Annotated in this window: 44 protein-coding genes (1 of these 44 cut by a window edge); 11 read left to right on the top strand and 33 right to left on the bottom strand. The window is 33.6% G+C overall.

What is annotated here, in order from left to right:
* From sprA to B2745_RS14405, 14 genes are all read right to left on the bottom strand, one after another.
* Nucleotides 1-6,410 carry the 5' portion of a cell surface protein SprA gene (gene sprA / locus B2745_RS14470; protein WP_414691937.1) on the bottom strand. 613 nt of this gene lie to the left of the window's left edge, so the window shows 6,410 of its 7,023 coding nt (coding positions 1-6,410); it begins with the start codon at nt 6,408-6,410; the stop codon falls past the left edge of the window.
* A gap of 79 nt (nt 6,411-6,489) precedes the next feature.
* The gene (gene ruvA, locus B2745_RS14465; protein ID WP_026905424.1) at nt 6,490-7,074 is read right to left on the bottom strand and encodes a Holliday junction branch migration protein RuvA; all 585 of its coding nucleotides are present in this window, start codon (nt 7,072-7,074) and stop codon (nt 6,490-6,492) included.
* Nucleotides 7,075-7,102: 28 nt separating this feature from the next.
* On the bottom strand, nt 7,103-9,391 hold the full coding sequence (locus B2745_RS14460) for an NADP-dependent malic enzyme (protein WP_304068092.1): 2,289 nt from the start codon (nt 9,389-9,391) through the stop codon (nt 7,103-7,105).
* 56 nt (nt 9,392-9,447) lie between these two features.
* Nucleotides 9,448-10,842 carry a lytic transglycosylase domain-containing protein gene (locus B2745_RS14455; RefSeq protein WP_304068089.1) on the bottom strand — a complete coding sequence of 465 codons (1,395 nt, stop codon included), beginning with the start codon at nt 10,840-10,842 and terminating at the stop codon, nt 9,448-9,450.
* A gap of 57 nt (nt 10,843-10,899) precedes the next feature.
* Nucleotides 10,900-12,348 (bottom strand): Asp-tRNA(Asn)/Glu-tRNA(Gln) amidotransferase subunit GatA, encoded by a 1,449-nt coding sequence (gene gatA, locus B2745_RS14450; protein WP_349681788.1) that lies wholly within the window; start codon nt 12,346-12,348, stop codon nt 10,900-10,902.
* A gap of 91 nt (nt 12,349-12,439) precedes the next feature.
* Complete coding sequence (locus B2745_RS14445) at nt 12,440-12,601, bottom strand: Sec-independent protein translocase subunit TatA/TatB (RefSeq protein ID WP_026905154.1); 162 nt, start codon at nt 12,599-12,601, stop codon at nt 12,440-12,442.
* A 26-nt stretch (nt 12,602-12,627) separates the two neighbouring features.
* Complete coding sequence (locus B2745_RS14440) at nt 12,628-12,933, bottom strand: Sec-independent protein translocase subunit TatA/TatB (RefSeq protein ID WP_051291331.1); 306 nt, start codon at nt 12,931-12,933, stop codon at nt 12,628-12,630.
* A 68-nt stretch (nt 12,934-13,001) separates the two neighbouring features.
* On the bottom strand, nt 13,002-14,261 hold the full coding sequence (locus B2745_RS14435) for a murein hydrolase activator EnvC family protein (protein ID WP_304068086.1): 1,260 nt from the start codon (nt 14,259-14,261) through the stop codon (nt 13,002-13,004).
* A gap of 22 nt (nt 14,262-14,283) precedes the next feature.
* A complete protein-coding gene (locus B2745_RS14430) occupies nt 14,284-15,066 on the bottom strand; it encodes a DUF4292 domain-containing protein (protein ID WP_304068083.1) in 783 nt (260 codons plus the stop codon).
* Nucleotides 15,044-16,783 carry a tetratricopeptide repeat protein gene (locus B2745_RS14425; RefSeq protein ID WP_304068080.1) on the bottom strand — a complete coding sequence of 580 codons (1,740 nt, stop codon included), beginning with the start codon at nt 16,781-16,783 and terminating at the stop codon, nt 15,044-15,046. Before B2745_RS14425 ends, B2745_RS14430 begins: the two co-directional genes overlap by 23 nt.
* A complete protein-coding gene (dut, locus tag B2745_RS14420) occupies nt 16,784-17,218 on the bottom strand; it encodes a dUTP diphosphatase (protein WP_304068077.1) in 435 nt (144 codons plus the stop codon).
* A complete protein-coding gene (locus tag B2745_RS14415) occupies nt 17,215-18,696 on the bottom strand; it encodes a lipopolysaccharide biosynthesis protein (RefSeq protein WP_304068075.1) in 1,482 nt (493 codons plus the stop codon). The genes dut and B2745_RS14415 overlap by 4 nt, the downstream gene beginning before the upstream one ends.
* 2 nt (nt 18,697-18,698) lie before the next feature.
* Nucleotides 18,699-18,974, bottom strand: a complete 276-nt coding sequence (locus B2745_RS14410) for an acylphosphatase (protein ID WP_304068072.1) — start codon at nt 18,972-18,974, stop codon at nt 18,699-18,701.
* 54 nt (nt 18,975-19,028) lie between these two features.
* Nucleotides 19,029-20,192, bottom strand: a complete 1,164-nt coding sequence (locus B2745_RS14405) for an amidohydrolase family protein (RefSeq protein ID WP_304068069.1) — start codon at nt 20,190-20,192, stop codon at nt 19,029-19,031.
* Between the two features lie 131 nt (nt 20,193-20,323).
* Between B2745_RS14405 and rlmN the strand changes: the two genes are divergently transcribed.
* The 3 genes from rlmN to B2745_RS14390 are packed head-to-tail and all read left to right on the top strand — an operon-like array spanning nt 20,324 to nt 23,505.
* Nucleotides 20,324-21,379: a 23S rRNA (adenine(2503)-C(2))-methyltransferase RlmN gene (gene rlmN, locus B2745_RS14400; protein ID WP_026905162.1), complete on the top strand. Its 1,056-nt coding sequence runs from the start codon at nt 20,324-20,326 to the stop codon at nt 21,377-21,379.
* A gap of 13 nt (nt 21,380-21,392) precedes the next feature.
* The gene (locus B2745_RS14395; RefSeq protein WP_304068067.1) at nt 21,393-22,088 is read left to right on the top strand and encodes a ComF family protein; all 696 of its coding nucleotides are present in this window, start codon (nt 21,393-21,395) and stop codon (nt 22,086-22,088) included.
* A gap of 28 nt (nt 22,089-22,116) precedes the next feature.
* Nucleotides 22,117-23,505: a hypothetical protein gene (locus tag B2745_RS14390; RefSeq protein WP_304068065.1), complete on the top strand. Its 1,389-nt coding sequence runs from the start codon at nt 22,117-22,119 to the stop codon at nt 23,503-23,505.
* Nucleotides 23,506-23,629: 124 nt separating this feature from the next.
* On the opposite strand, the gene B2745_RS14385 is transcribed toward B2745_RS14390, so the two are convergent.
* Nucleotides 23,630-24,013, bottom strand: a complete 384-nt coding sequence (locus B2745_RS14385) for a response regulator (RefSeq protein WP_026905165.1) — start codon at nt 24,011-24,013, stop codon at nt 23,630-23,632.
* An 83-nt stretch (nt 24,014-24,096) separates the two neighbouring features.
* Nucleotides 24,097-25,371, bottom strand: a complete 1,275-nt coding sequence (glyA, locus tag B2745_RS14380) for a serine hydroxymethyltransferase (RefSeq protein WP_026905166.1) — start codon at nt 25,369-25,371, stop codon at nt 24,097-24,099.
* A 136-nt stretch (nt 25,372-25,507) separates the two neighbouring features.
* Between glyA and B2745_RS14375 the strand changes: the two genes are divergently transcribed.
* A complete protein-coding gene (locus B2745_RS14375) occupies nt 25,508-26,530 on the top strand; it encodes a Gfo/Idh/MocA family protein (protein WP_304068062.1) in 1,023 nt (340 codons plus the stop codon).
* Here the strand turns inward: B2745_RS14375 and B2745_RS14370 are convergent.
* Nucleotides 26,487-27,248 carry a segregation and condensation protein A gene (locus tag B2745_RS14370; protein WP_304068059.1) on the bottom strand — a complete coding sequence of 254 codons (762 nt, stop codon included), beginning with the start codon at nt 27,246-27,248 and terminating at the stop codon, nt 26,487-26,489. The two genes, B2745_RS14375 and B2745_RS14370, sit on opposite strands and share 44 nt — an antisense overlap.
* A 168-nt stretch (nt 27,249-27,416) precedes the next feature.
* On the opposite strand from B2745_RS14370, the gene dxs reads away from it, so the two are divergent.
* A complete protein-coding gene (gene dxs, locus B2745_RS14365) occupies nt 27,417-29,351 on the top strand; it encodes a 1-deoxy-D-xylulose-5-phosphate synthase (RefSeq protein ID WP_304068056.1) in 1,935 nt (644 codons plus the stop codon).
* Here dxs and B2745_RS14360 read toward each other — a convergent pair.
* The 6 genes from B2745_RS14360 to B2745_RS14335 form a co-directional block, all read right to left on the bottom strand.
* Nucleotides 29,329-30,408, bottom strand: a complete 1,080-nt coding sequence (locus tag B2745_RS14360) for a glycosyltransferase family 4 protein (RefSeq protein ID WP_304068051.1) — start codon at nt 30,406-30,408, stop codon at nt 29,329-29,331. The two genes, dxs and B2745_RS14360, sit on opposite strands and share 23 nt — an antisense overlap.
* A gap of 3 nt (nt 30,409-30,411) precedes the next feature.
* The gene (locus tag B2745_RS14355; protein ID WP_304068049.1) at nt 30,412-31,671 is read right to left on the bottom strand and encodes a hypothetical protein; all 1,260 of its coding nucleotides are present in this window, start codon (nt 31,669-31,671) and stop codon (nt 30,412-30,414) included.
* Complete coding sequence (locus B2745_RS14350; protein WP_304068047.1) at nt 31,658-33,097, bottom strand: gliding motility protein RemB; 1,440 nt, start codon at nt 33,095-33,097, stop codon at nt 31,658-31,660. Before B2745_RS14350 ends, B2745_RS14355 begins: the two co-directional genes overlap by 14 nt.
* Before the next feature lie 172 nt (nt 33,098-33,269).
* Entirely contained in the window at nt 33,270-35,210 is a 1,941-nt protein-coding gene (locus tag B2745_RS14345) for a polysaccharide biosynthesis protein (RefSeq protein ID WP_304068045.1), read from the bottom strand.
* Nucleotides 35,211-35,275: 65 nt separating this feature from the next.
* On the bottom strand, nt 35,276-36,265 hold the full coding sequence (locus tag B2745_RS14340; protein ID WP_304068042.1) for an MraY family glycosyltransferase: 990 nt from the start codon (nt 36,263-36,265) through the stop codon (nt 35,276-35,278).
* A gap of 66 nt (nt 36,266-36,331) precedes the next feature.
* Nucleotides 36,332-37,027 carry a TVP38/TMEM64 family protein gene (locus tag B2745_RS14335; protein ID WP_304068040.1) on the bottom strand — a complete coding sequence of 232 codons (696 nt, stop codon included), beginning with the start codon at nt 37,025-37,027 and terminating at the stop codon, nt 36,332-36,334.
* 115 nt (nt 37,028-37,142) lie between these two features.
* Between B2745_RS14335 and B2745_RS14330 the strand changes: the two genes are divergently transcribed.
* Entirely contained in the window at nt 37,143-38,027 is an 885-nt protein-coding gene (locus B2745_RS14330) for an aldo/keto reductase (protein WP_304068038.1), read from the top strand.
* A gap of 120 nt (nt 38,028-38,147) precedes the next feature.
* Here the strand turns inward: B2745_RS14330 and B2745_RS14325 are convergent, their stop codons facing one another.
* The 6 genes from B2745_RS14325 to B2745_RS14300 form a co-directional block, all read right to left on the bottom strand.
* The gene (locus B2745_RS14325; RefSeq protein WP_304068035.1) at nt 38,148-40,544 is read right to left on the bottom strand and encodes a TonB-dependent receptor domain-containing protein; all 2,397 of its coding nucleotides are present in this window, start codon (nt 40,542-40,544) and stop codon (nt 38,148-38,150) included.
* Nucleotides 40,545-40,648: 104 nt separating this feature from the next.
* Complete coding sequence (locus B2745_RS14320) at nt 40,649-43,144, bottom strand: TonB-dependent receptor domain-containing protein (RefSeq protein WP_304068032.1); 2,496 nt, start codon at nt 43,142-43,144, stop codon at nt 40,649-40,651.
* Nucleotides 43,145-43,291: 147 nt separating this feature from the next.
* On the bottom strand, nt 43,292-44,320 hold the full coding sequence (locus tag B2745_RS14315) for a phytase (RefSeq protein ID WP_304068030.1): 1,029 nt from the start codon (nt 44,318-44,320) through the stop codon (nt 43,292-43,294).
* A gap of 67 nt (nt 44,321-44,387) precedes the next feature.
* Nucleotides 44,388-47,192, bottom strand: a complete 2,805-nt coding sequence (locus B2745_RS14310; protein ID WP_304068027.1) for a TonB-dependent receptor — start codon at nt 47,190-47,192, stop codon at nt 44,388-44,390.
* A 95-nt stretch (nt 47,193-47,287) separates the two neighbouring features.
* Nucleotides 47,288-47,572 (bottom strand): ATP-dependent Clp protease adaptor ClpS, encoded by a 285-nt coding sequence (locus tag B2745_RS14305; protein WP_026905178.1) that lies wholly within the window; start codon nt 47,570-47,572, stop codon nt 47,288-47,290.
* A 79-nt stretch (nt 47,573-47,651) separates the two neighbouring features.
* Nucleotides 47,652-48,212 carry a helix-turn-helix domain-containing protein gene (locus tag B2745_RS14300; protein WP_304068024.1) on the bottom strand — a complete coding sequence of 187 codons (561 nt, stop codon included), beginning with the start codon at nt 48,210-48,212 and terminating at the stop codon, nt 47,652-47,654.
* A gap of 91 nt (nt 48,213-48,303) precedes the next feature.
* Here B2745_RS14300 and purD point away from each other — a divergent pair, with 91 nt between their 5' ends.
* Nucleotides 48,304-49,578 (top strand): phosphoribosylamine--glycine ligase, encoded by a 1,275-nt coding sequence (gene purD / locus B2745_RS14295; protein ID WP_304068021.1) that lies wholly within the window; start codon nt 48,304-48,306, stop codon nt 49,576-49,578.
* Nucleotides 49,579-49,799: 221 nt separating this feature from the next.
* Nucleotides 49,800-50,591 (top strand): hypothetical protein, encoded by a 792-nt coding sequence (locus B2745_RS14290; protein ID WP_304068018.1) that lies wholly within the window; start codon nt 49,800-49,802, stop codon nt 50,589-50,591.
* A gap of 36 nt (nt 50,592-50,627) precedes the next feature.
* On the opposite strand, the gene B2745_RS14285 is transcribed toward B2745_RS14290, so the two are convergent.
* Nucleotides 50,628-51,743: a TlpA disulfide reductase family protein gene (locus B2745_RS14285; RefSeq protein WP_304068015.1), complete on the bottom strand. Its 1,116-nt coding sequence runs from the start codon at nt 51,741-51,743 to the stop codon at nt 50,628-50,630.
* Nucleotides 51,744-51,749: 6 nt separating this feature from the next.
* On the bottom strand, nt 51,750-52,934 hold the full coding sequence (locus B2745_RS14280; RefSeq protein ID WP_304068012.1) for a formimidoylglutamase: 1,185 nt from the start codon (nt 52,932-52,934) through the stop codon (nt 51,750-51,752).
* A 137-nt stretch (nt 52,935-53,071) separates the two neighbouring features.
* Between B2745_RS14280 and B2745_RS14275 the strand changes: the two genes are divergently transcribed.
* The gene (locus B2745_RS14275; protein WP_304068010.1) at nt 53,072-54,046 is read left to right on the top strand and encodes an NAD-dependent epimerase/dehydratase family protein; all 975 of its coding nucleotides are present in this window, start codon (nt 53,072-53,074) and stop codon (nt 54,044-54,046) included.
* Nucleotides 54,047-54,110: 64 nt separating this feature from the next.
* The gene (locus tag B2745_RS14270) at nt 54,111-55,403 is read left to right on the top strand and encodes an HAD-IB family phosphatase (protein ID WP_026905185.1); all 1,293 of its coding nucleotides are present in this window, start codon (nt 54,111-54,113) and stop codon (nt 55,401-55,403) included.
* On the opposite strand, the gene B2745_RS14265 is transcribed toward B2745_RS14270, so the two are convergent.
* The gene (locus tag B2745_RS14265; RefSeq protein ID WP_304068007.1) at nt 55,400-55,615 is read right to left on the bottom strand and encodes a hypothetical protein; all 216 of its coding nucleotides are present in this window, start codon (nt 55,613-55,615) and stop codon (nt 55,400-55,402) included. The two genes, B2745_RS14270 and B2745_RS14265, sit on opposite strands and share 4 nt — an antisense overlap.
* Before the next feature lie 38 nt (nt 55,616-55,653).
* Here B2745_RS14265 and B2745_RS14260 point away from each other — a divergent pair, with 38 nt between their 5' ends.
* Nucleotides 55,654-56,307, top strand: coding sequence for a YceH family protein (locus B2745_RS14260; protein ID WP_304068004.1), 654 nt, complete (start codon nt 55,654-55,656; stop codon nt 56,305-56,307).
* Between the two features lie 472 nt (nt 56,308-56,779).
* Here B2745_RS14260 and B2745_RS14255 read toward each other — a convergent pair whose 3' ends face one another.
* A complete protein-coding gene (locus B2745_RS14255; protein WP_304068112.1) occupies nt 56,780-57,667 on the bottom strand; it encodes an alpha/beta hydrolase in 888 nt (295 codons plus the stop codon).
* Between the last annotated feature and the right edge of the window lie 4 nt (nt 57,668-57,671).

Below are 57,671 nucleotides of genomic sequence, written 5' to 3'. Positions count from 1 at the left end.
AAGGAAGAGAACCATTGACTCATGAAAGGTAGCTTTGCTAAACCATTATAAGTCATACGCCAGTTTGGAACTGGTATTTTTTTAAAGCTATTTAACGTGATACTACCCGCATCTTTATTTAAATAAGCTGCTAATAACGCCGGTATGACAACATCCTGAGAGCTTTTGTTATAACCATCGGCGAAATTATCTGCTCCTAAACCGCTGCTATTAGGATTTTGAGCACCTAACCTTCTGGAAATAATTTCTCTATTTACCAAGAATTGCTGGAAAACGGCCGAATTTTTATCACTATTCTTTTCTTTGAAAGCGGTTCCTAAAGAAATTATAGAAATGCTATAATCTCCGGAAGTGATGGGTCTTAAACTTTCGAAACCATTAGTTGCTGCATCAAATCTAAAATTGGTTGAGAAATTTCTACTCTGATTTTTGAAAACGGTTAGCTCTAACCTAAAATCTTTAAAAGGCTCTAGCGTACCTCTTAGATTAAGCTTTTCATTCAAATTCTTTACAAACAATTGGTTTAGCAAAGTATCTCTGGTTAACCAGCCATTTTGTAAAGCAGTGCCTCTTATATCTTCCTGTGAGCCTAAAACAAAACCTAAACCTGGTGCATTGGCAGAAAAATCCATACCAAAAGCATTGGTTTTTGGTAAGTAGCCTGGTAAAAATGTACCATCATTACGGATGTAAGAACCACTTACGTTTTTGATGGAGAAAAGCACATCAAATAAGGCTTTGCTTAACCCACTAGCGTTGCTATTTGCACCATTCATTTTACGGTAAAAACCTAACTTATTGTACAATAAATTGAAGTTTAAAGTAGGATTTAACTGAACTGTACGAGAGTTTTGTATGGTATTACCAAAGTTTACATCAGGGTCGTTGATACTGATTAAAGGCTCTGTCATCCAGCTAAACTGGGTTTGATAACGGGTAATAACATTTACAAACTCTAAACCTGGTATTTTATTGATAGGTACTGTATAACTTAAACTTACGGTATGGTTATAATCTGTTGTTCTGCCCAGATTTCTGAAATTATTCCAAAGTGTATCTCTTTTTAAGCCTGTTATTCTACCTTCTGGCTCATCTACTAAAGAAAGATTGGTGGCATTAAAATCGAGTTTTAAAGTTTTTGTTAAGTCCCAACTGATGCCATACAACCTGCTGATATTGAAATTTTTATTAAAAGTGGTTTGTATAGGAATCGTATTATTAGGGTCATTATCCCGGAGTGTATTTTCTGAGTACAAACGGTTAACCTCTATCCTGAAATTTAAAACAGAAGGCAATAAATTAAAATTAAAGTCTTTTAATAAAGCTAAATTATTACTCTTAATAAGTTTACTAAAGGGTGTAATAAAGGTTGCCTGATTGTTATAATTATAAGCTAAAGAACCTCTATAGTTTTTTTGTATTGAACTTTGGTTGATAAAATCGCGATGATCATACTCATTAAAAGCATAAGTAAGGCTTAAGTTTTCTATATCCCAAATTCTGCTTTTTGCATCGGGGTTGGTTTTTATTTTCCTAACATTGGTAAAATTTATTCCACGTCTTAAAGTATAATCTTGTGCATAATTTAAGATAGAATCTCTGGCACCACGCGGTAGTAAATCCATGATATTTTTCAATTCTAAATCTGGATTTCTTGGATCAAACTGTGGTGTACTTAGTTGACTAGAGTAATTAAAATACATCGGGATTTTGATACCCGTTCTATCAGGGAAGAACTTCCCTAGCTCAAAACTGGTTGATAAATCAAAGAATTGATCATCAGAACGGTTAATCTCGCTTACACGTTTTTCTAAAGAGGCAAAACCAATAGTACTTTTATTTCCAGAGATGGTTACATCGCCAAAATCAGCAAGTTTGGCATTCATTCTGGCTGTTGCCGCCCAACCACCACGCTCATCAAAATCTGTCAATCTTAACTCGTTAAACCAAATTTCTACGTTCTTATCTAAACCATCATCTGGTCTGCCATCATTTTTATTCAAAGGATTTCTGACACCAAGCATGATTACCCTTAGCTTACTTAAATCTGGCTGCCCCTTGATGGTAACTTTATTTTGCCCATCAGCAAAAGAGTAAGGGATATTAAATGGCCAAGGTGAGCCATTTAAAGTAGCATTATTTCTTGCAATTTTAGCTTGCTGCAATAGTCTAAATTCTAAATCTAGCCTGTTTTCTGCTGGCCAGATAGCTTCAGGATCTCTAGAACCTGCGGTGGTAACTTTCATTGGTATTTCATACTCATAGTAGTTATCCAAATTATCGGTACCTAACCTCAAGAAAGCATGAATATCACCATCATTTAAAGGTGCTGCCATCATATCACTTTCTGCATGGATAAACATTTGTACTCTTTTGTATGCTCTTACATCATTAACCGTAGTTTTAAAAGCTGCTCTTGAGTATCCGTCTCTTAAATTTTTAACCACAACAGAAAGTGATTGCTCGTTTTGACGCGTATCACCTCTAAAATTTGAGAAATCTCTTTCTCTGATAATGCCTGGAGGTGTAACATAAGGAATAGGTGTTCTGGTACCATTTTCCTCAATGTTTACCGTAGTAACGTCTAAAGTAGAATTATCTAAACCTACATTTCCTAAAGCTGGGTCTACCAAAACTTTATCGGGTTGTGCTTCTGCATTAAACCTTCTCCACTCGCCCCTAACTAATTGTAATCTGGCAAAACGTAATACCGTAGTATCGGCAAAATCTGTTAAATACATACGCATAAAGCGGATAGACTTAAAATCTTGGATACCCCCAACTCTATCTCTAAACTGTGCAACCGGAACTTTAAACTGATACCAAGTAACGTTTTCTGTTGTTCCATCGGCTAATCTTACGGCTGCAACCACACGGTCTGCAATAAAGTTTTGCCCTACCACTAAATCTTGCGGTCTGATACTTACCTTATACTCAAAATACTCATCTGCTTTAGTAGTACTATTGTCTCGGTTAACATCTTCTCCATCCGGTAAAGGTGTTGAAGCTGAGTTCTCAATACCTAAAGCATCTTGAGATTGTTGTGATGTTTTTGAGTTTCCTTCTGTACCGTTAAAATTTTCATACCTTTTTAATATACCTGCGTTAGTTTGGTCTAAAGCCGGACCACGGTAATACACATAATCATCAGAAGAAGGATCTGCATTGTAAAAACTAGCCGCCTGCGAGTTTAGCTGTGCTGTAATCTGGTTAATTTGCGTTTGGAATTTGGCCTGCTCTGCAACGTTATTTAATCCGTCTAAACCAATATCTTGTATTTGGCGAGCATTAGGATCGTTATCAAAAGCTTGTATAACGGGCTGTAATTTTGGCACTCTTCCCCAAACAGTTTCATCCGTTTTTGTTGGGTCGTTATCAGGCGGAATACCATTTTCTAAACTTCTACGACCATCTTTCAAAATATCTTCTGAGATGTTTCCAATATTTAAATATAAATCTCCTCCTTGTGAACCTGGCTTATAAATAAAAGGATCTAGAACCCAAAACTCTATAAACTCAATATTTAGCGCCTCAAAATCATTGGTTTCTATCCTTCTAAACATCCCGCCCCAGCGCTGCCTTGGGTTTGCTAAAGTTCCATCAGAATTTAAACCTGTAGCTGTAAAATTATAAGGACCACGTAGTGTTGGATAGTAAGCTACGTTAAAAGTTGGTAAAGTTAATAAAGTACCTGTAGCTACCTGTCTGAAAGGGAAAACCTCGGTTTCTAAAACTTCTCTTACATAATGGTTAGATAGCTCTGTACGGTTACCCGCTATGTTTGGTGGTGTTAAATTGCTTCTGTTATAAAAAATTGGGTCTATGGTAAAATAAGAGAGTTTTGCCCTATTAAACCCATAAGATAAGTCATTGGTAAGTTGAGATTCTGGAAAACGTTGCGGTGTACCAGATATTTGCCAGTTTACGGGACTTTTCAAATCTATAATAGATCTGCTTCCTTCAAAATCATCAATATAACTAACGCCACCTTCGCTACCTGCAAAATCTAAAGCTTTTGGATGCCCTGGGTCAAATTTAGCAAACTCGCCAGTGAAGGTAAAACTCGATTCTTCTTTGGTTGATAAGAAAGGGATTTTATCAACTAACTTTGTTAAAAACCTACTAGATGTGTTATAATTAACATCGAAACCATACATGGTATTAGAGATAGACTCTTCTCCAAAATTTACTTTCTGCGTTAAAGGAGTTTCCTTCAAATTCATGATGGTAGCCCCAAGGTTTAGTTTCTCGTTGGCTTTATAATCAAATCGGGTTCCAAACAAAGACCGCTGTTGAATGCCAAATAACTCGTTACTTTCTAGCTTTATTTTTATGGGTTGACCCGAGTTTAATAAAGCTTGGTTAAGAATTCTTACTCGTCCGATATTATAATCAACGGTATAATCTGCACCTTCTGTTAAGCGTAAAGTTCCGGCGGTTACCGTAACCGAGCCTTCTGGTACATTGATAGCGTTTAACTGAAACTCTGAACTTACTTGTGATTGATAAGTTCCTTTGATGATATATCTGTTTAAAGCTGGGAAAAACTGTTGTGCTAATGCTTTGGTAGAGTCGTAAAGCGGTTGGTAAACATATTTACTGATAAGCGCTTGTTCGGTTGTTTCATCAAATTGAGCTCTTAAATCTTTACCAAAAGGCTCAATCACAGGGAAAATAATTCTCCCGTTTAGAGGGTCAATTGTTTGGCCTTCTAAGAAATCAAAGAAACCATCGGGCTGTCTGGCATTTTGCTGATTTAGTCTATCCACACCAGTAACTTGCAACCATAATTTGCTGGCTAAAGGCCGATTGTTTTCATCTAGCTTAGCTCCCTCAGTAATTAAAGGTTTTTCTATACCACTCTCATCCAAACGGAAAATATTCAACCTAAAATCATTTCTGCTGATTTGATAAGCACCTAAGGCATAAATATTTTTCATCATTAAATCCCAAATTGGCAAATTGGTTTTAATAGTTTCGTTTTTTAAGAGTTTTGCGTAAAGTACCTCAGGATTATCTGGTGCTACAGGTCTATCTGTTGAAAACTCACCCACCTGAAATTCCTCGCCATTTACAGTATAACGATAAGCTACAGCTAATACTTCATCAGCGTTGAGCGCATTATTTAAAGAAATATATCCCAAAAGCGGATTTAATGTGTACTCTCTTTCGGTTAATTTCCTGGCATAAGTTAATTTATTATAATTATCCGTACGGCCAGAAGTTTGAAAAAAAGCATCAATATCATTAGCATTGGTTAGCCTAGCACCTGCCGGGATTTGTTGTAATAAATTATTTGATTGCGGTTGCGGAAAGTTCTGATCAGTAAAAGCTGATGGAAATCTATTCCCTCCACCGGTAAATTGGGTGGTGTTAAAAGGTGTATTTTCTCCCAAATCTAGAAATGCCAATATGTCTCTAGAGTCTGTTGTGCTATTGCTACGGTTGGTAACCCAAACTTCTATACGGGTAATATTGATACTGGAAGTCACTACCGGAAGCCTAGACATAGCAGTATTGAAGTTATCCCTAAAATATTGCGCTAAGAAATAATGTTTATTGGCTTCGTAATTATCAGAAGTTATCCTAAACTCGTTTTGTTGCGAGCCATTGGTAATATTAATTTCTTTTGCCTGAGATTTTTGTTGAGAGTATAAACTGGTTACACCCAAGCGCCCAAATTGCAACTGTGTTTTTACCCCAAATAAAGCTTGACTACCTGATATTAAGGTTGTATTAAGAGGAAAATTAACCATACCTGCTTCAAGCTTTTGTATGATTTCATCTTTCTTTCCAGTATATTCTAGTTTAAGTTGATTTTCAAAATCAAACTGTGCTTCTGTATTATAATTAGTACTTATTTTTAATTTCTCGCCAATATTACCAATCAAATTCATTTGAATTCTTTGGTCAAAATCAAAATTACCTTGCCTTCTTTGTCTTTCATTAAACAAAGGGTTTTCATTTTTATTGATTCTACCAGAGAAAGTTAAATCTGCTGTACCACGCGGTTGTATGTTAATAGTATTACCTCCAAAGATTTTCTCAAAAGATTTACTTTTTACCACTACTGATGGCATAAATCCATTTGACTCTGCAGGAATACCCGTAACCACCAAATTATTCCAGTATTGTTTTTGTATTCTTTCTTGCTCTAATTTTTGGTACTCTTTAAAACTTAGAAATTGTGGTGCTTTATAGTATTGGTTACCAATTTTTTCTGTTATGATGTATTTTTTTGTAACAGGATCATAGGTTACGCTACGCTTTATATTAGCCGGATTTTTTAGGAAAAGACTTTCATCCCGACCAAAAACAGGCGTTGTACGCGTGTCATTAACCGGATACTTAATCTTTAAAGAGTCATTACTAGTGATGTTTTGCGAGAAACCAACACTTTTAATGCACAAAAACAAAATAATAATTAACCACCTGTTCAAGAGACAGGAAATATTAATTTTCAAACGTATTAGGGTTTAGGATAAGCAATTAAAGGTTTTTTAAAGCAATTTTTATTATTTCTTCTACAGACAGCGTTTTTTCTGCGTTTTTCAAAGCAAAATCTACAGCTTTTTCTGCGCTGTTTTTTACAAAACCCAACATTACCAAAGCACTTAACGCTTCTTCTTTGGCAGTATTGTTTAAAGGTGCAGAAATTAATGTACCTGTACCATCTTTTTTCAGTTTATCCTGAAGCTCTATAATTAAACGCTGAGCAGATTTTGGCCCAATACCCTTTATGCGCTTAATTTGATCAACATCTCCTTTAATAATCGCATCTTCTATTTCTTGTGGGGAGATGGAAGAAAGCATCATTCTTCCTGTATTTGGCCCAATACCGTTAACCGATATCAAATGCAGGAATAATCTTTTTTCGCCTTCTTCTATAAACCCATAAAGTGTATGTGCATCTTCTTTTACATGGAGCCAAACATACATCTTACATCTTTCTTCATCTTTTAATAAAGTATAAGTGTGTAAAGAGATGTGGAGCTGATAACCTACTCCTCCAGCTTCAATAATAACATAAGTAGGACATTTAAAAGTTAACCTACCATCAATATAAGCGTACATGAATACTTAATTTATTTTCCATGAGATATTACTTCTTTTTTGAAATATTTATGGCTGCTTTATCCTGTGCATCTACAACAGCAATGGTTACCATGTTTACTATTTCTCTTACTGAGCTACCTAATTGCAGTACATGAACTGGCTTATTCATACCTAATAATATAGGCCCAACGGCTTCTGCACCGCCTAATTCTTGTAAAAGTTTGTAAGCAATATTTCCGGATTCTAAGTTAGGAAAAACCAATGTATTTGCCGGCCCATCTTTAAGTTTAGAGAAAGAAAAATTATCTTTCATCAACTCAGGGTTTAAGGCAAAGTTGGCCTGTACCTCTCCGTCTACAATAATATCAGGAAATTGGTTATGTAAAATCCTTACTGCTTCTCTTGTTTTTTGAGAAACTTCACCATCATTAGAACCATAGTTAGAGTAAGACAATAAGGCTATGCGTGGCGATATATTGAATTGCTGTACAGATCTATTTACTAATAAAGTAATATCAACCAGTTCTTGTGCGGTTGGTGCCAAATTAATGGTTGTATCTGCAAAGAAAACCGGACCTCTTTTGGTTAACATCATATACATACCGGCTACTTTATTAACGCCTGCTTCTGTACCAATAATTTGTAAAGCTGGTTTTACGGTGGTTCCATAGTCTCTAGTTAAGCCAGAAATTAAAGCATCGGCATTACCAAACTCTACCATGGATGCGCCAAAGTAATTTCTGTCTCTCATTAACTTTCTGGCTTGATAAAGTGTTATACCCCTTCTTTGGCGTTGGCTATATAAGAATTGGGCAAACTTCTCGCTCAACTCTGTTTCTGCTAAAGGGTCTACAACTTCTACACCTTCTAGGTCTAAATCATTATCGGCAATTATTTTATTGATAGCAGATTTATTACCCAGTAAAATTGGGATAGCTATACCATCATCTTTTACGATTTGTGCTGCTTTTAATATTTTATAGTTATCTGCTTCAGCAAAAACTACTCTCTTTGGGTTAGATTTAGCCTTGTTTGATAAGGCTCTCACAATAGCATCATCCATCCCTAAACGCTTTTTCAATTCCTCGGCGTAAGCGTCCCAATCTTTGATGGTTGTACCCGCTACACCAGATGCTATGGCTGCTTTGGCAACCGCAGGTGCTACTGTGGTAATTAATCTAAAATCAATAGGTTTTGGGATGATATAATCTTTACCAAATTTAAGATTGGTGGTGTTATAAGCTAAATTAACAGCCTCTGGTACAGATTCTTTTGCCAATGCAGCAATAGCTTTAACAGCCGCAATTTTCATTTCTTCATTGATGGTTCTGGCTCTTACGTCTAAAGCACCCCTAAAAATATAAGGAAAGCCTAAAACGTTATTTACTTGGTTAGGATAATCAGAACGGCCGGTAGCCATAATGATATCTTTACGGGTTTTTACTGCAAGTTCATAAGCAATCTCAGGATTTGGATTAGCCATAGCAAAAACAATAGGATTGGGAGCCATTGTTTTCAGAACCTCAGCACTTAAAATATCAGCTGAAGATAAACCAATAAATACATCGGCATTTTTTACTGCATCAGTTAAGGTAAAAATATCTCTTTTTGTTGCAAACTCTGCTTTTGTACCATCTAAATCTGGCCTATCTGCCCTAATTACGCCAGTTCTATCCAGCATCACGATATTTTCTTTTTGTGCACCTAAAGCAACATATAACCTGGTACAGGAAATAGCTGCTGCGCCAGCACCGTTTACTACAATTTTAATATCCTTGATTTTCTTTTTTTGGATTTCGCAAGCGTTAATTAAAGCTGCTGCAGAAATGATGGCTGTGCCATGCTGATCGTCATGCATCACCGGGATATTCATTTCCTCCTTTAATCGGCGCTCAATCTCAAAGCACTCTGGGGCTTTAATATCTTCCAAATTTACACCACCAAAAGTGGGCTCTAGTGCTTTTACAACGTTTACAAATTCGTCAACACTTTTGGTGTTTAGTTCTAAATCAAAAACATCAATATCTGCAAATATTTTAAATAAAATGCCTTTACCTTCCATTACAGGTTTTCCGGCTTCGGGACCAATATCTCCTAAGCCTAATACTGCTGTACCATTACTGATAACCGCAACTAAGTTACCCTTCGCTGTATATTTATAAACGTCTTCTGGATTGGCTGCAATTTTTAAACAAGGTTCTGCAACACCTGGCGAGTATGCTAATGTTAAATCTCTTTGTGAATTGGTTGGTTTTGTTGGGATAACTTGAATTTTCCCTGGCCTGCCTTGTGAATGATAATCTAAGGCATCTTGTTTTCTGGTAGTCTTACTCATTTTCCGTTTTAATAAAATTCTATATAATTGTAAGATTAATAATGTTGATTATCCTTCTATAATGCCATAATTTTAAGTACCATCCCTACAGATAGGTTTGCATTTTGAAGGTTATTTAATGTTTGAATACTGGATACAGTTGCCCCGTTAAACTTTTTCGCTATAGCTGTTAAAGTATCCCCAAGTTTAACAGTATAGGTTAGGAACTGTGGCTTTGGTTTATCTTCATTTTCTTTTGTGATGATGATTTTTTGACCAGGTACAACAGTAAAACTCTTTAAATTATTCCAAACTTTCAGGTCTTGCGCCTCTAAACGATACTTATTTGCAATACTTGTTAAAGTTTCTCCTTTAGCTACTATATGATAACCTAGCGACTGTGAGGCTTGCATAAGAACAGGGTTTTCTGGCAATTCCATGAAAGGTTTATCATTATTTAAAATATCATACAAAGAAGCATAAGTTTTAAAACTCACTTTAGGGATAATTAATCTTTTAGGACTAGTTTCACTTCCGTTGATGATATTTCTTTTATAAGCGGGGTTTAAAATCTGTAAATCTTTCTCCTCCATATCTAAAACAGCAGCTAAATCATTAATACCAACATATTTATTTACATATATAGAGTCTATATTGATTTTAGCGTCAGCATCTGGTATTTTAATATCCTTATAAGTATGATAATAATTCATGAGGTAGGTTACTGCAATAAATTTAGGCACATAATTTTGCGTTTCTACTGGTAAATAAGGTTGTATTTCCCAATAATTTCTTGCTCCACCTGCACTTTGTATAGCCCTTTTTACGCAACCTGTACCACAATTATAGGCGGCTAAAGTAAGTAACCAATCGCCCAAGTCTTTATAAGCATCCTTTAGATAATTTGCTGCTGCATAGCTAGAGCTGATAGGATCTTTACGCTCATCTAAATAACTATCAATAGTTAAACCATAACCTTTACCAGTAATGTAAGTAAACTGCCATAAGCCAGTAGCACCAGACCGAGATACGGCATGTGGGTCTAAAGAAGACTCTATAATAGGTAAAAACTTAAACTCTTCTGGTATTTGTTTGGCTTTCAGAGCTTTTTCAAAAATCGGGAAATAGTAATTCCCTAAGCTCAACATTTTAGAAACCATAAACTTCCTTTGACCGAGAAAAATATCAATATAAGTTTGTACTTGCTGATTGTAGTCTAATGAAATTGGTGTTTTTATAGAATCTAAACGATACTTGTATAACAAATTGGCGTTATATTTTAGCAGCTCTAATTGTAAGGGTAACTGGGTAGGTACAAAACTAGAATCTGTCCTAACCAAATTTCTAATGGTTCTAGATTCTTTGGGCGTTAATAAAGTTCTACTAGTATCGGTTTTAATTAAATTCTGAGATTTAGCCTGTGCTGTTGATAAAAATATTATACACAGGATAAGACTTTTGATGCTTCTCATTCTTTAAAATTTTCCGGCTACGGCCATTTAATTATTTCAGGGTAAGCCCCAAAATAATTATTTTTTGTCGAGTTCAGAATAATATTTTGAAAAAGATAGTAAATCAGCCTCGCCAAAACGTTTACCTATAATTTGCATACCCAAAGGCAAACCATCTTTATTAGTGCCCGATGGTAAAGAAATTGCAGGTAGCCCGGCTAATGAAGCTCCTACAGTAAAAATATCAGCTAAATACATTACCACAGGGTCTGTAGGTTGCTCACCAATATTAAAAGCTGGAGTTGGCGTTGTTGGGGTTAATATAAAATCGTAATCATCTAAAATATGCTCGGTTTTTTCTTTAATAAGCCTACGTATTTTTTGTGCTCTTGAATAATAAGCATCATAGTAACCAGCGCTTAACACAAAAGTACCTAGCATGATTCTTCTTTTTACTTCGTCTCCAAAACCTTCAGATCTGGAGAATTTATAAGTACTGATTAAATCTGTTGATGAATCACTTCTGTAACCGAAATGAACACCATCATACCTGGCCAAATTAGATGAAGCTTCTGCTGTTGTTAGAATATAATAAGTAGCTACAACGTAATCTAAATATTCGAAAGAAACAGGTTCAACGGTGTGGCCTTGGCTACGTAGCAATTGAATTTGGGCTTCTATATTTTGCTTAATCTCTGGGTCTAAACCTTCCGAGTGTAAGGTTTCTTCTATGTAAGCAATTTTTCTTTTTGAGGAGTTGTTTAAAAGGGTTGAGTACGCTGGTACAGGTTCTTTAGAAGAAGTGCTGTCATAATGGTCTTTTCCGGCAATTACTTCTAACAGCAAAGCAGCATCTTCAACAGAGCGGGTGATAGGACCTACTTGATCAAAAGATGAAGCATAAGCTACAATACCATATCTTGATACTCTGGCATAAGTAGGTTTTAAACCCACTACACCGCAAAATGCTGCCGGCTGCCGGATGGAGCCCCCAGTATCTGAGCCTAATGAAGCTAAGCACAAATTGGCTTGCACTGCCACGGCAGAGCCACCAGATGAGCCACCTGATACTTTTGTTGTATCGACAAAATTCTTCACTGGGCCAAAATAAGAGGTTTCATTGGAAGCTCCCATAGCAAATTCATCGCAATTTAAGCGGCCAATGATAATAGCGTCTTCTGCTAAAACACGTTCTACAACGGTTGAGGAGTAAATTGCAACATATCCATCTAATATTTTAGATGATGCCGCCAAACGATGTCCTTTGTAAGAGATATTATCTTTTAAACCGATAACCATACCAGCTAGCTTACCTGCTGTACCATTATCTATTTTCTTTTGTATCTCTTTTGCTTGTGCTAGCGCTTCTTCTCCAAAAACTTCTAAATAGGCATTAAGGTCAGCCAGTTGCTGAATGCGATCTAAATAAAAAGTAACCAAATCTTCTAGTTTGAGTACGCCAGAGCGTATATCAGCCTGTATATCTTCTAATTTAGAGTAGTTGTAAGTAGTTTCTGCTAGCATCATTTAAAAACAAAACCCTGGATCTTTTGAGTGTAAGTATGTTTCAAAAGATTCAAGGTTACAAGAATCATAAATAATTTGGATATTAAGAAAATTATTGTGGCTTTTCTTCCTTTTTCTCAACACCGTTTTGTCCGTCTTTAAATTCTTTAACACCTTTTCCTAAGCCTCTCATTAATTCTGGAATTTTTTTACCTCCAAATAATAGTAACAAGGCTACTATTATAAGTATAATTTCTGGTGCACCTAGACCCATTTTGTTTATATTTTAGTTGTGATTAATTACGGTTTAATTGTTTCTCGTGTTTCTGTAGAAGTAACTTCCTCATCTGGTTGTTGGTTAACAGAAGACTTTTGAGCCGCAGCTTCATCTCTTCTTAACTCTTCTTCAGCAGTTAATGTATTAATATTTCTATGAATTTCTCTTTTAACATCATCAGAAGCATCTTTAAATTCTCTGATTCCTTTTCCTAAACCTCTGGCAAGTTCTGGCAATTTTTTGCCTCCAAATAGGAGTAATGCCACAAAAACTATCAATATAATTTCTGGAGTACCTAAATTTAAGAATAATAAAACCCCGTAGTACATGTTTGATGTTTAAATAGTTTAAACGCAAATATAAAAAAAATATTCTTTAACGCTTTTCTTAATGATGGTTAATTAGCCAACCAAAGTGACGGGTTTTGAGCCTGCATACCTTTCCAAAGTTCAAAATGTATTTCTGAAACTCCTTCATCATCTGCACCAACAGTACCTATACTTTGTTTGGTACTTACTTTCTCGCCCGCACTCACACTAATGGTTTTTAAATTTTGATAAACGGTAAAGAATTCTCCATGTCTTATCATGACCACGCCTTTACCTGCAATTTCTAATACTCTGGCCACTGTACCACTAAATACAGCTCTTACAGAAGCATTTGCTCCGGTTCTAATATTCCAACCATTGTTTTCTGATGTTACATTTCCTACAACGTTTTTCTTTCCATAACCATCCGTTATCACACCATTTGTTACTGGCCACGGCAAACGACCTCGGTTACTTACAAAATCTGCTGATAGCTTTGCTGCCTCCGGTGTTGCCGATAAAATAGATCCGCTGCTTGATTTTGCAACTGGCGCCTCTTTACCTTCTGCCTTAGCTTTTGCTGCGGCTGCCCTTGCCTCATCTTCTGCTTTCTTTTTAGCAATTGCAATTTCTCTTTGGATAGCTTCTCTAATCGCTCTATCTAATTTAGCCGCGTCTCTTTGCTTTTGAGCTAAATTTTGTTTCAATTTTTTCTCCTGAGATGTTAATGTTTTAACAACTTTGGCTTGGTTTGCCTGCTCGTTACCTAACTTATTTTTTTCTTTTTGTTGGTCTGATAAAAGATGATCTTTTTCCTGTTTATTCTTGTTAAGAACAGCTATTTTACCTTTCAAGGTATTCTGTGTCTCTTCTATATAATTAGCTTGTTTGATACGATACTCGCTAAACTGTTGCAAGTATTTCATCCTTTTATAGGCTTGATTAAAATCTTTAGCAGCAAAAATATACATCAACTTGCTATATGCACCTTGGTTTTTTTGTGCAAACCTAATCATAGCAGCATAATCTACTTTAAGTTGTTGCAACTGAGATTGAAGTGATTTAACTGTATTAATGTTTTCATTAATTTGCCCATCTAGTAATCTTACTTCAGAGTTTATAGTTCTAATTTTTTCCTCACGTAACCTGATTTGAGCTCTTAAAGCATTTAATTGTTGTAAAGTAACTTTCTTACTTGAAGCTGTCTTTTTAAGCGTATTGTTAATCATCTCAATATCTTTATTGAGTTGTGCTTTTCTACGCTCTAACTCTGCTCTGGTTTGGGCTAATAATTGGTTACTGCCAATGGCCAGCAAAAAGAATATGATAAGGGCTTTAAAGTACTTCATTTTCGCAAAGGTATCTAAAAAATTATTCTATCAAGGTGTATCTTTTAGGAATATTAAACGGATAATCCTGTTGTACCTGAAGTTGTATACTTTGATAGCTGAGATTTAAACTTACTTTTTGATTTTCTAGGGTAGAACTTAATCTAATTTGATAAGGAAAATCTTTTCCGGCTAATGGTTTATAATCCTGATAAGAAGCTTCTAATTTTTGATTAGTCTGGGTATCTTTAAGTTCTAGCTGTAACAACTGTAAAACTTCATTAAACTGCTGCTTAAAACTTAGATTTTTATCATAACCTGCTAAGTAAAAAAAATTACTTTCCTCTGTGATTTTAGAACTGCCAGTCAGCAATGAAAAAGGTAAAGCATTACCTGTTAACAAAGCCTCTAATTCCTGATAAGAAATAGCAGAACTTGCGTACTGATGAATAAATTCAAAAGGTTTAAGTGCATACTCGCTATTGATGCGATTAATCAATTTAACGCTGTCTGGTGTTACATATAAACGAGCTACTTCTACTCCTGCAAAGGCTGTTACTGATAACCAAATGATTTGTCCCTTTTTTATTCTTATATTGAGGCTTAAATCTTGGCTTTTACCCGCTATATCAACATTAGCTTTTGCTTTAGCAGCTAAAGTTTCAAAAGAAAATTCTTTTTTCTTGATATCAGATAAATTATATTTCGCCTTTTTTTCTATCGCAACTGTACCCGTATTTGAAACTATTCTTTTTGTGCGGCAAGCCGTTGTCAAAAATAAAGCTATCAGCACTAAGAAGATGTTATTCAAAATATTTGCCTTCATTAATCTTTTTTTGTAATAATGCACTTTTCTCGCCTAATTGAGCAGCTTTTTTCCAATTTTCTAAAGCCCCGGCTTTATCTCCTGTATGGAAAAGGATATCTCCGTAATGCTCTATAATAGTTGCACTTTGACTATTACTCGCTCTTAAAGCCCTTTCTATCCACTCCTTAGCCTCTTTATACTTTTTTTGTCTAAATAATATCCACGCGTATGTATCTAAAAAAGAAGAATTATCTTTTTCTAATTGATTAGAACGATAAGACATTCGCTCGGCCTTTTCCAAATTCTCATCTCTTAACGATAAATAATAAGCATAATTGTTAAGTGCGTATACATTATCTGGCTCTAAAGCCAGTGCTTTTTCATAAGAAGCAACAGATTCTTTAAATTTTTTTAAACTTTGGTAAGCATCTCCTAAACTACTGTAAACCTGTACTTTTAAAGCATTATTAAGTTCGTAATTAAGTGCATTATTTAAATAATTTACTGCCTTTTCACTTTGTTTTAACTGATTGTAAGCTAAAGCCGTGTAAACATATAAAACGGCCTGATTTGGGAATAAACTTAATGCTTCTTCTCCGTCTTTAACTACACCTGCCATATCGTTTAAACCAAGTTTTATCCTTATCAATTGGTCCCAAACCACATAAATTTGCTTATTTAACAAAACTGCATTTTCATAGGCCAATTTAGCTTTCTCAAGTTCGTTTTTTTGAAATAAGACATCTCCATAAATTGCAAAAGCCTTAGCTTCATCGTTGTGTACTTCTGTTAACGTTTTGGATAAAGTTTCTGCATACCTAACTGCTCTTAGCTCTGGAAAAGCAGAAAAATAGCTGATGATAATTTTAATCTTTTGGTCTATATCTAACTCCTGATGAGCAAAAGCTACTCTTAACTCGTTAAAAGCTTCTTCGCTTTTGCCAATAGCATTATAAATATCAGCTAAAGCTAAATTGATATAAGCATTCTCGGGTGCTAAAACTTTTGCTTTTTGATATACTTCAAGTGCTTTATCTCTTTGCCGATTGTTAAAGTATAAATCGCCCAGATAAATATAATTGACAGCTTCTTCTGGGTTTTCATCAATTAATTTCTGCAAATGAGCTGTTGCCCCCTTTAAATCACCCTTACTTACAAAAATGTTTTGCTTGCCCTTTATAATCTCAGGGTTTGAGCCATACTGTTGTTCTAAGGCGTCATAAATAGCTAAGGCTTCTTCATTTTTCTTTAATATCATTAAAGTATTAGCCTTATCTAGTTGATATTCTATCTTGTCAGGAGCTATTTTTACCAATTCTGTTAAGGCATAATTGAGTAAATTATAATCTTTCAATTCTTGATAAATATTGGAAGAAAGCAACCAATACCACTCGTTTTGTGTTTCTACGGTAATAGCTTTTTGAATATAGTTTTTGGCTTGTTCAAAATCTTTAGCCCTAAAATAAATTTGAGCCAATTCATAAGCAGAAAAATGATGTAGAGGATCTGTGTCTAAGGCTCTTTTGAAAAAATCAGCAGCTAATGTATAATTGTCCGAAACTTTTTCTTTAAGACCAGAATAATATAGATTTTCTACCAAACTACTATCTTGTTGAGACAGCTGCTTACCACTTATAACGATAAACTCTTGTGGTTTATTCTTATTTTTTTGAGCATAACTTATCAATCCTGTAAAGGTTAATACTAAAATTAAGATATGCTTCTTGTTCATCATTTATTTTACTCCTGTATGCCCGTAACCACCGGCACCTCTTGCTGTTTCACTTAAGACATCAACTTCAAGCCATTCTGCCTGCTCATGTGCTGCAATAACCATTTGTGCCACCCTATCGCCATGGTTAATGACGAAATCTTCAGTAGAAAGGTTTATCAATAATATTTTAATTTCTCCTCTATAATCTGCATCAATAGTACCTGGGCTATTTACTATAGAGATACCAGATTTATATGCTAAACCGCTTCTTGGTCTTATCTGCGCTTCGTACCCCATGGGTAACTCTATAAATAAACCTGTTGGGATAAGCTTTCTTTCCAGAGGTTTCAATAATTCTGGGCTTTCTAAATTTGCTCTTAGATCTAAACCTGCAGAGGCTGTAGTTTCATAATTGGGTAAAGGGTTGTTAGATTTATTGATGATATTAATCTTCATATTTTAAAAATGCGTTTAAGGGTATCCTTCTCGATATAAAAAATAACTGTAGTGAAAAGTAGCAATAAAATATTACCAACTATGATATTTCGCTTAAATAATACAAAAGATATAAATACAACAATCACCGCTAAACCTATATACATGGTATCTTTTTTTATTTTATAAGGTATTGGATAATGCTTTTGCCCCCATAAATATGATAAAACCATCATTAATAAGTATACGGTTAAAGATATACATGCGGATGCCATATATCCCCATAAAGGGATAAATATAAGATTAAGGACGATGGTACAAATTGCACCAATACCAGATATATATAAACCGTATTTTGTTTGGTCTGATAATTTATACCATACTGATAAATTCATATATATCCCTAAACTTAAATAACCTAATAACAAAATAGGCACAACATTTAAACCTACCCAATAAGCCTCGCCAATAAAATATTTAAGTAATTCTATATTTGCTACCAGACCAACAAAAATAACGCTTAATGCTATGATAAAATAACTCATAATAGCTGCATAAGTTTCTTTAGCGTTACTATTTTTTGCATTGTTGAAGAAAAAAGGCTCGGCACCGAGCCTAAAGGCATTGATGAAGATGCTTAAAAAAATTGCCAATTTACTACAAGCACCATAAATACCAACCTGCTCTTGGCTGCTAACTACTGGTAACAACTGTCCTAAGAAAATTTTATCCAAATTTTCATTAATAATAAAAGATAGGTTGGCTATAAGAATAGGAAAACTATAGGTAAACATATCTAAAACCAGCTTTTTATCAGGGTTAAATTTTAGTTTTAGCAGCTCTGGCAGCAATAGTAAAAGTGTTAAACTACTGGCAATTAAGTTAGAAATAAATACATATCCTATCCATTCTGGATGGTAAATCTGCGATAATTCATCAGCAAATGGCAACTTCTGATTGATGATTATTGGAATGCCAAAAATGAAAAACAAATTCAGCAAGATAAAACTCAAGATGTTTATAAATTTGATGATAGCGTAACGTTTTGGCTTTCCCTCTGCCCTTACTCTGGCAAATGGGATAACTGCTAAAGCATCTAAAAATAAGATAAAAATGAAGTATTGGATATAAAGCTTATAATCTGCCAAAGAACTTTCTTTACCTGCTTGTAGCCAATGCGCTAAAGGTTCAAGAAATAAAAAAGTTGTGCTAAGAAATAAGAGCCCTAAACATAAAACCACCAGAAAAGTATTGCTATAAACCTTTTCTTTATCACCATTATTTTTATTGATGAATCTAAAAAAGGTGGTTTCCATACCAAATGCCATTACTGCATTGCATATAGAAGCATAAGCATAAAGGGTGGTAAAAATACCATAAACGGCTGGTTTGTAAACCAGTGTATAAACCGGGGTAAGAAAGAAATTAAGGATACGGGATGCTATGGTACTTAAACCATAAATTGCAGTTTGACCAGCAAATTTTCTTAATACAGACAAGCTTATCTTTTTAGAATCACAAAATTAACGAAGTTTTTTAATGCTGTTTCTTTTACTTCTATAGCCGTTACTTCTGCCTCGTCAGGCCCTGTTTTGCACCATTCTAAAAAATCTTGCTCAAAAACAGGGTCTAGTTCTGCTTCTAGAAATACATCCCCATTAGGTAAATTTTTCACAATTCCTTTAACCCCTAATTGGTCTGCTACAGCTTTTGTAGAAGCTCTAAAAAATACACCTTGTACTTTTCCTTTCACTATAATTTGCAAAGCTTTCTTCATAGAAATTGATCAAAACACAATGCTAAATTGAGCTTTTACAAAGGATTATGCAAATTAAATAAGTTTTAGAACTGTTGATTTATCTGTAAGATGATTGTTTTTAATGTGAGATATAAGATTTAGGCCAGGTTTTTTTCCAACCGCAATACTTCCAAGCTCTTGGTCTAAGTCTAAAAATTTTGCTCCATTAATGGTTGCCCATCTTAATAAGGTATCAAATGAAATATCTGATTTGTGTTGGTGGATAAGCTTCATCTCATCCAAGATACTAAGATGATGATTTGATGCCAAGCTATCAGTACCTAAGGTTATGAGATGGTCACTATTTTTAAAGAAATCAAAAGAAGGTAATTTATCACCAATGTAAAGATTTGCATGAGGGCAAAAACACCAAAATATGTTTTTTGTAAATCTCCTTAACATGTAAACATCCTTTAAGCTAGTATACACATTATGCACCAATAAAATACGTTGCTGTTCTGGCAAGATAGGAACAATTGTTTGCATTGTATTTTTTGATAGCGGTGCGAAATAATCTATATTAATGTCTAAATCCTCATAAAATTTCACAAACTCTCCTGTTTTATAACGATAGAATTTGTTTTCTTCATCACTTTCTTGGTTGTGTAAGCTAATAGGGTTAGTAGTATGTTTACAATAATTATAAAGCTTTTTTAATAATACTTTTGATAAGGTATAGGGCGCATGTGGTGTTATAGAAGTTGGCGTTTCGAAATTAACAGCTATATCTACCGCTTTATTGATGGCCTCATCTGCTTTAGCAGGATCTAAAGCTAACATCTCAATAAAAGTATGATAATGTATTGGACTTTGAGCTTTAACTTTTGCAGTTAAAGTAGTATTAGAAATATCTCCCACCGCAACTATACCATTTTTCCACATTTCTTTATCAGCCGTTTGTATAGCTTTGTGTACATCTTTATGGTCTTTGTCTCTTAAATTGATAACTTCTTTAAGAAAATTAATCAAGCCACTTTTAGGTTTTATTTTACCCTTTAAATGAGATAATTCTAAATGACAATGAGTGTTGATGAAACCTGGTACTATAGCACCTTGTAAATGGGTAATATCTGGGTCATTATCATCAAATGATTCATTAACAGCAACAATTTTTCCATCGTCATCTGTTACAATTAAGCCATTTTTAAGTGGTTCTGACTCTAATGTGTAGATGTAATCGGCTGTAAACTTCCTCATTGTAAAATTTTGGATTTAACGTTAATTAATTAAACAAATATTAAACTCAATTTTATTATGCACAATCTTTATACCATAATATTATTTAATGCCTCATTTTGAGAATATAAATTGTAATTTTGCAGGTATTCATGAATCACAACATCCATAAAACAGATATAAGAAGCCTCAGTCTTGATGAACTAAAAAATAGATTTTTAGCATTGGGAGAAAAAGCTTTTAGAGCTAATCAGGTATATGAATGGCTTTGGAAAAAATCTGCTTTTAGTTTTGATGAAATGAGTAATCTATCAAAACCTCTTCGCGAAAAACTTAACGAACTTTTCGTAATCAATGCTGTTCAGGTTAATACTTCACAATTTAGTGCTGATAAAACTATCAAAAACACTTTTATTTTACATGATAAACATTTGATAGAGGGCGTTTTAATCCCTACAACAGAAAGGATGACCGCTTGTGTGTCTTCTCAAGTAGGTTGTAGTTTAACCTGTAAATTTTGCGCTACGGGTTATATGGAAAGAAAGCGAAATTTAAATGCTGATGAAATTTACGATCAGGTTGTTTTAATTGATAAACAAGCGAAAGAGCATTACGGTATTCCGCTGTCTAACATAGTTTATATGGGTATGGGAGAGCCTTTGTTAAATTACAGTAATGTTTTAAAATCTATAGACAGAATTACAGCAGAAGATGGCTTAAATATGTCTTATAAAAGAATAACAGTTTCTACTGCTGGTATTGCTAAAATGATTAAAAAACTAGGTGATGATGATGTTAAGTTTAATTTAGCATTGTCTTTACATGCCGCAAATGATAGTAAGCGGAATGAGATTATGCCTATAAATGAGCAAAACTCACTTGCTGCTTTAGCCGAAGCGCTTAAATATTATTTTGCAAAAACTAAAAACCCGGTTACTTATGAATACATCATCTTTAATAATTTTAATGATGAACTTGAGGATGCTAAAGAACTTGCCCGCTTTTGTAAGCATGTACCTTGTAAGGTAAATATCATAGAATATAACCCTATTGCTTTTGCTGATTTTATGAATGCAGCCGTTGATAAAACCGAAATATTTGCAAATTATCTAAAAAAGCAAGGTATCATTACCAATATCAGAAGAAGTAGAGGTAAAGATATTGATGCAGCTTGTGGTCAATTGGCTGTAAAAGAAGAAAATAAATAGTTATTTTAAGGCCATGAATTTGGCCAAACTCTACCTAAAAGATTTTTGGGCTTTATTTTTCCCAAAGCTTTGTCATGCCTGCGGCACTCCATTATTGCATCAAGAGTACTTGATTTGTACATCTTGTATTTACCAATTACCTTTTACAAATTATCATTTAGACCATGAAAACAAACTCGTAAAACAGTTTTGGGGCAAGGTAAATGTTAAATCTGCTTCTGCTTATTTATTTTTCAGTAAAGAAGGGAAAGTACAAAAACTTATGCACCAATTAAAGTACAATAATCATCCAGAGATTGGGATAGAACTTGGTAAAATGTATGGCAAAGTTTTAAAATCAACTCCAAAATACCAGAATCTTGATGCCATAATACCTGTACCTTTGCATCCCGATAAACAAAGAAAAAGAGGATACAACCAAAGTGAACAGTTTGCCATTGGTTTAAGTGAGTCTTTAGGCATACCTGTCATAAACAATATATTAAAGCGTATTAAATCATCAGATAGCCAAATTTTTATGAAAAGAGAATCACGATTTCTGAATATGAGAAGTGTTTTTGAATCTCGTCATAAAGATAGCTTACCACTATCGGTTTTATTGGTTGATGACACCATTACCACCGGGGCCACGCTAGAAGCTTGTGTTATAGCATTAGAAAATGCTGGTATTCAAGATATTCGTATCGCAGGAATTGCATTTGCCAGCTAAATATAGATATTTGTAAGAAATGAGTTTGATGAAACAATTGTTATATATACTGATAAGTATAGTATTTTTTACCGTAGCTTGTAATAAAAATGATGTATTAGACACTAATCCTAATATAAGATTAAACTTCTCAACCGATTCTATTTTATTTGATACCGTTTTTACTGAAAGAGGCACTGTTACACGTATTCTTAAAATTTTCAATTATAATGCTAACAGCATCAATATTAATGAGTTAAAATTATCTGGAGGTAATACATCAAATTTTAGCATCAATATCAATGGTTTAAATGCCAATGAAGCTCAAAATATCAGGATAAAAGGGAATGATTCTGTTTATGTTTTTATCCGAGCTTTTATCAACCCAAATCTTCAAGAAACACCCTTTATTGTAGAGGATTCTCTTTTATGTACTTTCAACGGTAATAAAGTAAAGATTCCGTTGATAGCCTATGGCCAAAATGCAATCTACTTAAAGGATACCGACATTACCGAAAATACAACTTTCACGAAATCCAAACCTTATATCGTTTATAATCAACTCAAAATCAGCAAAAACGCCACTTTAAATATAGCTGCCGGGGCAAGGATATATTTTCATAAAGATGCTAAACTATTGGTGCATGGTACGCTTACTGCAAACGGGACTTTACAAGACAGCATAACTTTTGCTAGTGATAGGTTAGAAAGGATTTATAAAGACGAGCCTGGGCAATGGAGCGGTATTCATATTTTACCATCTTCTAGTAATAATATCATTAACTATAGTTGTATAAAAAATGCCATTATTGGTGTTCAAGTTGATTCTTTGAGTAGGAATAGTGCTCCTAAAATATTAATCAGCAATACGATTATTAAAAATCATCAAGTTGCAGGTATATTAGCATACCAAGCCGATATTACGGGGTATAATAATTTATTTTTTAATTGCGGCCAATACCTTTTAGCCGCCATTAATGGTGGTAGATATGAGTTTTACCAAAATACTTTTGCTGCTTATAACTTTAGTACTGCCCGTACAACGCCTGCTGTTTATCTGGCCGACCATAGTTATAATTCTTCTACTGCTTTTAACTTTAATGCCATATTTAAAAACAATATTATTTGGGGCGTATTAAGAGAAGAATTAGAAATTAGCAGACGTGGTAATAATCAGATATTTAATCAAAATTTTGAGGCTAATATCATCAGAAGTAGTGGGCTAGCGTCAAATACTAATATTAACAATAATAATTTCTTAAACTTAGATCCTACTTTTATAAACCCTAGAGATGGAAATTATAAAACTACCACTAGTAGTGCTGCCAGAAGTAAAGGAATAAGTTTAAGCAATACAAGCTATGGTTTGGAGCTCACTAAAGATATAAAAAATATAACCCGAGTTTACCCTTCTACTTTGGGTTGTTATGAAGATTAAAAAAAATAAAAAAACATGTAACCTTCAATGATGCTTTACAGTAAAAGTATTTGAGAGCGTTAATTTAGATTAAGAAAAGGCGGAGATCTATAATAGACTTCGCTTTTTCCTTTTTTAGAGTGTATTACTTTACAAGTCTAAGTCTTTCAATTTTTTCTAGAAGCTCTTCAGTTTTAAAGGGCTTAGACTGATAATCATTCATACCATACGCATAAACTTCATCAATATCTGTAGGCATGATACAGGATGTTAATGCTACAATAGGTAAATCTTTAAAATATGAATCTTCTTGTGCTCTTATTTTCTTTGTAGCTTCTAAGCCGCTTAAAATAGGCATGTGTACATCCATTAAAACAATATCATAAGCTTTGGTTAAAATCATATCGTAAGCTTCTTGCCCGTTTGATGCAAAATCCATGTCCAATTCAAATCTGGAAAGCATCTTTCTAATCAATAGCTTATTGATATCATTATCATCTACAATTAATATTTTTTTTTGGTAGGTCATTTAACTATTTAGATGTTACTTAAACCATTAACTACTTTTTAAAATACGCCCTTTCTTTGATAAGAAAGAAAGGGCGCTATATCTTAACCTTTGTATAAAGGAAACTTTTCCATTAATTCATTAACCTGATCGGCAATATTTGCTAAAACAGTTTCATCTTCATGATTCTTAATCACTTCATCGATAAAACCAACAATAGTTTCCATTTGCTCTTCTTTTAAACCTCTGGTTGTAATAGCGGCAGTACCCACTCTAATACCTGATGTTACAAAGGGAGAACGCTTATCAAAAGGAACCATATTTTTATTTACAGTGATATCGGCCGCCCCTAAAGCTTCTTCTGCTACTTTACCTGTGATGTTTTTATTACTTAAATCGATAAGCATTAAATGGTTATCGGTACCGCCAGAAATAATTTTATAATCACGACTTACAAAAGCTTTAGCCATAGCTTGCGCATTTTTCTTTACTTGTAATGCATAATCCATGTACTCATCACTTAAAGCTTCGCCAAAAGCAATGGCTTTTGCAGCAATAATATGCTCTAAAGGCCCACCTTGTGTGCCCGGAAAAACCGCTCCATCTAATAAAGAAGACATCATTCTGGTCTCACCTTTAGGAGTTTTAATTCCAAATGGGTTTTCAAAATCTTTACCCATCATGATTAAACCACCTCTAGGACCTCTTAAAGTTTTATGGGTAGTAGTGGTAACAATATGGCAATGTGGAAGTGGATCTTTTAATAAACCTCTGGCTATTAAACCAGATGGGTGAGAAATATCTGCTAATACTAAAGCACCAATTTTATCTGCTACAGCTCTGATAAATTCGTAATCCCAGTCTCTAGAATAAGCAGAAGCACCACAAATAATCAATTTTGGTTTTTCTCTTAAGGCTACTTCTTCTAGTTGCTTATAATTGATAAGACCAGTTTCTTCTTCTACACCATAAAAAAATGGCTGATATATTTTACCAGAAAAATTTACTGGAGATCCATGAGTTAAATGTCCGCCATGAGCTAAATCAAAGCCTAAAATTTTATCTCCTGGATTTAAAACTGCTAAAAAAACCGCAGCATTTGCTTGTGCACCAGAGTGGGGCTGAACATTTGCCCATGCTGCATTAAATAACTGCTTAGCTCTATCAATAGCAATATTTTCAATTTCATCAACAACTTCGCAGCCACCGTAATATCTTTTCCCTGGCAAACCTTCGGCATACTTGTTTGTCAAAACAGAACCTGCTGCCAGCATAACTTGCTCACTTACAAAGTTTTCAGAAGCAATTAATTCTAAACCTTGCTCTTGCCTTTGCTGCTCTTCGTTAATTAAATCAAAAATAATTTTGTCTTTTTTCATGAAATTATAAATATTATTAGCTAATATTAGGGCAAAATATTTGGAAAATGTAGCCATTTAACCCAAAAAAATAGTCTGCTCTATTAAAAGCCTAAATTATATATTTTATACGATTTATTTGATAAAAAAACTGTACATGAATAAATTAAGCTTTGTAATTGTTGGAGTTGGTAATATTGGGGCTAAATATTCAAGAATTATACATGCTCTTGATGATGTAGATTTGGTTGCTGCTGTAGACCCTGATTTTGCCAGAAGAAAAAGGTTAAAATCATTGGTTCCATTTTTCACCTCTCTTCAAGATTTTTTTGACGCCAAAATTCCTGCGGATGTTGTTTGTATTTGTACCCCCAATGGTTTACATGCAAACCAAACTATACAATGTTTAGAAGCAGGTTATCATGTGATTTGCGAAAAACCTGTAGCATTAACCGCAGAAGATGTTAGAAAAATGATGCAGGCAGAAGAAAAATCAGGCAAAAAAGTATTTGCTGTTATGCAAAATAGGTATAGCCCGGTTTCTATATGGCTTAAAAAGCTGATAGATAATAATATGCTAGGCGACATTCTTTACCTGCAAATTAATTGTTTCTGGAACAGGTGCCAACAGTATTATAACGACTCGCCATGGCGAGCAACAAAAAACCTAGGAGGCGGCCCTTTGTATACTCAATTTAGTCATTTTATTGATTTAATGATTTGGCTCTGTGGCGAGCCTAAAGAAATTAAAAGCCAATCTTATAACTTAAGAACAAATATTGAGACCGAGTTTGATGATAGTGGCTCTATCAGTTTTGATTTACTAAAGGGCGGAAAAGGTAATTTCAATTACACTAATTCTGCATGGAATGGCAATATAGAAAGTAGCATCACCATTATAGGTACCAAAGGAAATGTAAAAGTGGGCGGCCAATACATGGAAAAACTTGACTTTGTACAATTACAAGATCAATTTGATATTCCTGTTTTTGATAAAATTACGCATGCAAACCAATATAATTATTATCAAGGTTCGGCAGATAAACATGATGTTTTTATTAAAAGAGTAGTTTCATGTTTAAAAGAAGATAAGGAGCCTGAGATTAGGTTAGTTGATGAATTACATGTTATTCATTTTATAGAGCAGGCTCTTCTTTGTTTACAATCCAAAAATTATTAAAGCCCAAGCCAACCTGGATCTGAATAAGTTGTTGTTGTAGCATTTCTAAAACTGCAAGGAAATTGTAAACAAATTGTACCTTATCCTTTGATTGCTGAACCAGATTTTTAAAATCTAATCGGCTATTAATTCTAAGAAGTTCTCCTATAACAATTTTTTGCTCTTCTATGGTATAAGGATATTGTATGACGGTATGCTTTACTTCTTCAGACTTTATTTGATATGCCTTCATCAGTTTATGATAAACTTTTAAAAGCTTATATAAGTCAAATGAGGCTAATTCTTCTTCTGTAGATTGAGTACCCTCAGTAAATCTTTTTAAATCCTCAGTAATATTACCTCTCTTCTCTTTAAAAAATCGTTCTTCTTCTAAAAGCTTAAACTCTTCTGTAACAGCTTTAAAACGCTTGTATTCTAGTAGTTTCTGAATTAAATCCTGCTTTAAATCAATCTCATTACCTTCTTCATCAAGTTCTATTCTTGGCAGTAACATTTTAGCTTTAATACGCATTAAAGTGGCTGCTACATAAATAAACTCACTAGCCAACTCCATATTTAAAGCATTCATTTGATGGATGTAGTTCAAGAAATCATCCGTAATTTTTGCTATAGGAATATTGTGTATGTCAAGCTCATCACGCTCAATAAAAAATAGCAAAAGATCAAACGGACCTTCAAACATGGGTAGTTTTATGGCAAAGCTTTCTTGTGGATTCATTTTACAGCCCAAATATAACCAACCACTAACAATTTGCAATAGCAGGATACAGCTACTGCCTTGTTAAAAAATATCTCTTTATTAAAACAAATCAATCTTGTAAATTGTCATGATATTTAATAGAATTATTCTTTTAAATTTGTACATTAATTACTCCTAAACGTAAAAATGGAAGTACAGGCGGGCCACCTATTATCACAAATAAATATACCCTCTGATTTAAAGAAATTTAAAGAAGAAGAATTAGCAGAAATTTGTAAAGAACTACGTCAATACATTATTGATATAGTATCTGTTAATGGAGGTCATTTTGCCTCTAGTTTAGGAGTTGTGGAATTAACCGTTGCTTTGCATTATGTGATGAATACACCTTATGACCAATTGGTTTGGGATGTAGGTCATCAGGCTTATGGCCATAAAATATTAACCGGCAGAAGAGAAGTATTCCATACCAATAGAATATATAAAGGTATTAGTGGTTTCCCAAAAAGATCAGAAAGTGAATATGATACTTTTGGTGTGGGCCATTCGTCTACCTCTATATCGGCAGCACTAGGCATGGCCGTTGCTTCTCACTATAAAGGAGAAAAAGACCGTCAGCATGTGGCTGTGATAGGTGATGGCTCTATGACAGCCGGTATGGCGTTTGAAGCTTTAAATCATGCAGGTATTGAAAATTCTAATGTTCTAGTTATTTTAAATGATAACTGCATGTCTATTGACCCTAATGTTGGTGCTTTAAAAGATTATCTTACCGATATTACCACGAGCAAAACTTATAACAAGTTTAGGGATGATGTTTCTGCTGTTTTAAGCAAAATATCTGAAATAGGCCCTAATGCGCATGAAATTGTAAAAAAGATTGAAAAAAGTATAAAGGGTACTTTATTAAAGAAAAGCAATTTATTTGAAGCTTTAAATTTTAGATATTTTGGCCCTATTGATGGGCATGATGTAAATCATTTAGTTAAAGTTTTAAAAGATTTAAGAGATATACCAGGTCCAAAATTATTACACTGCGTAACCGTAAAAGGTAAAGGCTATGCTTTAGCAGAAAAAGATCAAACTAAATGGCACTCGCCAGGTTTATTTAACAAAATTACTGGGGAAATCAAAAAAACTGCTCCTTCTGCAAAACCGCAAGGACCAAAATATCAGGATGTTTTTGGACATACCATGGTAGAATTAGCAGAAATGAATGATAAAGTAATGGGTATTACCCCTGCCATGCCATCTGGATGCTCTTTAAATATCATGATGAAAGCTATGCCAAACAGAGCTTTTGATGTGGGTATTGCTGAGCAGCATGCCGTAACTTTTTCGGCTGGTTTAGCAACTCAGGGCTTAATTCCTTTCTGTAATATTTACTCAAGTTTTATGCAAAGGGCTTATGACCAAGTAGTACATGATGTTGCCTTGCAAAAGCTTCCGGTAGTTTTTTGTTTAGATAGGGCTGGTATAGCTGGTGCTGATGGACCAACTCATCATGGCGCTTATGATATTGCCTATTTTAGGTGTATCCCTAATATGATTGTTTCTGCCCCTATGAATGAGGAAGAACTCAGAAACCTGATGTATACAGCGCAGCTTAAAAATCATGGTGGACCTTTTTCTATCCGCTACCCACGCGGTAATGGCGTTATGCCAGAATGGAAAAGACCACTAAAAGAAATAGAAATTGGCAAAGGAAGAAAAATTACCACTGGTGAGGATGTTGCCATTTTAACTATTGGTCATATTGGTAATGAGGCTGCTAAAGCTTGTTTAGAATTAAATGCTGAGGGTTATTATCCCGCTCATTATGATATGCGTTTTGCTAAACCTATTGATAAAGAGTTATTACACGAAGTGTTCAAGAACTTTAAAAATGTAATTACCGTTGAAGATGGTTGCATACAAGGCGGAATGGGTAGTGCCGTTTTAGAGTTTATGGCAGACCATCAATACCAAGCTGTTGTAAAACGCCTAGGCATACCCGATGCTGTTATTGAACATGGCGAACAAGCAGAACTATGGAACGAGTGTGGTTATGATGCTTTTGCGATTTTAAAAACTGTAAAAGAGCTGGTAAAGGCTAAACCTACTGAGCGGTTGGTGGGGTAAAACCAAATTTATGAACATAGATTTTTTTATAAAACTTAATTGTAGACTCATAATTAGTTTCCCAAGTAAAAAATTGTGCTCTTAGCAAACCTTTATTTATATAGCTATTTCTGAGTTCAGTATCTTCAAGCTGCTTAATACTCTTTATATATTCCACATGATTCTTTAAATCTTTTATAAGAATACAAGCTCCTTGAGTAATTTCCTTAATCGCATCAATATCGGATGCTACTACTGGACATCCTGCTTTCATCGCTTCAACTATAGGCATTCCAAATCCTTCAAATAAACTTGGATATAAAAGACAATGACTTTTGTTATAAAATTCATTTAGCTTTTGTTCTGATATATTGTAATGGTATTCATATCGGTTTGCTAATGCTAAATCAAGTTTCAACTTTTCAGTTGCCATTAAAATCTCCCCACCAACTATTATCAATCTATAATCTTGTAATTTACTTAACACTTCTAAACAAATTTCAAAGTTTTTATACAATCCTCTACTCCCTACATATAATATAACTTTTTCCCTACTTGATTCAATCGTATTATAATAGCTACTTGAGCAACCATGATATATGACCTCAATATTATCTTTATTAAAACTTGGATAATGTTTAAGAATACTTTTCTTTGTTGCATAGGAGACACATATTAAACCATCTGCATTATTAATTGCAAACTTTTGTAAAATCAGTTTAAATATTCTTCTTTTACCAGATAAGACCCTTTCCTCCGCAGCTAAGTCATGAATAGTTACAATATTAGCAACACTTTTTCTTTGTAATGAGGTCCTAAGATAACTTGAATGAAAAATACTTCTTTTGGGCAACTTTATACATAAAGGGAGTATTCGTGATAAAAATATACTCCTAAATCTGTCAGCTATATATTTTGGATGAGTTATTAGCGAAGCTACCCTTTCTGATTTATTTTTAATGATTGTTACATCTACATTATTGTATTGTGATATCTGCTTAATAAATGCTCGCCAATATACCGATATTCCACCCTGAACCTGAAGATTAAAAATCAAATCATCTAAAAATATTTTCATCAATCAACTTGTAATGAATGACACGTATTTACCTGCTATATACTCTCTGGAAAGAACATGATTATCAATAAAATAGCTTTGTTTGTTCAGGAATTTATACCATAATAAATTTAAAATTTCTACATTTTCCTTGACAGAGTTACATACGAATCCAGCTTGATTATAACTAATACTATTCTCTAAATCTCCCTTATCACTAACAGGTAATAATATTGGCTTATTAAAAAACAAATAATCTGATTGTTTTGAAGTTATTATGAATCGTCTTTCTCCATATTTTAAATGCAAGAATAATGAAGATTTATTAAATAATTTAATCATTTCATCTCGCGATAATCTATCAGTTAAAAGTGCTATATCTAGCAAATTATAGCTTGCTAAATTTTCAAGTAAGAATCCTTGACTTCCAGCTCCAGCGAATATTAATCGTATTTTCATTCTATCCTTCCCTTCTAAAAATAGCATTAGCGCTTCAAAAAAGGTATTATCTTTAAGTTGACACTTGTATAATGTACCAGCATACAGAATATCGAATGTATCAGATAATTCTGGATTTATATCTGAGGCACTAAAATTACATCCATTTTCGAAGACAACAGTCTTACTTTGTATAGGCAAGGGTAATAGTTTCCTCAAACTATGGGAAACTGTAATTACTTTACTCGCTTTTAATAATATTTTGTACTCTCTACGCTTATTAAGTATACAATTTATCTTATAAATAATTTTATTCCCTGCAACAGGGGTATAACCAAATGTCCAAGGATCTCTGTAATCTAAGATGAGTTTAGATGTTACCTTTTCAGAAAGACTTTTAGCATAACTAAAAATACCAAAGGGACCACCAAATACAACAACAGTATTATCAAATCCTTCTAGAACCTTTAATAGTTTGGGATCAACCATCCCTGGAAAAAAAACATCATTTCTAAATACGACTTGATGAACCCAGTTCAGAAATTTCCAAACGGGATACTCATAAGCATCCAAACACCTAAATGCTAGTTTATTCAAAAAATTGAGTTGTGCATTTATATTAATAATATTATCAACAATATACTTTGGTAACTCATCGTTAGTTTTTTGATGGCCTAAACCTACTGACTTCTTAAATGGATATATAAACTCGATGATTTTAAAACGAACATTAATTCGGTTCAATTCCTTAATAATACTTATAAACCTTTCAGTTGATGTAGTATTATCTTTTAGATGAGGTAATATTAAGATAATTTGCTTGGGTAAAGAACTAGAAATCATCATAAAAATTCCTAAATGAGCTTCTCAAGCCAAAAGATATCAAACTAGTGTTATGCTCATCACTAGAATTCGATTCAGATCTTATTAGCCCTCCTAGCTCTAATCGTAAATTATATTTCGGGTTTATTAAATAAGATATCTTTCCTGTTGCTACTAATAAAGAAGTTTTAAGTCCTTGAGTGGTTACGTTATTATAATCTGAGTTTCTTGTACCATAAGGTTTGTAAATATCCTTACCAAAATTATCATTAACTGTAGGATCTAATCCATATTGGGCTAGATTTACTTTACTAGAAAAATCAAACTTACCTAAGCTATAATTTAAAATCCCTACAGCTTCTCGGAAATTAGCCCCATACAAATGGGCTAAAGGTTGATTATAATGACCAAAATTTAAAAGAGAACTTCTTTGGGTGTAAGTGAAAGGTCTGGCAGTATTAAATTCAAATAAATAATTTAACCGCTTAATGCGAAACATATCAAAGCCTCTAACACCAATTTGATATGCAAATTTGTTAGCCCAATAACCGTTACCCGCAAAAACTTCCTTTGCAGTGAATTCATCAGCTAAAAACTGTCCATAAACGGTTAAATTCTTCAATAATTCATACTTAAGATTTAAGCCTACTAAGGCATTATCGGGAGAACCATTTTGCCCTTCAACAGGACGTAAAAAGATTAGCGGATTAACATAACTAAAATCAAATCCTCTTTTACCTGTACTATCTGCATCTTGCCAAATAATCGCATCAAATATACCTACGCTCAACTTGTCTGTAACATTCCAATCTAAATAATGAAATACACCCCATTTCTTTCTAAATCCATTATCATAAGAAAATTGTGGTGATCTTAAATCCTGAAATTGAGCCCATAAGGCCATATATTTTACATTACCTAAATTTGCTGTTAACTTCAAAAAGGGGTAGTTAGCTGCTACATCAGATAATAACATGGAACGATAACCATCACCAATAAAGTTTTTATCTTGCCCTAAAGTAACATTCAAATACTTAATTGGCGTGTAAGAAAGAATAGCTGTAGCATAAGCCCAGTCTTTTATAGATTTGCTTGGTCCGAATTTATCATTTACCTCTCCTGGGATAATTCCGTTTTTATTTACAAATTCTGTAATATAATTAGGGAATTGGGCTTGATTCTCGAATCCACTTGTGTAAAAGAAAAACTTATCTCCTATTGTTCCCCCTAATTGATAGCCCCTAGTATTTAACCAAGTTCTTTGACCCCTTACTTCATCATAACCTAAGTTGAGATCAGGTAGAAAATCTGCAAAAACGGTAAAATCTTTATTCTTTACTTCTATGTTATGCTCTTGAAATAACTTTCTATGAACCCAACTTCTTTTATTTGTATCAACATTCATATTGAAGAATGAATCTACACTAGCTTTAAGTATAGAATCATCCATAAAATATGGTTTAATTGAGCTGTGAAACTTTGTTTTTTGATTATAAATTTTATCATCAAATTTTTGATAAAAGTGATGAGAAAAGGGCTGATAACAATTTGGAGTTTGTGCCTTTGTAGTATATGTAAGGAGACATCCTAATACAAATAAAACAATAAATTTTAAAGCTGCTTTATACATGAATGGCCGACTTTTGATCAAGTTCCTCAAATATAGAATTATTGCTTTTAAACTCAGGAACAATCATTTTCATTTTTCTTACCACTTCTTTATCTTGATAATTGCAAGCTATTTCTATAAGTTCATGAATATCATTACTTACTTTTTCAAACTCACGTGGAATAACCTTTGCAATCATAATTTTTTCGTGATGCGTTGGAATAGTGTTTTCTAAATCATTTAAAAGTTCTTCGTAAAGTTTTTCTCCGGGTCTTAAACCTGTAAATTCTATATGAATATCTTGGTTTGGTACTAAACCTGATAGTTTTATCATTTTTTTTGCGAGTTCTACAATTTTAACAGATTTACCCATATCAAAGATATAAATCTCGCCTCCGTTTCCCATAGAACCTGCTTCTAAAACTAAACGACAAGCTTCTGGTATGGTCATGAAATAACGAGTAATATCTGGATGTGTTACGGTAACCGGACCTCCTTTTTGTATTTGTGCTCTAAATCTAGGGATTACAGACCCGTTTGAGCCTAGCACATTTCCAAACCTAGTAGTTATAAACTTGGTTTGAGATTTCTTATTGTTTAAATAGCTGTGTCCGTTCTCAAAAATAGTTGCACCATAATTTAAGGCTGTATAAAAAGACTGCACATATATTTCTGCTATACGTTTAGAGGCTCCCATAACATTGGTTGGGTTAACAGCCTTATCGGTAGAAACCATTACAAACTTTACAACGTCATATTTTACGGCTAAATCAGCAAGATTTTTTGTTCCGCCAACATTGGTACAAATGGCTTCTGCTGGATTATCCTCCATCATGGGTACGTGTTTATAAGCTGCCGCATGGTATACATAATGAGGCTTAAAAGTCTCAAATAAATTTTCCATACGTTGCTTATTTCTTACATCTCCTATATAGGCAATAAAATTATTGCACATATTATTATCTTGTAATTCTAATTGCAAATCATGCAAAGCTGTTTCGGCAATATCATTTAAAATAATAAGCTGGGGTTTAAATTTTGCTAATTGTCTTACAATCTCACTACCTATAGAACCTGCTGCCCCTGTTACTAATATTCTTTTACCTTGAAGTTGTGAGTTTAGGATATCTTCTTCAATAACAATAGGTGCTCTTTCTAGCAAATCCTCAATCTTTACATTTTTTATTTGATTTACCTTAATTGTGCCTTTAACCCATTCTCTAGTAGGAGGTACATTTAATACTTTTACATTATGATCTAAACATAAGTCTACAATTTTATTCTTTTTATCCGATGTAATTCTATGGGTAGAAAGTATTAAATCATCAATCTTTTCTGCTTCAATAATACGCTCTAGTTCGTCTGCATGATAGATTTTAACATTATCAACCACTTTACCTCTTTTTCTAGGGTCATCATCAACAAAAGCAATAACACTCATATTTACTGCTGGATCTGTGTCTAAGGTTCTTTTAGTAGCAACACCTGTTTCACCAGCACCATAAATAATGACTCTTCTTTTATCTAAGCGCATATTCTTGATATACAAGAAAAAGTATTTTACCAATACCCTATAAGTAATCAATAATACGAAGCTACATAACCCTGTAATAACTATAATTACGTTTGATATAATGGCTGGTTTATCAAAAGATTGCAGAAAAAGGTTACAGATGATAAAAAATGAGTTACTGGTTGCAATACTAAATAATATTCTAAACGAATCTTGAGCACTGGTATATCTAACTATACCAGCATAAGTTTTAACATTAAAAAATACGACACAATTAATTCCTAAAAATATTAGAATATTTCTACTTAACTCAGAAAGGTCAATTTGTGAAGCTTCAAAATTAAATTTTAATAAATAGGCTAAAATTAGGGCAAAACCACAGAAAAAAAGGTCAATACAAAATATCAACCAACGTGGTACAATATTTATTTTTTTAAACATATTTAATTTCTATTTAAAAAGTCAAATATACTATTTGTTTTTCTTTAGTGATAAAATAAATTTTCTCACTGATAATTTATAAAAAGGCGATTTCTACCTTCAAAATTCAATCTTAGCATGATGTACATCATTACAATTGCAAAAAACATGAACAACACCGTACTTAAGCTGGTATAAATGATTACTAAATTTAACATCATTTGTAAGCTACCATATATGCCAGCAACTACTATATGATTTATTTTTTTCTCATTAGCTAAATACTGATAAAAATGAGAACGATGCGCTTCGAAAATGTTTTCTTTTCTTATCATTCGGCAAAAAATAGTAGCAACAGCATCTAACCCGTAAATACCAAGAAGTAAAATCCATTGGAAATTACCTGTAGTCATAATCAATTGAATAATAAAGAAACAAATAAACAAGGCAATACTTATACTTCCTACATCGCCGGCAAAGGCCTTTGCTTTTTTCCTCAAATTAAAATAACCAAATACTATTAACGCAGCCAACGTTGCTGTTAAAATTTTTGGATGGATGATGTCAACAATCTTTAACTCCTGTATCAAATAAAAACTAGCTATAAGTACTATAGAATATAAAACAGTTATACCATTTATACCATCCATAAAGTTGTATGCATTAATGGTACCAATAACCATAATAAATGCTATGATGGCAAAAATAAGATAGGAAGGGTAACTGATATGAGCATAATTAATTGGCTGATTTAAAGTAGCTTGATAAATAACCAGCAATACAGCTAAAAAGTGTACTCCTAATCTTACTTTATTATTCAAGGTTATAATATCATCTAAAAAACTAATTAAAGCAATAGCAAAGACTGCTAGAGCTAAATACCAGTAAGAGGGTTGATATATAAAAACAGCAGTTATAATAGCTACAGGAAAAATAATTCCTCCGCCTCTTAACGTGATGTACTGATGAGAGCTTCGTTGATTTGGTTTATCTATAATATTGTAATGATTTGCAATTTTAAAATAAAGCAACTCTATAAAAAACAGGGAGATGATGAATATGGAAAAAGCTAACATATTTGCAAAGATGCTAATATTAACATTTAGTAGCTTTAAATTTGTACATAAATCTAAATTTCTATACTATTTTCTTTTTATTTTCTTCTTATCCATGTAAATATAAATTATTAGTCCTATTACACTGATAACAGAGGCTATGATTAATCCTGGTTTTAGTTGATCTATAGATTGACCAAAAACAGCCACTAAAATTAGTAAAGGTGTACTACCTAAAATGGTTGCTATAATAAAACGCTTATATGTCATTTCTACAAAACCACCAACAAAACTGATAGCATCATTAGATAAAAAAGGTGAAGCTCTGAACACAATTATTGTCCATAAGCCATAAGCCTTAAAAAAGGTTTCTATTTTCTGAAGTGCTTTTTCTCCTATTAGTTTTTCTACGCCAACATCTCCTAAATAATCTCCAACGATATAGCCAATAGAAGCCGCACTAATGATTCCAGCTAGTGTAATTAAAGACCCTAGCCAAGGACCATAAGCTAAAACAGCTATTACCATAATAATTATGCTTGGTATAACCATCAAAAACAGTTGTATAACCATAGCTAAAATTAAAACTATAGGGCCCCATAAACCAAAGGTTGATACCCAATTTCTTATACGAGCAGTATCATCACTGGTAAGTATCGTATATGCTTCTTTCATGAAATTTCTAACTTCTGGAATAAGGAAATAACACAAAAGAATTACAGCTATTACAACACCAGAAATTATAAGCGGAATAAAGGAGGTTTTTTGTTCTTTTTCTTTCATCTTATTTAAAAGTTAAAAGCAATGGATGTTTTCTTTATCTTACTCTACTAAAATAAAGCCAGATTTATTTCATTTCAGGTTTTTAAATGCGATAATTGTATTTTAATTCTTAAACATGGAAAAAGTATATTTAAGTGATGCAGGACCAAAGGTTTCACCTGCTATCTATGGTTTCTACAGATGGAATAACGAAGCAGAAAATACCACTGCTAATATGGAAAGAATAGTAAACCTGTGTTTAGAACTCGGAATTAACTCTTTTGACCATGCAGATGTTTACGGAAATTACCAATGCGAAGCATTATTTGGTGAAGTGATGCGTAAAAAATCTTTCAAAAGAGAAGATATAGTGTTATTTACCAAGTGTGGCATTAGATTACCTCATGCAAGCCAACCCGATATAAGAATTAAGCATTTTGATACTTCTGGTAAGCATATTATACAATCTGTTGATCAATCTCTAAAGAAATTAAATACCGATTATATTGATATTTTTCTTTTAGACCACTTAGACCCTATTAGCAATTTAGAAGAAACGGCTAGCACTTTATTAAAATTGAAGCTCTCTGGCAAGGTTAAAAATATTGGTATTACTAATTTTTCTGTATTTCAACACCAGCTATTAGCTTCTTATTTAAATACACCCATTGTTACCAACCATATAGAACTAAATTTATTAAATACTACAGCTTTAGACAGTGGACAAATAGATTATATTAAACAAAGGTACATGCGCCCTTTAGCATCAGCGCCTTTGGCTGATGGCAGAATAGCAACCGGTACTGATATTTTAGCAGTAAATGTAAGAGAGAAACTACAAGAAATTTCTAATAAATACCATGTTGATATAGAATCTATGGCGGTAGCTTGGTTAATAAAACTGGGTGCCTTACCTTTAATAGGAACGCGAAATGAACAAAGAATAAGAAATATTGTAAATGCCTTTAGTATAGATTTAGATAATCAAGATTGGCATGAGCTTTATGCAGCATCAAAATAGTACTTCATATAAGCTTCTTTAATTTAAATTAGAGAAGCTTATATTATAATTCTCATTTTAATAAAATCGAGCAAATTAAGATTTTAGAGAATACCCTAGCCCCCATAATTTTTCAACCGACTAATTTTTATTTTTAGGCATATTGGCATTGCCATTGTTTATTTTTGTAAAACGATAGCTTAAAGCTGCCATAAAATTACGGGTTCTTTGAAGCGAGAAACTTTGCTGAAAAAAGGTTTCACCTTGTGTGATAGAACTGAAATTTCGTTCGCTAAAAGGGTCTACCATAGTTACACGAGCACTCATTCTATTCTTTAAAAAGTTACGTTTAAAACCAAACTGACTTTCTAGATAGCCATTTACAATACCTTGTGCAGAAACGTTTCTAATGTAATTTAGATTAGCCTCCATTGCAGTAGCTTTATCAAAGCTATAGCTCATCCCCGCATTAGCTCTTACCCCTATGCCTGTACGGTTTAAACGCGAATTTACAGCAGACTCATAACTTACCCTACTTACGGTAAAACCTGCATTCATGCTTTTGGTTTTATCTATTTGGTAATTTGCAAAAGTGTTAAAATTGATAGCACTACTATTACCTAAGTTTAAATAAGTAGTTTCTGTACCGTTTGTACCTGCTATAGGTGTTCTTATACGTTCAATAATTTTGCTGGAAACTGCATAACTAATACGTGGCGAAACCGACCACCCTTTACCAAAAAATGTAATTTTTGCCTCATACTGGTCTGTAAAAGATGGTCGTAAATTAATATTACCAAAACGAATATTTAAAGAGTCAGAATTATCAATCAATGGGTTTAGCGCAAAGGCTCTGGGTCTGGTAATTCTTCTGCTATAATTTAAACTACCACGCATGGTTTTAGAAAAACTACGGGTAACGGCTAAACTCGGAAAAAAACTCATATAAGGTTTAAAATCTGCATTAGGCATGTTTTCTTGGATAAAACTAATGTCAGTAAGCTCAGCTCTTGTTCCCGCTCTAATACTCCACTTTTTTATCCTAAATCTTGCTGTTACATAGCTAGCATAAACATTCTGCTTAAACAAAAAGGTATTTGTTAAAGCATCATTTACCACATAATCATCAACATCATAATCAAAGCGTTGAGCAAGCTGATTTTCGTCTGCATTGTTTAGATTTATCTTAAAGCCTGTTTCTAAGCGTGTATTTAAAAATGTAAAGGTTTTATCATAATCAAAATTAAGCTCTAAATTAGAACCTATATTGCTATTACTATTTTGTTGTAGGGTTGGTTCTGGGTTTCTTAAAGTGCCATCTGGGTTGTAAGAAAATCTAGAGAAGTCTCTTAAATCTTCATAGTTATTTCTATTATAATTTATTCCCAAAGTATAATTTTGTTTATTTTTCCCTTTCAAGGTATAATCGGCATCCATCACAAAATCATAGCTATTATTGCCTGTGGCGTTATTTTGTCTCAATAAGTTTCTTCCAACTCTTTCTTCAGTAAGGGATAAATTATCAGAAAAATTTTCACTAAAGCCATTATTATAACTTCCCCTTATGGTTGCCTTTAATACTTGTACAGAGTCTGGTTGATAAGTTATGGCTACCCTACTATCTACACCATCAGTAGTGCGCTCTGCATTGTTGGTTTGGTCGTTAAAAAAAGTTGTATCAATAGCGCCTGTATTATCAAATACATTATTGGTTCTGTTAGAATTGGCATCTGAAAGCCTTAAAGCATGAGAGTAGCCGGCATTAGCGTTAAAGGAGAACTTCTTGCTCTTTGAGGATAAAAAAGCACCTGTATTATAGTTACCCAGAGTTCCTACCCTAGAAGATAATGTTCCTGATAAACCTACTTTTCTTCCTTTTTTCATCACAATATTGATGATACCATCTCCATCTGCATCAAATTTAGAAGATGGGTCTGTTATAACCTCAATACTTTCTAGTGCATCAGAAGGAAGTATACTTAATAATTCGCCAATGCTATTAGCAGAATAATCTGAAGGTTTACCATCAATAAAAATTCTTGTATTTCGTCTGCCTGCGATGGTTGCTTTACCATCTATATCTACACTAACCATTGGTACATTTCTCAAGACATCGGCGGCAACACTTCCTTCGGCAGCAATAGTTTCAGATATATTATAAACCAATTTATCATCCTGCATTTCTACCACAGGTTTTTGGTAAGTTACAACTACTTCATTTAACAGTTTATCATCTGCATTAAGCAAAATATCTCCTAAATCAATCTCAAAACGTGTATCATTAATAGCTATTTGGGTAATGGCTTTATTTTGATAGCCAACATAAGATATTTTTAAAGTATAGCTGCCGGGTTTTAAATTATTGATGATAAAATTACCCTCTAAATCATTTTGTAATGATTTTGGTGGAGAAACACTGTCGGTTAAACTTAGAGCTACAAAAGGTATAGGTTGGTTGGTTTTAACATCTAAAACTCTTCCTTTAATAATACCTGTATAATTTACAGGCAAATTTTGTGATAACAGCTCTAAACTCAAGCAGTTAAAAGAGATGATAAGCAAAAAACGTAAATACTGAAGCAATTTCAATTTGGTTGTTAATAAGTGGTTGACTTTTTTAGACGCAAAAATCTACTGAAGGTTTAAAAGCCCTCTTCTCCCATGCCACCTCCAGTATTTTCTGGTCTTTTATTATTTCTTCTTTGGTTATTATTTTCCATTTTACCGAAGCGATAACTGAAGCTTAAGTTATACATTTGTCCCTGTCTTCTACGCTCAAATTCCTGTATAAACTGCCCATTATCTGTTAACATACCAAATCTTCTGCTGTTAAAAACATCTTGCATGTTAAGTCCAATGCTTCCTTTTTTGTTTAGTACATCGTATCTGATACCAGCGTCCATGGCAATCATCTCCTTCATTCTACCTTGTGACATTACCCTAGGTGCCATATAAAATAAATTAGCTTGCGCTGATAAATTTTTACTGATAGTCATTTGTGATGTTAAATTACCATTCCAATTAAAGCCATCATTATCGTTAATGCCCAAGCTTGCATCCCCGGTAAAATAAGTTTGAAAAAAGTTTAGGTTACCTGTTACGTTAAATCCTTTAGCAATATCTGCTCTACTGATTAATTCTAAACCAAAAGATTGGTTTCTGGCTATATTAAACCATCTGGAGATAGTGCCTCCGTTTTGATCAGGGTTTTGCTGTCTTATGCTTTGTACAACATCATTTACCTGCCTATAATAAACAGAAGATGTTAAGGTTACAGCTTTCCAAAACTTAGCATAACCAAACTCAAAAGAATGAATGTCTTCTGGTCTTAAATTAGGATTTCCAATTCTGATGTTATACCTATCAGCAACATCAGGAAAAGGATTAATTTGCCACCCTCTTGGCCTGTTAACTCTTCTAGAGTAACTTAATTGTAATTGGTTATCTCCTTTGAGTTTTTGTGTTAAGAAGATACTTGGGTATAGTCTAAAATAAGCTAACCCTCCGGGGGCAGAGCTTGGTGTTCCATTAATATCTGTTCTACTGAAATTGGTATTTAAATATGCCTGCTCTGCTCTTATACCAATTTGAGCCCCAAAATTATCGGTAAATTGCTTTTGGTAATTGGTATAAGCGGCATGTACAAACTCTTCCATTTCAAACAAGCTGGTTAAGTTAAAATCTCTGTTATAAGAGTTAAAATTGGCCACCAGAGTGTCTGATATCTGGTCTTCATCATTATATCTTAACGTGGTACGGTAACCCGCTTCTAGCTTACTGGTTTTAGAAAAAGGTTTGATATAATCTAACTGGATGTTAATATTTTTATTAAGCTCTGCAACTTGATTTATTCTGTTTACACCTAATCTGTTTGATACTTCTCCTTGATTATTAAAAAACTGTTGTACAATATTTTCAAATTCATCCTCATCTCTGTTTCCGAAAGAGAAATTGGTGCTAAGCTCTTCACCCGGGTTTTTAAACTTATGAAAAAAATCAAGATTTAAATCATAACCATAACCATCTTCGGTATTAAGGTTTTCACCTGGTCCGCGGTCTTGTAAAGCTCCACTATTATCAAAGAAAAACTGGCTAAGTGTTTCTCTAGCATCTTCATTACCTACATTTAAATTACCAGAAATAGCTAAACTTGTATTAGGTGTAAAATATCTTTCTATACCTAATTTTAAGGTATTGGTTAAGTCTGATCTTAAAGTATTTTGATTAGCCGTGGTAAAAGCACTTGTATTGCTGGTGCCTAGAAAAGTTGTATTATTAGAGCCTAAGCCTATTCTATCTCCACTTCTTAGCGAATAATTTCCAGAAAAATTCCACTTTTCATTTCTGAAATTTAAACCTGTATTAAAGTTATAATTATTTAACCTACCGGCCGATGTATTGACGTTTCCATTAACACCCAAGCGTTGGTTTCTTTTGAGCACAATATTAATAATTCCAGATTGTCCTTCAGGATCGTATTTAGATGATGGATTGGTAATCAACTCTACTTTATCTATCGCATTAGCAGGTAAAGATTGCAGGATTGCATTTACATCGCCCCCTCCAAAAGTAGATGGCTTACCATCAATAAGAATACGCACATTGTTTGTGCCTCTTAAGCTTACATTACCATCTAAATCTACCTGTACAGATGGTACTGTAGCCAATAAATCTGTTGCTGTGCCACCTTGTGTTGCCAAACTTTGGTCGGCATTAAATACTTTTCTATCTATACCTAACTGTATAACATCTTTTTTACCAGTTACCACAACTTCTTTTAACACGGCATCTGCATTTTTACTGAGCTTTAAAACTCCTAAATCAATCACTTTTTGTGTGGTGATGGTGATATTTCTACTTAGCGTATTGTAGCCTACAAAACTAATGTTGAGTTTAAAATTTCCTGTTTCGTTAATATCATTGAAAATGAAATACCCCTCTAAATTACTTTGAGTGGCTTTAAAAGGAGTATTATCTGCTTTTAAAAGTTTAACCGTTGCAAAATCTAATATATCGGATGTTTTAGCATCTGTAACCTTACCTTTAATTTGAACAGAAACAGCAGATTGAGCGAATAATTGCGCAGAAAAAGCAATAAAAACGAAGAGTATAACGGAAGAATAAAAGTAACAGCGCATGTTTAGTTTAAGTTTTCTGTTTAGAACTCGAAAGTTAAGCCAGTGTTTAATTAAACACGCAAAGGTAACCGTATTATTACATAAGTAGTTGAAAATTAATAAAGAAGCCAAGCAAGTTACTTGAGCTTCTTTATCAAGTATAAACTTTTATTTTAAGTATTTTTCAAAATCTACCCAATTGTAATAATGAAATACTTTACCGTTACTCATAGCTACAAAGATTCCTTTTGGAAATTTAGAGCCAAAGTTTAGAGAGCTAGCTTCAGAACCATCACTTTCTAAAGCAGCAACAGGTATTTCTGCTAATGGTAAATGATTGTTAGGGTTTCCGTTACTTCCTTCTCTATTAAAAACTATAAAGGAATTGGCTTGTTGGTTAGAAACCAGAATATATCCTGATTTTTCGCCAGTTTTATAAATAGAAATTCCTTCGTGGTCTGCCCTAAATCCTTTAGTTCCAAATAATGCCAACTCTTGATTATTGTTTAAAGCAGGGTCTGCTATGTATTTGCGTACACCTACACCTTCATCCGAGTAATAGATGTAACCCATTTCATTATCTACAGCTATAGCTTCTATTTCTTTTTTGCCACTGTACTTTCCAAATTTTCTCACAAGTTTTGCTTGAATGCGGCTTTCCTCTGAATATAATTCATATTGCCACAGGTAATTGTCTTTAGGTCCAGTTTTTCTGCCTACAATAACAAAAAATTTCCCATCTTCACGTGTATAAATAGCTAAACCCATTGGTCCTCTATCTGTCTCACCTTCAAAAACTGAAATCCCACCTTGATCTATAGGTTCCAAATCAGGTAATGAAAATATTCTTATTTTATTAGTTTCTCTTTCTGTGGTTACGGCAATAGCTATTTTACTATTATTATAATTAAAATTATAAGCAATATCTACATTATTGGGTCTTTTTAATGGGATAGATTTTTTTACAATTTTACCGTCTAAATCAAAGGCATATAACGCTCCGTTAGTTTCTTTATCTGTACCAATAATTAAACTTTTACTATGATCATCTGGGTTAATCCAAATAGCAGGGTCATCAGTATCATTTTCAACTGCTTGTGTGATAACGACCGGTTTTATGGCATTCTTACTTATGGGGAGTTGAGTTTTACAAGAAAAAATAAAAGTGCTTAAAAGCAAAAAAAGTAGTTTTTTCATCTTATAATTTTTAAAGCACTGTTTAATTTTAATCATTAAACAGTGCTTTGTTTTAGTTTTTTATATTTTAAAAATCATATTTTAAACCAAACGTATAACGTGGTCTGTAATATTCTAATTGTGCTGTTCTTTCTTTTGAGCCTTGATAATATCTTAAAGCTTGATTAGTAAGATTATTTGCCTCACCAAATAGTCTTACCTTGTTTGTTAATTTATAGGAGGCGTTGGCATCTAGAAAGCTTTGTTTATCGTAAAATCTATCTTCAAAGCCTTCTCCACCTAGTTCGTCTAGATAAGCATCAGCAAAATTGTAAGACAGTCTGGCAACTAATTTTTTAGTTTCATAAGATAAAGAAGCGTTGAAAAGATTTGGTGCAGTACCAGGCAAAGGAACATCAGTTCTTAAATCTCCATCAGCATTAAATACACCTTTTGCTTTAGATTTGGTATGCGTATAGTTGGTGTAAATACCAAATCCCTTTAAAAATCCTGGTAAGAAATCTAATTGCCTTTGAAAAGCTATCTCAAAACCATAAACATTTACGGCTTCTCCATTTCTTCGCTGTGTAAAATTCCAGTTTGCACCTGTAGGAATAGGATTGTTATCTGATGGGAAATCTGCTGCAAATTTAGCTGTATTATATTGTGCATCACGGTAAGTATAAATAAAGTTATTGATATTCTTATAGAATACTCCACCAGATATAATTCCTACAGATTTGAAATAGTTTTCAATCATTAAATCAAAATTATTTGCAGTTGCGGCTTTAAGTGCAGCGTTACCTACGCTCAGCTCTTCATCACTAGGCAAACTATTAAAATAAGGTACAAGATCATAATAATTAGGTCTGGCAAGAGATGTCGTGTAAGCTGCCCTAACGATAAGATTGTCTTTGATGTCATATTTTAAGGTTAAGCTTGGTAGAATGTTTAAGTAATCATTCTTTAAATTTCTTTCGCCTTGTAAATCTTCTTCGTCTTCTACAATATTACCTGTATAATTGATATTGGTGCTTTCTAACCTTAAACCAGCTATAAAGGATAATTTATCATTTATATCCTGATCATATCTGATATATGCCGCAGTAATAGATTCTTTAGCATTATAATTTAAGGCTAGAAATTCTGCAGGTTCCTCTTCTGCTTCAAAAAGATTAGCATCACCTAAATTAAGGATACCTAAGTAACGGGCATTAACAAAAGTACCAGGCGCAAATTGTGGTCCTTGAACAAAAGCATCGTTAAAAGTTACTGTTGGCAGTGTTGCCAAATTTCCAATACTGTTAATAGGTTCGTAAGCGGTAAATATATTAGCTCTTTCTTTTTCTTTTATCCTCAACCTCGCCCCAAATTTAAATCTTCCTTTTTGTCCGTCAATTAAAGAAAATGGTAACCTGAAATTGGCTCTGAAACCAAGTTCTGATTCTTCTGTAAAATCGTTGTTTTCTGTAAGGTCTCTTAAACTATAGTTAGTATTTGAAATTCCTGGCGAATTTACTTCTGGTAGTTCTGCATCAGCTAAATTCAAATTTACATTTCTGGTTCCTGTCTGAAACTGGATGTATCTTTCATTAGGTCTTTTTTCACTGGCATCAGAATAACTTGCTGCCCAGTCAAAATCAAGCTTAGAACTTAGTAAATGCTCACCTCTTAAAGAGAAGTTTTTCACTTCTTGTCTTTCAAGTCTTTTGGATTTTACTTTCTCGCTATCAATACCGCCTTTGGTTTCTTTCCTGGCTCTTCCCTCAAAGCCTGTAATATTATCATTAGCATCATAAATAGGTTCTATACTCGTGTATCTTAAACGAAATCTGTTCTCAAAATCATCTCTCCAATTGTATATTCCACTAAAATTGATGCTGTTTTTTGCATTAAACTTATAGTCTGATGATAAGGATAAGCTTCTTCTTACTCTTTGAACATCATATTTTCTTATATCATGTTCTTCAATAAAAACATTATCAAAATCATCTTTTACCCAAACGGCCTCAATATTATCAGAACCAAAATCATTATCATTATAAGAAGCACTTAATACTACGCCAAGCTTATCTTTAGCAAAACGATTTCCGTAAATAAAAGAACCAGTGTAAGTAGCTTTATCACGGATAGGGCTATAACCACTAGCAGCAGTTAACGATATACGTTGACCATTAGGGGCTGCTCTGGTGATCAAATTTACTGAACCACCAATTGCATCCGCATCCATATCTGATGTTAATGTTTTATTAACTTCTATAGTTTGGATCATATCAGAAGGAATCAAATCCATTTGTACTCTTCTGTTATCACCTTCGGCAGAAGGAATACGGTCTCCGTTAAGCATAACTGAATTTAATTCTGGTGCCATACCTCTAATGATAATATCACGGGCTTCGCCTTGATCATTTTGCATAGTAATACCTGGTATACGTTTCATAGCATCACCAATATTAGCATCCGGAAAACGACCTACTTGATCCGAGGATACGACATTGGTTATATTGGTATTACTTCTTTGTTGATTTAAGGCTTTTGCTTGCCCACGCAATCTATCTCCTAAAACAATAACTTCATTACCTATTAAGGCCCCCTCCTCCATTTTTATATTTATGGATAGCATTTGGCCCTTTACTGATATTGCAGTACTGTAAGTTTTGTAACCCAGATATGAAACTTCTAGCTGATAGTTTCCATCAGGTACATTCAGGAATTCGTACTTTCCAAATTGATTTGATATGGTATATCTATTACCTGGTAATAATTTCAAAGTTGCTCCTGGCAGTGATAAATTTTGAGATTTATCTACTACGGTACCTGTAATGAGATGATTTTGTGCATAAACTGTTAATGAAATAACAGTCATAAAAAGGAATGGTAATAATTTCTTCATGTGGAAATATTTTATTTCCGGCGAAATTATAGCGCTTACATTAGTGCGATGTAAAGGTAAAATTAATTTAAGTTAACTATTCGGTAAACCCCATGTTAATCAACAGAAACAGTTAAGCCTTCTTGTTTTAATATTTTGCGGTAAACTTCCATTTCTGTTAAAGAGCCTTCTAAAATAGCGCACTTGCCTTCATTGTGTACTGTCCATGCTATTTTCTCAGCTTGGTTTTCAGAGTAATCCAGATATTTCATCAAACAATAGATAACGTGGTCAAAAGTATTTACGTCATCATTCCAAAGTATTAATCTGTGAACTGTTTTTAAAGAGCTTAAAATCTCGTCAAGTGTAAAAGTCTCTTCTTGTGTTTGTGTACCTGCCATACAAATCATCCTGCAAAAATAATTATTCGTGGTTAAAAGCTTTCAAAAAAAATGATAAGAAATTGTTAGCCAAATATTTTTAGAGTTTTTCAATCTCTGTACGCTTATTTCCTTTTAGATTTTTAAAAAAACTTGGGGTTAAACCGGTTATTTTCTTAAACTGGCTACTTAAGTGGGCTACGCTGCTGTAGTTTAATTGGTAAGCTATCTCAGAGAGTGATAATTCATCGTACATCAATAACTCTTTAACTTTTTCTATCTTTTGGGTAATAAAATATTTTTCTATCGTGATACCTTCTTTTTCAGAAAATAAATTGCTTAGGTAACTGTAATCGTGTTTTAATTGCCCACTTAAAAAATCGCTTAAGTTTATGTTTAAGTCTTCCTTTTGGTGATGTATCAATACGATAATTTGTGTTTTAATAGCGTCAATCAGTTTGCTTTTTTTATCATCAATAATTTCAAACCCTAAGTTTTCTAACTTTACTTTTAGGGCATTCATTTGTTCTTTTGTTGGTATTTCTTTCAAATATGCCTCGCCAAGTAATACTTGTTCTGGTTGCAAATTTAAATCTAGCAACACCTGCTCAACCACCATTTTACAGCGGCTGCAAACCATATTTTTGATATAGATGACCATAATTGATGCTCTTATTACAAAGATGCTATTTATAATGGCTAAAATGATAATTAAATAGGGCTATGTTAAAGGGATATATTATTTTTGAGCCATGAATATCCTAATCCTTGGTTCTGGCGGAAGAGAGAGCACTTTCGCTTGGAAAATTTCTCAAAGTCCTTTATGCGAAAAATTGTTTATTGCACCCGGAAACGCCGGTACACTGCAGTATGGTAAAAATGTAAATATAAAAGTTACAGATTTTGAAGCTATCAAAGCTTTTGTACTTCAAAATGCAGTAAACTTAGTATTGGTTGGACCAGAAGAACCTTTAGTAAAAGGTATTCATGATTATTTTTTGGCTGACGAGGATTTGAAAAATATCCCTGTAATAGGACCTAAAAAAGATGGTGCACAACTAGAAGGCAGTAAAGATTTCTCTAAGAACTTTATGGAGAAATACAAAATACCAACCGCTGCGTCTCACACATTTACAATAGATACCCTAAAAGAAGGTTTAACTTATCTAAAGCATCATCCGCTACCGGTAGTTTTAAAAGCCGATGGTTTAGCGGCTGGTAAGGGTGTTTTAATTTGCAGTACTTTAGAAGAAGCACAAACAGAGCTAAAATTGATGCTTGAAGATGCTAAGTTTGGCGAAGCCAGTTCTAAAGTAGTTATTGAGGAATTTTTAACCGGTATAGAGCTTTCTGTCTTTGTTTTAAGCGATGGTAAAGATTATATCATTTTACCAGAAGCCAAAGATTACAAGAGAATAGGCGAAGGAGATACAGGTTTAAATACGGGCGGAATGGGCTCTGTATCGCCAGTACCTTTTGCTGATGTAACTTTTATGAAAAAAGTAGAGGATCGCATTGTTATCCCTACTGTAAACGGTTTAAAAGCAGAAAATATTGATTACAAAGGCTTTATATTTATTGGTTTGATGAATGTAAATGGCGAGCCTTATGTTATAGAATATAATTGCCGTATGGGCGACCCAGAAACTGAGAGCGTATTTTTAAGGATAGATAGCGATGTGGTAGAAATGCTTCAGGCTGTTGCAGAAGAAAGAATTGCAGGATACGAATTGAAAACTTCTCCTAAAACTGCTGCTACCGTAGTAGTGGTTGCCGGCGGCTATCCCGGAGAATATCTTAAAGGGAAAATCATTACAGGAATAGAGAATGTTGAAAAATCTATCGTTTTTCATGCAGGTACCGAACTAGAAAACGGTCTGGTAAAAACCAATGGAGGTAGAGTATTAACAGTTAGTACCTTACAGGATGATATTTTTACAGCACTACAACAAGCTACTGCCGATGCAGGAAGAATTTACTTTGATGCTGCTAATTTTAGAAAAGATATAGGTTTTGATTTGATATAGAGGTAAAAAATCAACATTATTGCCCATATTTACCCAATAATACACGGTATTGGGATTGTTAAAAAAATCCACTGTTAATTTTACAGTGGATTTTTTTGTGTATAGGGTATTTTTCTTTCGAATTATCCACAATAGTTTAATCTGGCACAATATTCCCTTAAGTGGTGTAATATCTAGATTATATGATTAAAGGGTTTAAGATAATTACTACATTTTTACTAATGCTATGTATAACAGGTTGTACAAGCAAAAAGTACGAATGGGTAAAAATTAATCCTGATAAACTTCATTTAGCCAAAACGGCAAAACCCTATCAAGAAGATGTTAAGCATATAAATATTTATGTTAATGCTAAACAAAAAGCAGAAACCATTATTTATTATGGTGATACTGATACCTTTTTAAAAGATAATCAGACGACTAATCGTAATCCTATTTCTGTTAAAAACACCGTAAAAAAATTTAATAGAAATAGCAATAAGAGGTTAGCTGTAAAAAGTCAGGCCTCTGCTCCAATCAAAAGTCTTAATACCAAAACATCTAAAGTTCTGAAAGAAAAAAATACAGCACAAATAGATGAGGAATTAGCAATGTCTAAACTTAATAGTGCACTCATTATCCCTCAAAAAAAATCACAGAAATTATCAACAGAAACTTTTAAAAATAAAGTAGTTAAACAAGAAACTTCAAATACAAATAACCAAAATACAACCTCAGAGACCGATGTTAATACAAACAAAAATCCTGATACTTTACCGCAAACACAAACATCTAAAACAACTGATGTTGAGGTGTTTGATGTAAATTCAAGTGAGGATAGCGTTACAAAGTATCAAGATGATAGTGTCAATCATCCTGATAAACAAGATGATAAGCGTAATAATTACATGTGGGTTGGCTTGGTTTTAATTATCATTGGTTTAATACTAGGGCTTGTTTTTGGTGGCCTAGCCTACTTGATTTCTGTAGTAGGTTTGGTTTTCTTACTTATCGGCTATTTTTATAAAAATTAAGTAATGTTTGGAAAACTTACTTTCCAAACATTCATCTTACTTCTTCTCAAAAATCTCTTTGAGCTTGTCTTCTAAAGCGGTACCTCTTAAATTTTTAGCTATAATTTTCCCATGAGGATCTATCAAGAAATTTTTTGGAATAGCATCTATACCATAAGTTTTTGAAATCTCTGTAGTAGAATCTATCAATTGTGCCCACATCAAATTATCCGTTTTAATGGCTTTTTGCCAAGCATTCCTATCGGTATCTATAGATACACCTAAAATAGTAAAGCCTTTGTCTTTATATTTTTCATAAGCACTTACCACAAAAGGATTTTCTTTGCGACAAGGACCGCACCATGATGCCCAAAAATCAAGCAAAACATATTGCCCTTTATAGGATGATAGTTTTAAAGGAATACCTTCTGGCGTTTTCTCTTCAAAATCTGTTGCTATAGCACCAATACCCGTAACTTTAGCAATATCTAGTTTTTGCTTTATGATGTTTGCTATAGCATAGTTTTTTAGTTTATCATCCAAACCATTAAACAATGCTTCTGCTTGGGTATAATCCATGTTATCAACACCTAAATCTTGATTAAAAGCAAATAAACTTATATAAGATTGTGGATTATCCTTAATAAAACCAATAACCTGTGCCTTTCTTTCGTCTAAAAGCCCCTCATAACGTTCCTGAAAATTTTCAATGATTTCTGCCTTGGCCTGCTTTTCTGGTGTTAAAGTAGCAAACTCTTTGTTAAGAGCTATCAATTTACTTTCTGATGTTTTTAAAGCTGTTTTATAAGCCATATCCTGTTTAAATATAGCTAAACCATTTAGCTGGGCTTGTGCAATAGAATCTTTAGCCACAAGGGTAGCATTTCCTGGCTCAATAAACAGGCGGTAAACATCTTTAGGCCCCTGATCTTTTAAAGCATTTCCTTGATGTTGTAATAGCAGAACGGCAACACTAGGTTCTTTTAAATCCAAACTAAAACTAAATTTTCCGTTATTGATAACTACCGAGTCTATGACCTCTGCATTATTTTGAATATAAATAAAGTATAATTTTTTATTTTGGATAGCTGTTGTAAACTCGCCTTTAAGGCTAAACTGTGCAAAAACTAAAACCGGAACCTGCATAAGCAAGCTTAAGAGTACTTTTTTCATGTGCTTTTAATTTAATTTTTGATAAGTACGCCACCATAAATCTGGCATCTCACCACTAACGGCCAATTGATAATCTTCATACAAGCAAGGTACATAATGAAACCTTTCGTTTTTAGAACCTGCCGACGGATAGGGAACCTGCATCCACCAACGATCAGTTTTTTTACTTTTCACAAAAATCAGCTCGTGTCCGTCTTCTTGTAAACTGGTTTTATATACGATATAATCCGCTTTAGGGTTCATAGGGAAATCTTTCTTCCGATTATAAAAACCATCTAAAAAACACCAAACCATTTGTGCCATTAACATGGCTGATTGCCCGTTTTGATCATAAGCGGGGTTAAATTCATAAAAACCTATCGAGCTTAATTTATCGCTATAGCCTGCGTATCTGCAAAGCTGGCAAGCTTCTTCGCCGTAAAAACCATTTGGCGCAGCATTTCCATTGGCAACTGCATCAGAAGAACGTATACTGCTGATATCAAAACTAATCATGTTAGCGTTTCTGATAGCTGGCTCTGCTAGGTGTACAGCTCCGCTAATTTCTCCTAAGCGTTGGGCATCAAAAAACAGTTTATCCATTACTCTTAAACTATCCTGACTTACAAAATAGGTTTGATAACCCAAATTACTAAAATTGAATAAGTAGTTAGGCTGGTGTAAAAAAATCCTATTGAGGTAAGAAATAGCATCTGTAGCTACAGTCTCATCTTCATCGGCCTCATTCATATCAAAATGAGAATCTATCACCAATAAATCTACTTTTTGTTCTAAATCTTCATAGCCCATATATTGGGCATAGGTTAAGTCTTGGCTTCCGCCGATGATGATGGGCAATATATTCAACTTTATAAGCTCGGTAGTAACGGTTTTTAAAGCAATGTAAGTATCTGATAGCTGATGACCGGGTAAGATATTTCCTAAATCGGCAATTTTTGATTTATATGAACCTTCATTTAGGCTGTATAGTTGCTCGCGAACGTAATCTGGCCCTAAAGCACAACCTTGGTTGTTAATAGCACCTCTGTCATCACAAACACCAATAATAGCAACATCAAAACTGCCTTCTTCTAAAATAGGGAAATCTGTTTCATAAGCAGTAATTTTCATGCCTAAATGGCTGGTATAAAAACCCGTTTTAGGTTTAAGTTTTTCTATATTGATGGGAGAGAAAAAATCTGCTAAAGACATATTGTTGGTATAAATCAAATCAAATATCTAATTTTTCTGTTAATTGATATTAAAAATTACGATTAACTCATTTAATATCACCTTTAGGTATTATTAATCAGCTAAGAATATTTAATTTGCCTTTTTAAACTAGCGGCATGATTTTAATTACAGGAGCAACAGGATTTTTAGGCGCACAACTCACCAAACAACTTTTAGCCCATGAAAGTAAAGTGAGGTGTATCAAAAGAGCATCTTCTGTTATACCCGAAATTTTAAAACCCTTACACAACCAAATAGACTGGGTTGATGCCGATATTTTGGATATTGCCGATTTAACAGATGCCTTTGAGGGCATTACACATGTTTACCATTGTGCGGCTTATGTTTCTTTGAACAATTACAATGAAAAAGAAATGATGGCCATCAATGTTGATGGAACAGCCAATATCGTAAACCTATGTTTAAGCTTTGGCATAACAAAGTTGCTTCATGTAAGTTCTATTGCAGCATTGGGGCAAGTTAAACCCGGTGAAACCATTACAGAAAACCATTATTGGGATGCTTATGATAAAAATGGCGCTTATGCTATTTCTAAATACCGGGCAGAAATGGAAGTTTGGCGTGGTGTAGAGGAGGGATTAAAAGTAGTTATCGTTAACCCATCTCTTATAATAGGTGCCGGTATTGGTAAACAAGGCAGTGGTAAAATATTTGAAACGGTTAAAAAAGGGTTAAACTATTATACTTCAGGTGGTACAGGTTTGGTAGATGTGGAAGACGTTGCCGAGCTCATGATTAAGCTTATGAAACATGAAGTAGTAAACGAACGCTTTATCTTAAACGCTGAAAACTATAGCTTTAAACAATTATTTACAGAAACGGCCATAGCTTTAAACCTAAAAGCTCCTGAAAAAGAATTAAAAGAGTGGCAGGCAAAATTATTTTGGCGTTTAGGGCATTTGCTGCGTATCCTTAAAATTAAAATCCCGGTAGTGTCTAAAGATTTGCTTAAAGCGGCGTTTCAAACGCAACAGTACAGTAATCAAAAAGTTTCGACCTTGTTTTCTTATCAGTTTACACCAGTAAAAAGTAGTATTACCAAAAGTGTAAATGGTATAAAATCATTTTAATTTCTTTAATTTTCCGTTTTTTTAAAATCATTTCTGCATTTTTGGGCTTAAAATTTTTTAAGCTTTGAATCAGTATTTTATTATAGATTTTGATAGCACTTTCACACAGGTGGAAGCCTTAGATGAACTGGCAAGAATATCTCTAAAAAACCACCCCGATAGAGAGGCCATTTACAAAAAAATAGAAGACCTTACCAATCTGGCTATGGAGGGTAAGCTTTCTTTCTCAGAAAGTTTAGAAGGCAGGGTTAAATTGTTAGAGGCTAATAAAGACGATTTAAAAAAGCTTATCAAACATCTAAAAACTAAAGTATCTTCTTCTTTCTCTAGAAATAAGGTATTCTTTAAAAAGCATGCTAAAGAAGTGTTAATTGTTTCTGGTGGCTTTAAAGAATTTATCACGCCTGTTGTAACGCCTTATCATATCAAAAAAGAAAATATTTATGCCAATACTTTCATATTTGATGAGCAAGGTAAAATCATCGGCTATGATAAAGCCAACCCACTTTCAGAAGAAGGCGGGAAAGTGAAGCTTTTACAAAGGATGTCTCTAAAAGGTGATATCTATGGCATTGGCGATGGGCACTCTGATTTCCAACTCAAAGAATCGGGCTTAATTAAGAAATTCTTTGCTTATACCGAGAATATAGAACGTAAAGCGGTTGCCGAAAAGGCAGACCATGTAACGCCAAGTTTTGATGAGTTTCTTTATGTAAGCGATTTACCAAGAGCTATTTCTTACCCTAAAAACAGAATTTTATGTTTGGTAGTAGGCAACGTACCTGAAGAAAGTATTCAACTCCTTAAAAAGGATGGTTTTTCTATCAGGCATAAAGAAACTTTTGAAGATAAGTATGTTAAAGATGTAGGTATGCTACTTTTGGCTGATGGTGAAAAAATAGATAAAGCTACACTTAAAAAAGCCGGAAAGCTTAAAACCATAGGTTATTTTGGCAATGCTAAAGGCAATATAGATTTTGATGTATGTACAGAAATGGGTATTGTAGTTTTTGATAGTGTAAAAAGTAACCTTACACATAAAACACTCATCGCTCGTCGTATGGCCGATTTTATCAATACCGGAACAACCTACATGAGTAGTAATTTCCCTAACCTACAACTGCCAAAAATTGCAGGTTCGCACAGGCTTATCCATATTCATGAAAACGTACCGGGTGTAATGGCTAAAATCACTAAAGTATTGGCTAAGCATCAAATTAATATTGTAGGGCAGTTTTTAATGACCAACCCTTTAATTGGCTATGTCATTACCGATACCGATACAGAATACGATAAAGTCTTACTTAAAGAAATGCGTAAGGTAGAAAATACCATTAAGTTTAGGGTCTTATATTAGGCCCTAAGCTGCTTTTTTAGCTTGATGTAGTTCATCACAAAGTAAATAAACAAGGTAACCATACTTAAAAGCATTAATATGTAGGCGAAAGCGCCAATTTGAACCCACAATTTAGCTCCTAGAATATGGTTGAATTTATAGAAGAAACTTATCAAGGAAAAAGTTAATCCTACAAAAAAGCCAGTTAAAGCAGTATATTTAAGAGTTTTCATAGCTAAAAATTTAGTCTAATTTAATAAACATTCTTTTTATGAGCAATAGCCAAACATTACCCGTTTTAAATGCCGAAGAAATAAGAGTTTTAGGCGCTTTGATGGAGAAGAGTAAAACTACTCCAGATTATTACCCTATGACGCTGAACGCTTTAACAGCGGCTTGTAATCAGAAAACATCACGTAAACCTGTTGTTGCTTATGATGAGGAAACGGTAGTGATGACTTTAGACTCATTAAAGAAAAAAGGCTTAATTTCTACCGCAACAGGTGGTGGTAGCAGAACGGTAAAGTATAAGCACAACTTTGCAATAGTTTTTCCGGTTGTACCACAAGAAGTTGCTTTAATTTGCTTGTTGTTTTTACGTGGCCCGCAAACACCGGGCGAGCTAAATACCAATTCTGGCAGATTATACGAGTTTGAATCTATAGAAGATGTACAGCAAACTTTAGAAAAACTAACTACAGAAGAACCTGCTTATGTAGTACAATTGCCTAAAAGAGCCGGACAAAAAGAAGCCAGATATGCCCATCTATTTGCTGATGTTGTACTAGATGAAGATGATGATTTGCCAGAAGAACCCGCTCGCAAATCTGTAGGGGAATTAGAAGCTCGCCTAGCTATAGTTGAAGATGAACTATCAGAATTAAAAGCTGCTTTTGATAAGTTGATAAAAGAATTAATGGGTTAATTACCACAATCATCATTCTTAAAATAAAAGATTTGTTGAACAATTTGTTTCTACTAAGAAAGTAACCTTATTTTGAAAGGGTTAAATCTAGTGTGCCATTACCTCAATTCACCTTTTATCATCTCACAAAAAAAGCTGTTTAAACACCATTAAAACAGTTGTACAATATTATAGATACCCCATTGCAGTGTAAAGAAGACAACCTTTTTTTACAATTTGCTTATGATTATATCGCTTTTTTAAAAGGTTAATTTTTTAATATAGGATACATAAAAAGTACTCATTCTCTTTATAAGTGTATTGTATTATACTATGGCACCAGCTTTGTAAATCCTATATCAGAATTTATATCTACCTATGTAAATTTTCTATCTGTGTAAAACCAAAGAATGTAAGAGTTCAGTTGGGTAGTCAAATTAAGCACCTCAAAAATTATTGGTTTTGAGGTGCTTTCAAAGACTAAAAATCATCATTATTTCATCCAGTTTAATAAAGTCTTAAACCAATCTTCTTGAGTGGTTGTATTATTCAAGCCAAAACCATGTCCGCCAGCTTGATACAAATGTGCTTCACTTTTAACGTTAAACTTTTTTAAACTTAAACTATATTGAATACTATTTTCTACCGGAACCGTTTTATCATCCATGGCATGAACAAGAAAAGCTGGTGGTGTACTGGCATTTACCTGTAGTTCATTTGAATATAAATGGATTTTTTCTTCGGTAGGCTGTGCACCTAATAAGTTTGTTCTTGAGCCGTTATGTCTAAACTGGCCAAAAGAAACTACTGGGTAAATAAGAATAGAAAAATCAGGACGTAAATTGATATGATTAGAATTTTCAATAACTGCTTTTTGAAAATGAGTTGATGCTGTTGAAGCTAAATGTCCTCCGGCAGAAAAGCCCATGATACCTACTTTATCAGGATTTATACCATACTCCGCCGCGTTTTCCCTTACATATTTAATTGCTTGTTGTGCGTCTTGAAGTGGTCCGATACTCTTATCCTCCATAATCAAATCAGATGGAAGACGATATTTTAACACAAAAGCTGTTATGCCGGCTTCTGCAAATTTCTTAGCAACATCATACCCTTCGTGTTTAATGGCTAAAATAGCGTAGCCACCACCAGGGCATATAATTACTGCTTTACCTGTTTCTTTCCCTTTTTCTGGGGTAAAGGCTTCTAATGTTGGTTTAGTTACTTTGCTAACCCTAGTTTTACCATCAGCCCCAACAACCGTTTGCTCAACATAGTCAGTCGCCACTTTGGCCCCAGGTATACCATTTGGATATAAATCTATCACCTTATTTTGGGCGTTAGCTAATTGCGCAAAACTTATAGCCATCATAAAAATAATTTTT

It is taken from the genome of Pedobacter glucosidilyticus (genome assembly GCF_002483235.1).
GTDB lineage: Bacteria > Bacteroidota > Bacteroidia > Sphingobacteriales > Sphingobacteriaceae > Pseudopedobacter > Pseudopedobacter glucosidilyticum_B.
Note: the sequence above shows the minus strand (reverse complement) of the source record. Positions and strands in the feature narration are given on the sequence as shown.

Excerpts from the sequence above, each read along its gene's own strand:
- B2745_RS14265 (WP_304068007.1), bottom strand. The coding sequence starts at position 55,615 with ATGAAAACTCTTAAATATACTGCTTTAACTGGCTTTTTTGTAGGATTA.
- B2745_RS14275 (WP_304068010.1), top strand. The coding sequence starts at position 53,072 with ATGATTTTAATTACAGGAGCAACAGGATTTTTAGGCGCACAACTCACC.
- B2745_RS14455 (WP_304068089.1), bottom strand. The coding sequence starts at position 10,842 with ATGAGAAGCATCAAAAGTCTTATCCTGTGTATAATATTTTTATCAACA.
- purD (WP_304068021.1), top strand. The coding sequence starts at position 48,304 with ATGAATATCCTAATCCTTGGTTCTGGCGGAAGAGAGAGCACTTTCGCT.
- B2745_RS14350 (WP_304068047.1), bottom strand. The coding sequence starts at position 33,097 with ATGGATGATTCTATACTTAAAGCTAGTGTAGATTCATTCTTCAATATG.
- B2745_RS14430 (WP_304068083.1), bottom strand. The coding sequence starts at position 15,066 with ATGAAGGCAAATATTTTGAATAACATCTTCTTAGTGCTGATAGCTTTA.
- ruvA (WP_026905424.1), bottom strand. The coding sequence starts at position 7,074 with ATGTACGCTTATATTGATGGTAGGTTAACTTTTAAATGTCCTACTTAT.
- B2745_RS14445 (WP_026905154.1), bottom strand. The coding sequence starts at position 12,601 with ATGGGTCTAGGTGCACCAGAAATTATACTTATAATAGTAGCCTTGTTA.
- B2745_RS14405 (WP_304068069.1), bottom strand. The coding sequence starts at position 20,192 with ATGAGGAAGTTTACAGCCGATTACATCTACACATTAGAGTCAGAACCA.
- B2745_RS14440 (WP_051291331.1), bottom strand. The coding sequence starts at position 12,933 with ATGTACTACGGGGTTTTATTATTCTTAAATTTAGGTACTCCAGAAATT.
- dut (WP_304068077.1), bottom strand. The coding sequence starts at position 17,218 with ATGAAGATTAATATCATCAATAAATCTAACAACCCTTTACCCAATTAT.
- glyA (WP_026905166.1), bottom strand. The coding sequence starts at position 25,371 with ATGAAAAAAGACAAAATTATTTTTGATTTAATTAACGAAGAGCAGCAA.
- dxs (WP_304068056.1), top strand. The coding sequence starts at position 27,417 with ATGGAAGTACAGGCGGGCCACCTATTATCACAAATAAATATACCCTCT.
- B2745_RS14310 (WP_304068027.1), bottom strand. The coding sequence starts at position 47,192 with ATGAAGAAATTATTACCATTCCTTTTTATGACTGTTATTTCATTAACA.
- B2745_RS14285 (WP_304068015.1), bottom strand. The coding sequence starts at position 51,743 with ATGAAAAAAGTACTCTTAAGCTTGCTTATGCAGGTTCCGGTTTTAGTT.
- B2745_RS14315 (WP_304068030.1), bottom strand. The coding sequence starts at position 44,320 with ATGAAAAAACTACTTTTTTTGCTTTTAAGCACTTTTATTTTTTCTTGT.
- B2745_RS14370 (WP_304068059.1), bottom strand. The coding sequence starts at position 27,248 with ATGAATCCACAAGAAAGCTTTGCCATAAAACTACCCATGTTTGAAGGT.
- B2745_RS14300 (WP_304068024.1), bottom strand. The coding sequence starts at position 48,212 with ATGGTCATCTATATCAAAAATATGGTTTGCAGCCGCTGTAAAATGGTG.
- B2745_RS14390 (WP_304068065.1), top strand. The coding sequence starts at position 22,117 with ATGAAACAATTGTTATATATACTGATAAGTATAGTATTTTTTACCGTA.
- B2745_RS14460 (WP_304068092.1), bottom strand. The coding sequence starts at position 9,391 with ATGAGTAAGACTACCAGAAAACAAGATGCCTTAGATTATCATTCACAA.
- B2745_RS14375 (WP_304068062.1), top strand. The coding sequence starts at position 25,508 with ATGAATAAATTAAGCTTTGTAATTGTTGGAGTTGGTAATATTGGGGCT.
- B2745_RS14340 (WP_304068042.1), bottom strand. The coding sequence starts at position 36,265 with ATGTTAGCTTTTTCCATATTCATCATCTCCCTGTTTTTTATAGAGTTG.
- B2745_RS14355 (WP_304068049.1), bottom strand. The coding sequence starts at position 31,671 with ATGATGATTTCTAGTTCTTTACCCAAGCAAATTATCTTAATATTACCT.
- rlmN (WP_026905162.1), top strand. The coding sequence starts at position 20,324 with ATGAATCACAACATCCATAAAACAGATATAAGAAGCCTCAGTCTTGAT.
- B2745_RS14410 (WP_304068072.1), bottom strand. The coding sequence starts at position 18,974 with ATGAAGAAAGCTTTGCAAATTATAGTGAAAGGAAAAGTACAAGGTGTA.
- B2745_RS14280 (WP_304068012.1), bottom strand. The coding sequence starts at position 52,934 with ATGTCTTTAGCAGATTTTTTCTCTCCCATCAATATAGAAAAACTTAAA.
- B2745_RS14425 (WP_304068080.1), bottom strand. The coding sequence starts at position 16,783 with ATGATGAACAAGAAGCATATCTTAATTTTAGTATTAACCTTTACAGGA.
- B2745_RS14335 (WP_304068040.1), bottom strand. The coding sequence starts at position 37,027 with ATGAAAGAAAAAGAACAAAAAACCTCCTTTATTCCGCTTATAATTTCT.
- B2745_RS14360 (WP_304068051.1), bottom strand. The coding sequence starts at position 30,408 with ATGAAAATATTTTTAGATGATTTGATTTTTAATCTTCAGGTTCAGGGT.
- B2745_RS14290 (WP_304068018.1), top strand. The coding sequence starts at position 49,800 with ATGCTATGTATAACAGGTTGTACAAGCAAAAAGTACGAATGGGTAAAA.
- B2745_RS14305 (WP_026905178.1), bottom strand. The coding sequence starts at position 47,572 with ATGGCAGGTACACAAACACAAGAAGAGACTTTTACACTTGACGAGATT.
- B2745_RS14345 (WP_304068045.1), bottom strand. The coding sequence starts at position 35,210 with ATGTTTAAAAAAATAAATATTGTACCACGTTGGTTGATATTTTGTATT.
- B2745_RS14330 (WP_304068038.1), top strand. The coding sequence starts at position 37,143 with ATGGAAAAAGTATATTTAAGTGATGCAGGACCAAAGGTTTCACCTGCT.
- B2745_RS14435 (WP_304068086.1), bottom strand. The coding sequence starts at position 14,261 with ATGAAGTACTTTAAAGCCCTTATCATATTCTTTTTGCTGGCCATTGGC.
- gatA (WP_349681788.1), bottom strand. The coding sequence starts at position 12,348 with ATGATGCTAGCAGAAACTACTTACAACTACTCTAAATTAGAAGATATA.
- B2745_RS14385 (WP_026905165.1), bottom strand. The coding sequence starts at position 24,013 with ATGACCTACCAAAAAAAAATATTAATTGTAGATGATAATGATATCAAT.
- B2745_RS14395 (WP_304068067.1), top strand. The coding sequence starts at position 21,393 with ATGAATTTGGCCAAACTCTACCTAAAAGATTTTTGGGCTTTATTTTTC.
- B2745_RS14260 (WP_304068004.1), top strand. The coding sequence starts at position 55,654 with ATGAGCAATAGCCAAACATTACCCGTTTTAAATGCCGAAGAAATAAGA.
- B2745_RS14320 (WP_304068032.1), bottom strand. The coding sequence starts at position 43,144 with ATGCGCTGTTACTTTTATTCTTCCGTTATACTCTTCGTTTTTATTGCT.